This window comes from Streptomyces sp. NPDC005408 (assembly GCF_040606445.1).
GTDB lineage: Bacteria > Actinomycetota > Actinomycetes > Streptomycetales > Streptomycetaceae > Streptomyces.
In genome coordinates, this window is the sequence record NZ_JBEXEX010000020.1 from 1 (window position 1) to 57,671 (window position 57,671).

45 protein-coding genes and 2 pseudogenes (1 of these 47 running past the window's edge) are annotated in these 57,671 nt (G+C 70.7%); 27 read left to right on the forward strand and 20 right to left on the reverse strand.

Going from position 1 to position 57,671, the window contains the following annotated elements:
* Nucleotides 1–91: 91 nt before the first annotated feature.
* Entirely contained in the window at nt 92–1,162 is a 1,071-nt protein-coding gene (locus ABZS64_RS20020) for a hypothetical protein (RefSeq protein ID WP_355831030.1), read from the reverse strand.
* Nucleotides 1,163–1,285: 123 nt separating this feature from the next.
* On the opposite strand from ABZS64_RS20020, the gene ABZS64_RS20025 reads away from it, so the two are divergent.
* Nucleotides 1,286–1,537, forward strand: coding sequence for a hypothetical protein (locus ABZS64_RS20025; RefSeq protein ID WP_355831033.1), 252 nt, complete (start codon nt 1,286–1,288; stop codon nt 1,535–1,537).
* A gap of 44 nt (nt 1,538–1,581) precedes the next feature.
* Here ABZS64_RS20025 and ABZS64_RS20030 read toward each other — a convergent pair whose 3' ends face one another.
* Entirely contained in the window at nt 1,582–1,929 is a 348-nt protein-coding gene (locus tag ABZS64_RS20030) for an antibiotic biosynthesis monooxygenase (RefSeq protein ID WP_355831036.1), read from the reverse strand.
* A gap of 27 nt (nt 1,930–1,956) precedes the next feature.
* A complete protein-coding gene (locus tag ABZS64_RS20035; protein ID WP_355831037.1) occupies nt 1,957–2,766 on the reverse strand; it encodes an NPP1 family protein in 810 nt (269 codons plus the stop codon).
* 181 nt (nt 2,767–2,947) lie between these two features.
* Between ABZS64_RS20035 and ABZS64_RS20040 the strand changes: the two genes are divergently transcribed.
* A complete protein-coding gene (locus tag ABZS64_RS20040) occupies nt 2,948–3,766 on the forward strand; it encodes a methyltransferase domain-containing protein (protein WP_355831040.1) in 819 nt (272 codons plus the stop codon).
* A gap of 15 nt (nt 3,767–3,781) precedes the next feature.
* Here ABZS64_RS20040 and ABZS64_RS20045 read toward each other — a convergent pair whose 3' ends face one another.
* From ABZS64_RS20045 to ABZS64_RS20065, 5 genes are all read right to left on the reverse strand, one after another.
* Entirely contained in the window at nt 3,782–4,780 is a 999-nt protein-coding gene (locus ABZS64_RS20045) for an ABC transporter permease (RefSeq protein WP_355831321.1), read from the reverse strand.
* Nucleotides 4,781–4,806: 26 nt separating this feature from the next.
* Nucleotides 4,807–5,769 (reverse strand): ABC transporter permease, encoded by a 963-nt coding sequence (locus tag ABZS64_RS20050; RefSeq protein ID WP_355831043.1) that lies wholly within the window; start codon nt 5,767–5,769, stop codon nt 4,807–4,809.
* A complete protein-coding gene (locus ABZS64_RS20055; RefSeq protein WP_355831046.1) occupies nt 5,762–7,291 on the reverse strand; it encodes a sugar ABC transporter ATP-binding protein in 1,530 nt (509 codons plus the stop codon). The genes ABZS64_RS20050 and ABZS64_RS20055 overlap by 8 nt, the downstream gene beginning before the upstream one ends.
* Nucleotides 7,292–7,293: 2 nt before the next feature.
* Entirely contained in the window at nt 7,294–8,391 is a 1,098-nt protein-coding gene (locus ABZS64_RS20060) for an ABC transporter substrate-binding protein (RefSeq protein WP_355831049.1), read from the reverse strand.
* 146 nt (nt 8,392–8,537) lie between these two features.
* Nucleotides 8,538–9,563 carry a LacI family DNA-binding transcriptional regulator gene (locus ABZS64_RS20065; protein WP_355831052.1) on the reverse strand — a complete coding sequence of 342 codons (1,026 nt, stop codon included), beginning with the start codon at nt 9,561–9,563 and terminating at the stop codon, nt 8,538–8,540.
* Nucleotides 9,564–9,748: 185 nt separating this feature from the next.
* Between ABZS64_RS20065 and ABZS64_RS20070 the strand changes: the two genes are divergently transcribed.
* The gene (locus ABZS64_RS20070) at nt 9,749–12,352 is read left to right on the forward strand and encodes a PA14 domain-containing protein (protein ID WP_355831055.1); all 2,604 of its coding nucleotides are present in this window, start codon (nt 9,749–9,751) and stop codon (nt 12,350–12,352) included.
* Between the two features lie 57 nt (nt 12,353–12,409).
* Here the strand turns inward: ABZS64_RS20070 and ABZS64_RS20075 are convergent, their stop codons facing one another.
* Nucleotides 12,410–12,565: a hypothetical protein gene (locus tag ABZS64_RS20075; RefSeq protein WP_355831345.1), complete on the reverse strand. Its 156-nt coding sequence runs from the start codon at nt 12,563–12,565 to the stop codon at nt 12,410–12,412.
* A 6-nt stretch (nt 12,566–12,571) separates the two neighbouring features.
* Nucleotides 12,572–12,655 (reverse strand): annotated as a pseudogene (locus ABZS64_RS20080) (hypothetical protein); the annotation flags it as partial.
* Here ABZS64_RS20080 and ABZS64_RS20085 point away from each other — a divergent pair.
* Nucleotides 12,636–13,247: pseudogene (locus tag ABZS64_RS20085) on the forward strand (SDR family oxidoreductase); the annotation flags it as partial. The pseudogenes ABZS64_RS20080 and ABZS64_RS20085 sit on opposite strands and share 20 nt — an antisense overlap.
* Nucleotides 13,248–13,317: 70 nt before the next feature.
* On the forward strand, nt 13,318–14,553 hold the full coding sequence (locus ABZS64_RS20090) for an FGGY-family carbohydrate kinase (RefSeq protein ID WP_355831324.1): 1,236 nt from the start codon (nt 13,318–13,320) through the stop codon (nt 14,551–14,553).
* Between the two features lie 26 nt (nt 14,554–14,579).
* Here ABZS64_RS20090 and ABZS64_RS20095 read toward each other — a convergent pair whose 3' ends face one another.
* From ABZS64_RS20095 to ABZS64_RS20110, 4 genes are all read right to left on the reverse strand, one after another.
* On the reverse strand, nt 14,580–15,563 hold the full coding sequence (locus tag ABZS64_RS20095) for an aldo/keto reductase (protein ID WP_355831057.1): 984 nt from the start codon (nt 15,561–15,563) through the stop codon (nt 14,580–14,582).
* A gap of 9 nt (nt 15,564–15,572) precedes the next feature.
* On the reverse strand, nt 15,573–16,523 hold the full coding sequence (locus ABZS64_RS20100) for a nucleoside hydrolase (RefSeq protein ID WP_355831060.1): 951 nt from the start codon (nt 16,521–16,523) through the stop codon (nt 15,573–15,575).
* A 119-nt stretch (nt 16,524–16,642) separates the two neighbouring features.
* Nucleotides 16,643–17,836 (reverse strand): putative Ig domain-containing protein, encoded by a 1,194-nt coding sequence (locus ABZS64_RS20105; protein WP_355831062.1) that lies wholly within the window; start codon nt 17,834–17,836, stop codon nt 16,643–16,645.
* Between the two features lie 96 nt (nt 17,837–17,932).
* Nucleotides 17,933–18,826, reverse strand: a complete 894-nt coding sequence (locus tag ABZS64_RS20110) for a LysR family transcriptional regulator (RefSeq protein ID WP_355831065.1) — start codon at nt 18,824–18,826, stop codon at nt 17,933–17,935.
* Nucleotides 18,827–19,190: 364 nt separating this feature from the next.
* Here ABZS64_RS20110 and ABZS64_RS20115 point away from each other — a divergent pair, with 364 nt between their 5' ends.
* The 10 genes from ABZS64_RS20115 to ABZS64_RS20160 are packed head-to-tail and all read left to right on the forward strand — an operon-like array spanning nt 19,191 to nt 38,955.
* Complete coding sequence (locus ABZS64_RS20115; protein WP_355831327.1) at nt 19,191–25,847, forward strand: SDR family NAD(P)-dependent oxidoreductase; 6,657 nt, start codon at nt 19,191–19,193, stop codon at nt 25,845–25,847.
* A complete protein-coding gene (locus tag ABZS64_RS20120) occupies nt 25,840–30,351 on the forward strand; it encodes a beta-ketoacyl synthase N-terminal-like domain-containing protein (protein ID WP_355831068.1) in 4,512 nt (1,503 codons plus the stop codon). The genes ABZS64_RS20115 and ABZS64_RS20120 overlap by 8 nt, the downstream gene beginning before the upstream one ends.
* The gene (locus tag ABZS64_RS20125; RefSeq protein ID WP_355831071.1) at nt 30,341–30,673 is read left to right on the forward strand and encodes a phosphopantetheine-binding protein; all 333 of its coding nucleotides are present in this window, start codon (nt 30,341–30,343) and stop codon (nt 30,671–30,673) included. Before ABZS64_RS20120 ends, ABZS64_RS20125 begins: the two co-directional genes overlap by 11 nt.
* Nucleotides 30,674–30,678: 5 nt before the next feature.
* Nucleotides 30,679–31,494: an alpha/beta fold hydrolase gene (locus ABZS64_RS20130; RefSeq protein ID WP_355831074.1), complete on the forward strand. Its 816-nt coding sequence runs from the start codon at nt 30,679–30,681 to the stop codon at nt 31,492–31,494.
* Nucleotides 31,491–32,660, forward strand: a complete 1,170-nt coding sequence (locus tag ABZS64_RS20135; protein WP_355831077.1) for a nucleotide disphospho-sugar-binding domain-containing protein — start codon at nt 31,491–31,493, stop codon at nt 32,658–32,660. The genes ABZS64_RS20130 and ABZS64_RS20135 overlap by 4 nt, the downstream gene beginning before the upstream one ends.
* Nucleotides 32,657–34,516: a class I SAM-dependent methyltransferase gene (locus ABZS64_RS20140; protein ID WP_355831080.1), complete on the forward strand. Its 1,860-nt coding sequence runs from the start codon at nt 32,657–32,659 to the stop codon at nt 34,514–34,516. The genes ABZS64_RS20135 and ABZS64_RS20140 overlap by 4 nt, the downstream gene beginning before the upstream one ends.
* Before the next feature lie 11 nt (nt 34,517–34,527).
* The gene (locus ABZS64_RS20145; protein ID WP_355831330.1) at nt 34,528–35,397 is read left to right on the forward strand and encodes a galactokinase; all 870 of its coding nucleotides are present in this window, start codon (nt 34,528–34,530) and stop codon (nt 35,395–35,397) included.
* A 16-nt stretch (nt 35,398–35,413) separates the two neighbouring features.
* Entirely contained in the window at nt 35,414–36,628 is a 1,215-nt protein-coding gene (locus tag ABZS64_RS20150; RefSeq protein ID WP_355831083.1) for an alkaline phosphatase family protein, read from the forward strand.
* 33 nt (nt 36,629–36,661) lie between these two features.
* Nucleotides 36,662–37,927, forward strand: coding sequence for an MFS transporter (locus ABZS64_RS20155; protein WP_355831086.1), 1,266 nt, complete (start codon nt 36,662–36,664; stop codon nt 37,925–37,927).
* The gene (locus tag ABZS64_RS20160) at nt 37,924–38,955 is read left to right on the forward strand and encodes a TolB-like translocation protein (RefSeq protein WP_355831088.1); all 1,032 of its coding nucleotides are present in this window, start codon (nt 37,924–37,926) and stop codon (nt 38,953–38,955) included. Before ABZS64_RS20155 ends, ABZS64_RS20160 begins: the two co-directional genes overlap by 4 nt.
* Here ABZS64_RS20160 and ABZS64_RS20165 read toward each other — a convergent pair.
* Entirely contained in the window at nt 38,844–40,211 is a 1,368-nt protein-coding gene (locus ABZS64_RS20165; protein WP_355831333.1) for an MFS transporter, read from the reverse strand. The genes ABZS64_RS20160 and ABZS64_RS20165 overlap by 112 nt on opposite strands.
* Nucleotides 40,212–40,264: 53 nt before the next feature.
* On the reverse strand, nt 40,265–41,632 hold the full coding sequence (locus ABZS64_RS20170; protein WP_355831091.1) for a hypothetical protein: 1,368 nt from the start codon (nt 41,630–41,632) through the stop codon (nt 40,265–40,267).
* A gap of 131 nt (nt 41,633–41,763) precedes the next feature.
* On the opposite strand from ABZS64_RS20170, the gene ABZS64_RS20175 reads away from it, so the two are divergent.
* On the forward strand, nt 41,764–42,207 hold the full coding sequence (locus ABZS64_RS20175) for an SsgA family sporulation/cell division regulator (RefSeq protein WP_355831093.1): 444 nt from the start codon (nt 41,764–41,766) through the stop codon (nt 42,205–42,207).
* Here the strand turns inward: ABZS64_RS20175 and ABZS64_RS20180 are convergent.
* Together ABZS64_RS20180 and ABZS64_RS20185 are read right to left on the reverse strand one after the other, a co-directional pair.
* A complete protein-coding gene (locus tag ABZS64_RS20180; RefSeq protein WP_355831096.1) occupies nt 42,198–43,184 on the reverse strand; it encodes an NAD(P)/FAD-dependent oxidoreductase in 987 nt (328 codons plus the stop codon). The two genes, ABZS64_RS20175 and ABZS64_RS20180, sit on opposite strands and share 10 nt — an antisense overlap.
* A gap of 94 nt (nt 43,185–43,278) precedes the next feature.
* Nucleotides 43,279–43,803 carry a hypothetical protein gene (locus ABZS64_RS20185; RefSeq protein WP_355831099.1) on the reverse strand — a complete coding sequence of 175 codons (525 nt, stop codon included), beginning with the start codon at nt 43,801–43,803 and terminating at the stop codon, nt 43,279–43,281.
* Between the two features lie 182 nt (nt 43,804–43,985).
* On the opposite strand from ABZS64_RS20185, the gene ABZS64_RS20190 reads away from it, so the two are divergent.
* The 7 genes from ABZS64_RS20190 to ABZS64_RS20220 are packed head-to-tail and all read left to right on the forward strand — an operon-like array spanning nt 43,986 to nt 51,628.
* Complete coding sequence (locus ABZS64_RS20190) at nt 43,986–44,525, forward strand: (2Fe-2S)-binding protein (protein ID WP_355831101.1); 540 nt, start codon at nt 43,986–43,988, stop codon at nt 44,523–44,525.
* A gap of 11 nt (nt 44,526–44,536) precedes the next feature.
* The gene (locus ABZS64_RS20195; RefSeq protein WP_355831104.1) at nt 44,537–46,912 is read left to right on the forward strand and encodes a molybdopterin cofactor-binding domain-containing protein; all 2,376 of its coding nucleotides are present in this window, start codon (nt 44,537–44,539) and stop codon (nt 46,910–46,912) included.
* Nucleotides 46,909–47,766 (forward strand): xanthine dehydrogenase family protein subunit M, encoded by an 858-nt coding sequence (locus ABZS64_RS20200; RefSeq protein ID WP_355831107.1) that lies wholly within the window; start codon nt 46,909–46,911, stop codon nt 47,764–47,766. Before ABZS64_RS20195 ends, ABZS64_RS20200 begins: the two co-directional genes overlap by 4 nt.
* A complete protein-coding gene (locus ABZS64_RS20205; RefSeq protein ID WP_355831336.1) occupies nt 47,738–48,649 on the forward strand; it encodes a MoxR family ATPase in 912 nt (303 codons plus the stop codon). Before ABZS64_RS20200 ends, ABZS64_RS20205 begins: the two co-directional genes overlap by 29 nt.
* 20 nt (nt 48,650–48,669) lie before the next feature.
* Nucleotides 48,670–49,815, forward strand: coding sequence for a VWA domain-containing protein (locus ABZS64_RS20210; protein ID WP_355831110.1), 1,146 nt, complete (start codon nt 48,670–48,672; stop codon nt 49,813–49,815).
* Nucleotides 49,808–50,920 (forward strand): XdhC/CoxI family protein, encoded by a 1,113-nt coding sequence (locus tag ABZS64_RS20215; RefSeq protein ID WP_355831113.1) that lies wholly within the window; start codon nt 49,808–49,810, stop codon nt 50,918–50,920. The genes ABZS64_RS20210 and ABZS64_RS20215 overlap by 8 nt, the downstream gene beginning before the upstream one ends.
* A gap of 15 nt (nt 50,921–50,935) precedes the next feature.
* Nucleotides 50,936–51,628, forward strand: coding sequence for an SRPBCC family protein (locus ABZS64_RS20220; RefSeq protein WP_355831116.1), 693 nt, complete (start codon nt 50,936–50,938; stop codon nt 51,626–51,628).
* Between the two features lie 21 nt (nt 51,629–51,649).
* Here the strand turns inward: ABZS64_RS20220 and ABZS64_RS20225 are convergent, their stop codons facing one another.
* Together ABZS64_RS20225 and ABZS64_RS20230 are read right to left on the reverse strand one after the other, a co-directional pair.
* Nucleotides 51,650–52,276 (reverse strand): hypothetical protein, encoded by a 627-nt coding sequence (locus ABZS64_RS20225; protein WP_355831119.1) that lies wholly within the window; start codon nt 52,274–52,276, stop codon nt 51,650–51,652.
* 52 nt (nt 52,277–52,328) lie between these two features.
* Nucleotides 52,329–53,429 carry a chemotaxis protein gene (locus tag ABZS64_RS20230; RefSeq protein WP_355831122.1) on the reverse strand — a complete coding sequence of 367 codons (1,101 nt, stop codon included), beginning with the start codon at nt 53,427–53,429 and terminating at the stop codon, nt 52,329–52,331.
* A gap of 367 nt (nt 53,430–53,796) precedes the next feature.
* Here ABZS64_RS20230 and ABZS64_RS20235 point away from each other — a divergent pair, with 367 nt between their 5' ends.
* The 4 genes from ABZS64_RS20235 to ABZS64_RS20250 form a co-directional block, all read left to right on the forward strand.
* Nucleotides 53,797–55,014, forward strand: coding sequence for an MFS transporter (locus tag ABZS64_RS20235; protein ID WP_355831125.1), 1,218 nt, complete (start codon nt 53,797–53,799; stop codon nt 55,012–55,014).
* 82 nt (nt 55,015–55,096) lie between these two features.
* Nucleotides 55,097–56,947 (forward strand): asparagine synthase (glutamine-hydrolyzing), encoded by a 1,851-nt coding sequence (gene asnB / locus ABZS64_RS20240; RefSeq protein ID WP_355831128.1) that lies wholly within the window; start codon nt 55,097–55,099, stop codon nt 56,945–56,947.
* A gap of 147 nt (nt 56,948–57,094) precedes the next feature.
* Entirely contained in the window at nt 57,095–57,325 is a 231-nt protein-coding gene (locus ABZS64_RS20245; protein WP_355831131.1) for a hypothetical protein, read from the forward strand.
* Nucleotides 57,312–57,671: the start of an amidase gene (locus ABZS64_RS20250; RefSeq protein WP_355831134.1), read on the forward strand. It continues 1,011 nt past the right edge of the window; the window shows 360 of its 1,371 coding nt (coding positions 1–360); it begins with the start codon at nt 57,312–57,314; the stop codon falls past the right edge of the window. Before ABZS64_RS20245 ends, ABZS64_RS20250 begins: the two co-directional genes overlap by 14 nt.

Sequence of the window (57,671 nt, forward strand, 5' to 3'; positions counted from 1 at the left end):
AGGAGCCGACGCGGAGCGTCGGCGACTGACGACAACGCAGCGAGGTGCCGTGCCAGGGCACGCGAGCCCGGCAAGATCGGCCGGACAGGACCTAGGGAGCACACCCCAGCTCGGTCTTGCGCTGGTTGAGCTCGTGCAGTGCCGCGACGAGTTGACGCCGCTCTTCGTCGTCAAGATCCCCATGGAGAGCCTGCATTACCAGGTCGATCTCGTCGCGCAGCCCTGGGCACTCGGGATGCTCTGGGCTCTGCACCGAAACAGTGAATCCACCGGGGATCCCTCCCGTCACGTCCACCGTCGTCTGTTCGTCCGTGCCCAGCGAGAACGATTCGCCGACGCCGAGTGCCTTGGCCGTCCGCAGGTATACCTCGGTCGTACCGGCTACCTCGTACACGATCACGCCCTCGCCCGGGATACCCGAGGACGCATACGACTCGCGCTCATAGTCGTCGACCCGGAGGCGTGCTTCCGCTAGAAAGTGACGCCCGGTCACCCGGGAGCGGATGCGGACAGCGGAGTGCCGGCCGGGCGTTGGCGGTTGCCCAAGCCCGATTGCGTGCAGGCTGTGGTGGGTGGTGCTGCCGTGGACGTGGTTGTCAATCGTTGCCGGGTCGAGCCATTGCATCGCCATCTTCGTGTGGGCGCTGGGGTGCGTACCGCACGAGCAGGCCATGTTGTCGAACCGGCCGAGGTTGGGGTCGGTGAGGTGCAGGTCGCCGAATTCTGTGAGGGCGTGCAGGAGCTCCATCCCCCATGCCCCGACTCCCTCGTCGAGGTTGCAGCGAGCAGTATTGGTGATCCCGTTGCGGGGCGTGTCGTGCCACCAGGCGAAGCCGCTGCGGTCGGCTCCGCCGCTGACCAGCACGACGAGCGCGGAGGTGTACCCGTGTCCGGCGGGGAGCGAATCGATAGCGGCTTCACGGGTGCGGGCGTCCGGTGCCATCGCGACGGGAAACACGGTGGCCTCGAAGTCGGCCAAGCCGTACGAGATGGTGTTGATGTATCGCCGGAGCGAGCGGTCGATGCCGGTCGTGGGGTGGGGGTCGTACCAGACCCGCGCGGCCACTTGATCCCGGAAGTCCGCTGGTGGGTTCGTGTCCACGGTGAGGTCGAGGGTGGGGATGACGGCCAGTCGACGCGTGCCGCGCCAGGGAGCGTGCATCGCCAGGGCCTCCTAGGTGCCTTCCAGCGCGTCTGCTGGGCGCTTCCTGTCAGGTTTGCGCGAACAGCACCCAATTGTCCGTCGTAACCTTAAGGGGCATATGCGGTCGCGGATTGGCGCGACATGTCGGACGAAGGCGCGGCCGCCCCGAACAGCGCAACGGTCCTTCGGCGACACCCGCAGCGCCAGGCGTCTGCCGCCGTGTTCGAAGAGGCCGCCGACGGCATCGCGGCCGCCCTCACCGAACGGCGCCACTCCCTTCGTGCCGGCTGGCACGGCGAGGAAGAGGGCCGCCCGGCGGAGGCGGACACGGAGCAGCTGCGCGCCGCCCTGCAGGCCTACCGCGATGTGACGGAACGGCTGTTGCACATCTGAACCGTGGCAAGCAGGCCACCCCGGCGGCGTCGCCGGGCCAGGCCTCAGTCCTGGGCCTTCGGGGCAGCCTGCTGGACGACCTCGAAGGACCACAGCGCGGAGCCGGTGGCGGCGGGCTTGGGGCGCTCGCCGCCACCGGCGCCGCCCGGCCCGCCCTGGCCACCGCCGTGGGAGGCCTTCATCGAGCCCTCCATCCAGGCCTGGAACGCGGCCTCGTCACGCCAGCGCGTGTACACGAGGTACTGATCGGTCCCCTCCGCAGGCCGCAGAAGCTCGAACCACTCGAAGCCGTCGGAGTTCTCCACCGACCCGGCGCGGGCCGCGAAGCGCTTCTCCAGCACCTCGCGCTGCTCCTCGGGGACCGTCAGGACGTTGATCTTCACAATGCTCATGCGTCCATCGTGCCTCACCGTTCACGATCAGTGGGAGCAGGACTCCCGCGCCACCTTGCCCGGGTTGCTGTCGGCGCTTCCCCACGCCGCCGCGTTCGCCTCGAACTTCTGCTGCAGCTGACTGTCCTTGGCGACCTCCACGAGACCGCCGCCCTGATCCGCCCACACCGGATAGTCGGCGTGCCGGTACTCATTGGTGTACGCGGAAATGACGTCCTTCAGACCGCCCTGGTTGTTGTACATCGAGTGGCTGCCGTACCCGACGAAGATCCGCGGGTGCTCCAGGCCCTTCGCCGCGTGTCCACGGTCGCTGTTCCAGCTCTCCGCATCGCCCCAGGCGACGACGCGATGGCCGCCGTGCGCGCTGAGCAGGAGCCGGTCGCGGGTCCAGACATTGCCGTTCTTCCGCCAGACGACCTCGACATGCTCGAAGTCGTGCCGGTGTCCCGAGGGCCGGAAGCCACTGGTGGCCTGATAGATGGTGAATGCCACGCGGATTTCGTCGGGGTTGCATTTCTGGACCGTGTAGTACGTGGGGAACGGCGCGCCGTGCGGCGCGCAATCGCCGTCGCTGTTCGGCCAGTTCTGGACATTGCCGCCGTCCGTCGGATCGCCGTTGCCGTCGAAAGCCGACTCGGGCCAGCACGGATCGTTGCGGTTGGCGCGGGCGAAATTCCACTGGGGCACGGATTTGGCGACGAAGTCCTGCAGGGTGGCGGGGCCTTCGGGAAGGGGTTCGTTGGCCGACGCTCCCGGGCCGGTGACGAAGAGCAGGCCCGCTGTCAGGGACGCGACCGCGACGGAACCGGTCCGAACGCGGCGGGGTCGGTGGGACATTCATTCCCCTCGTGCTCAGGACATGGGAGAGACACGGTGTTCCAGCGACGTGCCGCACCAGAGTAGGGATGTCGAAGCGGCGGAACCAGATCGGATTCCGGAACGCAACCTTGCTGGTTTTTGGCCGCGGCAAGGCGAGTTGGCGGTCGCCGCCCCGGAAGGCGGCCCTAAAGTGGTCGGCATGCGGGACTCGAAGCCGACCTCGGCTTTCCACTCGGACAACATCACCCCCTCGGCCACCGACACCCTGGTCGGGGTGCTCGACATGCAGGCGGCGAGCGCGGGCGTACGGCGGCTGCGTGACTGGGCGCAGCTCGGGGTGGCCTCGGGGCCCGGCGAACGGGCCGTCGACATCGGCTCCGGTACGGGAGCGGTGACCCGGGTGCTGGCTGAGGCGGTCGCACCGGACGGTGAGGCGATCGGAGTCGAACCGAACCCCGGTCTGCGATCGGTGGCCGAGCAGCGCGCGGCCGACGCGGGCAGCCCGGCGCGGTTCGTCGACGGCGACGCATTGGCGCTGCCGTTCGTTGATTCCGAGGTCGACGTGGTGTGGTGCGAGCGGGTCTTCCAGCACCTCGCCGAGCCCGAGAAGGCAGCGGCCGAGATCGCGCGAATCCTTCGGCCCGGCGGCAGGGTGGCGCTGCTGGACACCGACTGGGCGACCACGATCATGCACCCCGGCGACCCGGAGGTGGTGGCGGCGCTGGCCGATGGGGCGATCGCGGCCGCCGCCAACCCGTACGCCGGGCGGAAGCTTGCGGGACAACTGGCCGCGGCGGGACTTGAGATCGAGGACCTCGGCTCGCAGGCACTCATCCAGGACCCCAGGAAGGTCACCTGGCCGCTCGTCAAGATGCTCGGCGAGACGGCCGTGCGCCGCGAGCTGATCACCAAGGAGCAACGGGACGCGCTGTACGCCGACCTCAGCGCGGCCGCAGAGCAGGGAGCTCTGCACATGTCCGTGACCATGTTCGGCGTCATCGCACGTCGTCCGGTCTGATTCCGGCCCGTCCCCTCACGCACCTCTGCGCCTGCGCCCCAGCCATGTCTGCGCGACGACCACCAGCGCCAGGAAGGCGCCGCTGACGACCTGTTGATACGCGGAGTCGAGCGAGCCGATCTGGTTGATGACGTTCTGGATCACCTTCAGCAGCAGTACGCCGACGAGCGAACCGCTGATGAAACCGAAGCCGCCCGTGAGCAGCGTGCCCCCGATGACCACCGCGGAGATGGCCTCCAGCTCCATGCCGTTGCCCAGGATGGTGACTCCGGAGACCAGCCATGCCGCGTTGAGCGCACCGGCAAGTCCCGCGCACAGCCCGGAGACCGTGTACACGGCGATCTTCGTACGGGCCACCGGTGCACCCATGAGCGCCGCCGCGTCCTCGTTGCCGCCGACGGCGTAGACGTACTGCCCGAAGCGGCTGCGGCGGAGCACGACCGCGCCCAGTACGAAGAGCGCGACCGTGATCCAGACGGGCACACCGACGCCGAGCAGCCGGTCCTGGCCGAGGCGGGCGAAGAAGGATCGGTCGTCGACGAGGAACGTGGTCGAGCCCTCGTCCGTGATGGAGAGAAGGACGCCGCGTGCCAGCAGCATCGCCGCCAGCGTCACGATGAATGGCGCGAGCCTGGCCCGCGCGATCAGCAGCCCGTTGACCAGCCCGATCAGACCGCACACGGCCAGCGGGAGCAGCAGGGCGGCCGGCGTCCCGTAGCGCGAACCCCACGCCGCGAGCACACCGCCCAGCGCGAAGAGCGAGCCGACCGAGAGATCGATGCCGCCGGTGACGATGACGAAGGTCATGCCGAGCGCCACCACGGCGAGAAAGGCCGAGGAGACGGCCATGTTCTCCAGGTTGTCGCCGGTGAGGAACGAGTCGAAGCCCAGCGAGGCGACGAACACCATGACCAGCAGGGCGGCAAGCGCCCCGTGCTGCTGGGCGAGGGCACTCAGACGCTCCGCCCGGCTCGCCCCGAGCGGATCGTCCTCGGTGATGCGCGCGGTGTCCATGGGGCGTACCGGGCTCTCCGTGTCGGTCATCGCTTCCCCCGTTCCCGCGCCGCGCAGACGGCGGCCACGATCACCACGGCCTGGGCGATCTGCGTCCAGGACGGCGGCAGATCGTGCTTGATGAGCGTGGCGGTGAGGAGCTGGATGAGGACGGCTCCCGCCACGGTGCCGCCGATGCGCACCCGTCCGCCGCTCAGCGGGGTGCCGCCGACCACGACGGCGGTGATCGCGGACAGTTCCATCAGGGTGCCGAGCGACGTCGGGTCGCTCGCGGTCAGCCGTGCTGTCGCCAGTACGCCCGCGATCGCGGCGAGGGCGCCGGAGACGACGTACACAATGATCAGGACACGGCGTACGGGAAGTCCCGCCAGCTGGGCCGCCCGGCGGCTGTCGCCGATGGCCAGGAGCTGTCTGCCGAAGGTCGTGCGGCGCACGGTGAAGGCGACAGCCAGCGTGAGCGCGGCGGCGATGAGCACCAGATACGGCAGGCCGAGCAGGTCGCCGGAGCCGAGCGCGGCCATGCCCGGGTCGCGGACGTCCTTGAGCTGCGGCAGCAGCACGAGCGCGAGTCCGCGGCCGGCGACCATCAGCGCCAGCGTGGCGACGATGGGCTGTACGCCGATGAGGGCGATCAGCGAGCCGTTGGCGAGGCCGACAACCATGCCGCCCAGCACGGCGACGACGACTGCGATCCAGGGGCCGTACCCGAGATAGAGCGAGATGAGCGAGGTGGACAGGGCCATGACCGAGCCCACCGACAGATCGACGCCTTCTGTGCCGATGGCCAGCACCATGCCGAGCGCCACGATCAGCACCGGCGCCACCTGCACGGCCTGGGTGCGGAAGTTCTCGGCGGACACGAAGTGCGGGGTGAGCACGACATTGACCAGGAAGAGGACGGCGACGCCGAGATAGACGCCGTACTCCTGGAGCAGTCTCAGCAGCCGTTCCCGGTCGACGGGTGTGCGGCGCAGGGCCAGTTCAGTCATCGTCGCTCCCGCCGGTCGCCGCGATCGCCCGCATCAGCCGGTCCTCGGTGACGTCGTCGCCGGACAGCTCCGCCACGACGGCGCCGTCCTTGAGCACCACCACACGGTCGGACCCCTCGATCAGCTCTTCCACATCGGAGGAGATCAGCAGCACGCCGAGGCCGTCGTCGGCCAGTTCGTCGATGAGCTTTTGCACCTCGGCCTTGGCGCCGACGTCGATGCCGCGCGTCGGTTCGTCCAGGAGCAGCACCTTGGGCTGCATGGCCAGCCAGCGGGCGAGGAGCACCTTCTGCTGATTGCCGCCGGAGAGCTCACCGACTTTCTGGTGCGGGCTCGAGGCCTTGATCCGCAGCCGCTTCATGAAAGTCTCCACGACCCGGTCGATGTGCGCCTCGTCCACAAGACCGAAGCGGGAGAGCCTCGGCAGGGCGGCCAGCGCGATGTTCTCCCTCACCGACAGGCCCGGCACGATGCCCTCCGCCTTGCGGTCCTCGGGCAGCAGGCTGATACCGGCCCGGATCGCGGCGGGCGTTGATCCGGTACGGACCGGGGTGCCCGCGACCACGACACGGCCGGAGTCGGGCGGCAGCGCACCGGCGATGGCCTTGACGGTCTCGGTACGGCCCGAGCCGAGGAGCCCGCCCAGACCCACGACCTCGCCGGGCCGAACGTCGACGGAGACCGCGTGCAGAGTGTGGCGCAGCGTCAACTCCTTAGCCTGCAGGACGGGTTCACTGCCGCGCTCGTGCTCGCCGGTGAACTTCGTCAGGCCCTCGCTGCGCACCTCGCCCATCTCCCGGCCCAGCATCAGCGAGACCAGACGCAGCCGGTCGAGGTCCGCGATGCGCCCGCTGTGCACCACCTTGCCGTCGCGCAGCACGGTGACGGTGTCGCACACCTCGTACAGCTCCTCCAGCCGGTGACTGACATAGACCACCGCGATGCCACGCTCCCGGAGCATGCGGATCACCCCGAACAGGGTGCGCACTTCCCGTGGTTCGAGCGAGGAGGTGGGCTCGTCCATGACGACCACTCGCGCATCGGCGGACACCGCGCGGGCCAGCGCCACCATCTGCTGCGCCCCGACGCCCAGCGAGCGCAGCGGCCTGGTCACATCGACACGTACGCCGAGAGAGCGCAGCGCCTCGGTCGCCTCGCGGTGCATCGTGCGGAAGTCGATGAGCCCGAGACGGCCCAGAGGCTCGCGACCGAGGAAGAGATTGCGGGCCACGCTCATCAGCGGGACGAGATTGACCTCCTGGTAGATGGTGGAGATCCCGGCCTGCTGGGCTTCGAGCGGGGTCGCGAACCGGACCGGCTCGCCCTGGTACGTGACCTCGCCGCTGTCCGGCCGGTACACCCCCGTCAGCACCTTGATCAGCGTGGACTTTCCCGCGCCGTTCTCGCCGATCAGGGCATGGACTTCGCCCGCGCGGGCGGCGAAGTCCACCGAGTCGAGCGCGAGCGCGCCGGGGAAGGTCTTGGTGAGACCCGTGACGGACAGGACGGGTGGCGACGGCATGGTCAGTACGCCTTGCCGAGGCCGGACTTGGCGTTGTCCTTGGTGTACTCGCTGTCCTGGATGACGATGTCCTGCGCGACCTTGTCGCCCTTGGTGAAGGAGTCGAGGGTCTGGAAGGCGAGCGGGCCGAAGCGCGGATTGGACTCGATGACGCCGTTGATCCAGCCGTCGACTATGCCCTGGACGGCGTTGCGGGTTCCGTCGATCGTCACGATCCTGACATCGCCGGCCTTCTTGCCCGCACCCTTGAGGGCGTTGACGGCTCCGAGTCCCATCTCGTCGTTCTCGGCGTAGATCCCGGTGATCTGCGGCTTGGACTGGATGAGCTGCTCGGTGACCTGCTGTCCCTTCTCGCGGGCGAATTCGCCGGTCTGCTCGAAGACGACCTCGATGCCCGGCGCCTTCTCCTTGATCCGGTCCTTGAAGCCCTTGGTGCGCTCGGTGGTGACGTTGTTGCCGGATGCGCCGAGCAGAATCGCGATCTCTCCCTTGCGGCCGGTCGCCTCGATCATCCGGTCGGCGGCGCGCCTGCCCTGCTCGGTGAAGTCCGAGCCGATGAAGCTCACATAGTCCTTGCAGGCCCCGGCGTTGATCTTGCGGTCGACCGTGACGATCGGGATGTGCTTGGCCCCCGCCGCCCGCAGCACGGGTCCCCAGCCGTCGGAGTTGAGCGGGGCGATGACGAGCAGATCCGCGCCCTTGGCGATCAGGTCCTGGACATCGCTGATCTGTTTGGAGAACTGGGACTGGGCGTTGGCGGTGAGCAGCTTCAGGCCCCGGGCCCGGGCCTCGGCCTTGATGGAGGCGGTTTCGGCGATCCGGAAGGGGTTTGCTTCCTTCTCGGACTGCGAGAAGCCGACGGTGGCGCCTTTGAGGTCCAGCTTCTTGCCGCCGAACTGCTCGACGGTGCAGGTCTTCCGGTCCCCGACGGCGGGAGTGGCGACCACCTGCCCCGAGTCGGCGGCGGCTCCCGTGTTCTTGTCGTTCGAGCCCTCGTCCTCCGACTTGGCGCACCCGGCGGCGAGTCCCAGGCTCACGACGAGGCCGGTGGCGATGAGGGTCCTTGTGGTGGTACGGCGAAGAAGTGCGGTCGGCTTCATAGGAGTTCCCATCTCGGCACAGCCCCGGCGCGCAGGGCGCTTCACGGGAGGTTGGCTCTTACGGTCAACTCGGCGTTCCGGAGCACTTTTTACATCGTTGGAAGGAAGCTGTAAACCCTCCGTGCCAGGGTTCATCGAAAACGCTCTCAACGGCGCCCCAGCGTGCTCTCCCGCTCCACCAGCCGGAAATCCGCGGTGAGTTCACGCCCCCCGTGCGTATCGTCGCCCTGCCGCGCGCCTTCCAGACTGCCGATGACCGACTCGACCGCGAGCCGCGCGATGGACTGCTTGTCGGGCGAGACCGTCGTCAGGGTGACCGCCCCGAACCGCCCCTCCGCGATGTCGTCGAAACCCACCACGGCCACGTCCCACGGCACCCGCAGGCCCCGCTCGTGCAGCACCCGCATCGCACCGATGGCGATGAGGTCGTTGTACGCGAAGACGGCGTCGGGCCTGATACCCGCATCGAGCACCTCCGCCATGGCCAGGGCGCCGTCGCCGCGGTCCCAGCCGCCCACCGGGACCACCATGCTGTCCGGCGCCGGCAGACCGGCGGCCGTCAACTCCTCGCGCCAGCCCCGCAGTCGCAGATGGGCCGGCCTGTTCGCGGTGTCCGTGCGGGCGCCCAGAAAGGCGATCCTCGTCCGGCCGAGGCCGAGCAGATGACGTACCGCGGCCCGCGAGGCCGCGACATTGTCGATCGCGATGTGGTCGTACGGCAGGTCGTACTCGCGCTCGCCCAGCAGCACCAGCGGCGCATCGTCCGTACGGCTGCGCAGGTCATCGGCCTCCAGCTCCAGCGGGCTGAGGATCAGCCCGTCGATGACCCGGGCCCGGAAGCCCTGGCTGACGAGGATCTCCTGCTCACGGCTGCCGCGGGTGTGGTCGAGGAGCACGGTGTACTCGTGCTCGGCGGCCGCGTCGATCACGGCACCGGCCAGCTCGGCGAAGTACGGGTTGCCCAGCTCGGGCACGGCCAGCGCGATGATCCCCGTGCGGCCCTTGCGCAGATGGCGCGCCGTCAGATTGGGCCGGTAGCCGAGCTCGTCGATCGCCTGCTGCACCCGGGCCCGCATGGCCGGGGTGACGTGCTGATAGTTGTTCACCACGTTCGAGACGGTCTTGATCGAGACCCCCGCGAGCTCCGCGACGTCCTTGAGGCTGACCCTCACGGCAGTTCCCCTCCGGGGCAAGGCCCCTGGCCGGTCCGTTCATCGATGTACATGCCGTCGACCGGGCCATTTGTCATGACCCTGGACAGCAAGTGGAAGCCGTGCTGTCATGCCAACTGCCGTTCCTTCCAACGTTGTACAGAATCACGCAACGAGCCGCCACCCTTCCTCACCAAGGAGGATCTGTGCGATTGAGAAGAAGACTGGCCCTACTCCTGGCTGCCGTTCTCGGCGTTGTGGGACTCGCCGCGATTCCTGCCGCATCGGCCGCCGACGACCCCGTCGAGCCCCACGGTCTGAAGGGCGAGTACTACACCCAGTCCGCCCCCGGAGCCTTCGACTTCGCCGAGCTCAAGGCCACCGGCTTCGACCCCGGCATCGACTTCGCCAACCTCGAACCACGCCTGAGTGCCGCCACCGGACGGGCGGACGACGTCAGTGTCCGCTGGAGCGGAAAGATCGTTCCGCAGCACACCGGTGCTCACACGTTCACGATCACCGGCGACAACGGATTCCGCCTCTGGATCGACGGACAACTCACCATCGACCACTGGGTCGACGACTGGGACAGGGAACAGACCTCCCAGCCCGTCGAGTTGACCGCCGACCGCGCCTACGACATCAAGGTCGAGTACTTCGAGCACTACGGCGGATCCAATCTCCATCTCAATTGGATCCAGCCCGGACAGCCCAAGCAGCCCGTCCCGCAGTCGGCCTTCCGGCTCCCTGACGGCTTCGACTACGACGGCGCCATCGCCGCCACCGTCCTGAAGGACGGCCGGACCCTGCGCCTCGACTTCGCCCAGGAGCTCGCCGCGCCCCCGGCCGGTCTCACCGACCACCTCCGGGCCGTCATCGGCGGCGCCACCTGGCCGCTCGGCACCGTCAAGGCCGACCCCGCCGGCGCCCGCAGTGTCCTCGTCGGGCTGAGCGAGCCCGTCGTCGGCAACAAGAACGGAACCGCCCCCGGCCTGGCAGATATCCGCTACGACGGAAAGGGCGGCCTGACCGGCAAGAACGGCAAGGCCGTCGGCGCCTTCTGGAGCAGCGGGCCCAACCGCTCGACGTACGAACTGCGCACGAAGTGGGCCGACGAGGTCGGCCCAGGCAACGCACACCCCGAGTACCCGCGGCCCCAGCTGACCCGCGACGCCTGGCAGAACCTCAACGGCTCCTGGCAGTTCGCCGCCGCCACGGCGGGCGAGCAGCCACCGGTCGGCAAGCAGCTCGCCGAGAAGATCCTCGTCCCGTATCCGGTGGAGTCCCAGCTCTCCGGGATCGAGAGGCACGAGGACCGCATGTGGTACAGGCGGACCTTCACCGTCCCCCAGGGCTGGAAGGTCGGCGACGGCAAGCGGCTGCGGCTGAACTTCGGCGCAGTCGACTGGCAGTCACAGGTGTACGTCAACGGCACCAAGGTCGCCGAACACAAGGGCGGCTACGACACGTTCAGCGCGGACATCACCGACGCGCTGAAGCCCGGCCGCACCCAGGAGCTGATCGTCGGCGTCTACGACCCGACGGACGCCGCCAACGGCGAGAACCCGCCCGTCGGCAAACAGCGCCTCGACCCCAGCGGCATCTGGTACACCCCGTCCTCCGGTATCTGGCAGACCGTATGGATGGAGCCGGTCGCCGCCGATCACGCGGACTCCCTCAAGCTCACCCCCGACGTTCCGGGTGAGAAGCTCGCCGTCGAGGTGCGCGGGGTGCGCGACGGAGTCCCGGTCACGGCAACGGCGTACGACGGGGCACGGAAGGTTGGCACCGCCGTCGGCCGCACCGGCGCGCCCCTGTCCGTCCCCGTCCCCGATCCGCATCTGTGGTCCCCGGACGACCCGCATCTCTACCGGCTGAATGTCACCGTCGGCTCGGACCGCGTGGGCAGTTACTTCGGAATGCGCTCCATCGCCGTCGAGAAGGTGAACGGCATCCCACGCACCGTTCTCAACGGCAAGCCGGTCTTCATGATGGCCACCCTCGACCAGGGCTTCTGGCCGGACGGCCTGCACACCGCGCCCACCGACGAGGCCCTCGCCCACGACCTCAGGACGCACAAGCAACTGGGCTTCAACTCGGTCCGCAAGCACATCAAGGTGGAGCCCGACCGCTGGTTCTACTGGGCGGACCGCCTCGGGCTGCTGGTCTGGCAGGACATGCCCGCGATGACCGCGGGTCCGACGCCCAACTCCGCGTCCCGTGCCGAGTACGAGCGCGAGATGAAGGCAATGATCGACCAGCACAGCAGCCATCCCTCGGTGATCATGTGGGTCTCCTTCAACGAGGGCTGGGGCCAGTACGACCAGGCACGCATCGCCGACCAGGCCAAGGCATGGGACCCGACCCGGCTGGTCAACAACATGAGCGGGCTCAACTGCTGCGGAGCGGTCGACGGCGGCAACGGTGACATCGCCGACGCGCACGGCTATCCAAGTCCGCAACTCCCGCGGGCCGATGGCAAACGGGCACTGGTCAGCGGTGAATACGGAGGCCTCGGGCTCGCCGTGCCCGGCCACGCCTGGTCCGTCCAGATGTCATACGTCGACGTCGACCCGGCGGGCTATACCGACGGCTATCTGGCCCGCCTCGGCGATGTGCGCAGGCTCATGTGCCAGGGCGGCAACGGCGCCGTCTACACCCAGATATCCGATGTGGAGGGCGAGCTCAACGGTGTGATGACCTACGACCGCAAGGTGCTGAAGCTGGACGCGAAGCGGGTGAAGGCGGCGCACGACGCGCTGATCCGCGACGCATCGAACCCGGTGCCGTCGGGGTGCCCGGCACCCTGAGCTGTTCGCCGTGCCCGGTCCGCCCGCCTCGTCGCGAGCGGACCGGGCGCCCAGCTGTCAGTCGGCCACTTCCTTCGAGATGAACTCCCAACTGCCGTGCGGGACGCGGTAGACGACATGGCCGGGCTCGGACCGTGCAAAGTCCGCCCCGGGTGGCGCTGCGACATCGCCCTGCCGGGCCGCGGGCACATGGACCTCGGCCTCCGCGCCCACCGGGACCTCGACGGTGAGGCGCAGCCCCGGGCCGGAGCGTGCCCAGTCGACGGCGGCCCGTCCCCGGATCCTGACGAGTGAGCAGCAGATCGCCGACGCCTTCGCCGCGGCCCATCTCGCCTTCGGCGGCGTCGACCTCGTGGTGAACAACGCCGGGATCTCCATCTCCAAGCCGCTCCTGGAAACCCCGGCCGACGACTGGGACATCCAGCACGCCATCATGGCCCGTGGCTCCTTCCTCGTCTCGCGGGAGGCGGCCCGCACCATGACCGCCCAGGGGATGGGCGGCGACATTGTCTACATCGCATCCAAGAACGGTGTCTTCGCGGGACCCAACAACATCGCGTACGGCGCGACCAAGGCGGATCAGGCTCATCAAGTGCGGCTGCTTGCAGCTGAGTTGGGCGAGCACGGCATTCGCGTCAACGGCGTGAACCCGGACGGTGTCATGCGCGGCTCCGGCATCTTCGCGGGCGGCTGGGGAGCGCAACGGGCCGCCGTGTACGGCGTGGAGGAGGACAAGCTCGGTGAGTTCTACGCCCAGCGCACCCTCCTCAAGCGCGAAGTGCTCCCGGAGCACGTCGCCAACGCCGTCTACGCGCTGACCGGCGGCGATCTCTCCCACACCACCGGACTGCACATCCCGGTGGACGCGGGCGTCGCAGCCGCCTTCCTCAGGTGAGCTCCAGGTGACTGCGACCGAGCCGTTCGCTTTCGCCGCCGTCGACCTCGGCGCGTCGAGCGGGCGCGTAATGCTGGTCCGCGTCGGCCCCGGCGTCCTCAAACTGACCGAGGTCCACCGCTTCTCCAACCGCCCGGTGAGGACCGGCTCCACGCTGCACTGGGACATCCTCGCCCTCTACCGGGGCGTACTCGACGGGCTGCGTGCCGCGGCCGATGCGACGGGCGGGCAGCTCGCCGGGGTCGGCGTCGACAGCTGGGCCGTCGACTACGGACTGCTGGACTCCTCCGGTGAACTCCTCGGCAATCCGGTCCACTACCGGGACACGCGGACGCAATGGGTGGCGGAAAAGGTCGCCGCGGTGCTTCCGCCGGCCGACCTGTACGCGGCGACCGGCGTGCAGTATCACTGGTCCGCCGTCGTCGCGGAACCCCTGGGCATCGACCTCTCGCTCTTCCCTCCGCTGCGCCGCCCCGGCGACCCGGCGGGCACGCTCCGGCCCGAAGTGCTGGCCGAAACCGGGCTGAAGGGTCCGGTCCCGGTGACGGTGGTCGCCTCGCACGACACCGCGTCCGCCGTCGTCGGCGTACGCTCCGAGGGCGACGACTTCGCGTACATCGCCACCGGCACCTGGTCGCTCGCCGGACTCGAACTGCCCGCCCCGATCCTCGGCGAGGCGAGCCGGCGCGCCAACTTCACCAACGAGCTCGGTATCGACGGCACGGTCCGCTTTCTGCGCAACATCATGGGGCTCTGGCTGCTCCAGGAGTGCCTGCGCACCTGGGAGACGGAAGGCCGTCCGCAGGACCTCGGGGCACTGCTCGACGAAGCCGCCTCGCTGCGGCCCCGGCGTTCGGTGGTCGATGCGGGTTATCCCGCGTTCCTCGCTCCTGACGGCATGCCGCGCCGTATCGCCGACGCCTGTGTCCGTACCGGGCAGCCCGCTCCCCGGAACCGTGCCGAGACCGTGCGCTGTGTGCTCGACTCGCTGGCGCTCGCCCACCGGCAGGCGGTCGAAGACGCCCAGCGGCTGTCCGGACGGAGCGTCTCGACCGTGCACATCGTCGGCGGCGGAGCCCGCAATGCGCTGCTGTGCCGACTGACGGCCGAGGCCACCGGACTGCCGGTCGTCGCCGGACCGGCGGAGGCGGCGGCGTTCGGCAATGTCCTGGTACAGGCGCGCGCGGCGGGCGTGGTGAGCGGCGGGCGGGCCGAACTGCGCGCTCTACTGCGGAGCACCCAGAAGCTGCGGAGATACGAGCCGGGAGCCGAGCGACTCAACTCCCGTGCCCGGCAGCCGCATTAACCGCCGTTGCCCAGGAAGGGCCGCGGCTACCAGCGGTGGTGCACCTGCGCGCGGATGCGCCGGTCGTACAGGTCGCTCACCGCGTCCAGGGTCTCCGGGGATAGCGGCGGCAGCGCGGCGGCCGCGGCATTGGCGCGGGCCTGGTCGACCGAGCGCGCACCGGGGATCACGCTGATGACGCCCGGCTGCTGAAGGATCCAGCGCAGAGCGGTCTGGGCAGGCGTGGCTCCTTGCGGCGCGAGGCCCGAGAACTCCGCGGCCGCTTCGACGCCGGTCTCGTAGTCGACGCCGGAGAAGGTCTCGCCCTGGTCGAACGCCTCACCGTGGCGGTTGTACGTGCGGTGGTCGTCGGCCGCGAAGACCGTGTCCTTCGTATATCTGCCGGACAGGAGGCCGGAGGCCAGCGGCACCCGGGCGATGATGCCCACACCCGCCGCCCGGGCGGCGGGCAGAACCTCTTCCAGCGGCTTGCGCCGGAAGGGGTTGAGGATGATCTGGACACTCGCGGTGCCCGGCCGGGCGATGGCCGTCAGAGCCTCGGCGCACGTTTCGACGCTGACACCGTATGCGGCGATGCGCTTCTCCTGGACAAGGGTGTCGAGCGCGTCGAACACCGCGTCGGATGCGTAGACCGGAGTAGGGGGACAGTGCAGTTGTACGAGGTCGAGTGTGTCCACGCCGAGATTGGTGCGCGACCGGTCGGTCCAGGCGCGGAAGTTGTCCAGTACGTAATTCTCGGGGACCTGCGCGGACCGGCGGCCCATCTTCGTGGCCACGAAGACATCGGCGTCGGTGTGGTCCCTCAGAAAGCGGCCGATGAGCTGCTCGCTGCGCCCGTCCCCGTAGACGTCCGCGGTGTCGAAGAAGGTCACGCCGGCATCGACGGCCGCGTCGAGGACCGCGAAGGCATCGGCTTCCTGGACCTCACCCCAGTCGGCGCCGAGCTGCCACGTACCGAGGCCTACGACGGAAGCGCTCTTGCCCGCCCTGCCAAGCACTCGCTGTTCCATGGCTTCATGCTACGTTCGCGCCGCCGCTTTCCCGAGCGCTTCCACGGCCGCGATCACCCGGTCCCAGAACAGTTCCGGTTCCAGCGTCACGGCGACTTGCGCGTTCACGGGCCGGTCCAGGTACTGGTGCATGTCCACCACGGTCGCCCCGCGTGTGAACTCTCCGCGCAGTTCCACCGCCACGCTCGCGTCGACGCAGTGCACGATCGCCGGGTCGATGACACGGGCCACCGCGACGGGATCGTGCAGCGGCGGGGAGTCGAAGCCCCACAGCCGCTTGTACGTGGACGCGAAGAAGGTGATCAGCTGGGCGCACGTACGGCCGAGTTCGGTGCCGAGACCTTCGAGACGGGCCAGGACGTCGGGCGTCGCGAGTGCCTGGTGGGTGACATTGAGCCCGCACATGGTCACCGGTACGCCGCTGCGGAAGACGATGTCGGCGGCTTCGGGGTCGACGTGGATATTGAATTCGGCGGCCGGGGTCCTGTTGCCGCGTTCGGTGGAGCCGCCCATGAGGACGATCTCGCGGATGTGCGCGGCGCTGTCGGGATACCGGGTGAGCAGCAGGGCGATATTGGTCAGGGGAGCGGTCGGGACGAGGGTGACGGGTTCCGGGTGTTCGGTCAGGATCCGGTGCATGAGGTCCACGGCGTGTTCGGGGACCACATCCACGGTGGGTTCCCCGAACTGCGGCCCGTCCATGCCGGAGTCGCCGTGGACGTCGTCCGCCACGAGCAGCGGCTGGACGAGCGGCCGTGCGCATCCGGCGGCGATGGGTACGTCCGTGATTCCGGCGGCGGTGCAGACCCGGCGCGCGTTCAAGGTGGTCTTCTCGACCGTCTGATTGCCGGCGACCGTCGTGATCGCGAGCAGCTCGATCGCCGGGTCTCCCGCGGCGAGGATGATGGCGAGGGCGTCGTCGTGCCCGGGGTCGCAGTCGATGATGATCGGGACAGGCACGGTGCACGCTCCTTGTCGTCCGGGACGGCAGCATCCTCAGTATCCGTGGTGGCGGCCGATACCGTCCGACGCCACCGGGCGGGTCGGGACGTTGACGCGAACCCTTCGAACGGGTGCGGTCAGAACCAGTTGACGGTGAGGGGGAAGGTGGCGGTCGCGGTGGCTGCGCCGGTGTCGGTGGCTGTGGTCTGGAGGGTGCCGGTCTGCCAGGGCTTGCCGGTGATCCGGCCGGTGGATGTGTCGATGGAGAGGCCGAAGGGCAGCCCGGTCGCGCTGTAGGTGAGCGGGGCCTTGCCGCCGGTTGCGGTGATCTGGATGGTGCAGTTCTGGTTGAACTTGCAGCTCTGCGCACCGGGGTTGGCCACCTTCAGGTCCCCGCCCGGCGGCGAAGTCGTGCCGCAGCCCGGAGCGCCCTCCGGCGGCAGCGGGACCCGCCACAGCTGGGTGTCGTTCTCCGAACCGACCAGCAGAGTCGTGCAGTTGGCGTAGGTGACGGTCTCGCCCTGGGGCTGGGACGGCAGCGGCACCTCGGCGAGTTTCGTGCCCGCCGTGTCGTACACGTACGCCGTGTTGGCACCGAGCGGGCCACCGCTGCGTACGGCGTAGGACTTCCCGCTGGGGGAGAACGCGCCGTCCGTGGCGAAGACCGGGCCCGGACTGACAGGGGTGAGCGTGTTCACCTGGCCGGGCTGCGGCGGCAGCGGGGCCTTGTAGAGCCGGCCGGCCGCACCGAACAGCTTGCTGGCGACATAGAGCTGCCCGGTCGTCGGGTCGGCCAGCAGGGACTCGGCGTCGTGCCTGCCGTCGGAGTAGGCGAAGCGCAGAGCGGTGGGTGTCACGGTGGCGTTCGCGAGCTGGTCGGGCTCGGGGAAGCTGAAGACGGTGAGTTCGGCGCGGCCGCTGAAGTTGTCGCCGATGTCGCCCACCAGAATCGCCGGGCGGCCCTGGGTGTCCTTGCCGACGGCCAGGGCCTCCCAGTCGGTGTTGGTGGCGCCGCCCAGGGTGTACGTCGCCTTGAGTGTGCCGGTTGCGCCCGTGCAATCCACGGCGAACACCTGGTTGGTGTTGCCGCTGTCGTTGACGGCGTAGACGATCCCGGGGTGCTTGGTGCTCGTGGCCAGGCCGCTGAGTTCGGCGAGGCCGGAGGGCAGGGTGCACGCGCGCTCGGGCGCGGCTGCGGGTGCCTCCGTCGCCCGGGACGGCGGGGCCGCGAGCAGGACCGCGGTGGTCATCAGCGCCGCGCTCAGGGTGGCGCTCAGGGCCGCGCGGCGTATGGGCCGGCAGCCGGGGGTTCGGACCAGGAATCGGGACATGCGCACAATGTGGCGGCGGTCGGTCGAGGGTCCAAGCGTGTGCCGCACACCTGTTGGGCATGGGCCGATACCGGTCAGGTATGACGGTCCGTCAGGTCATCTGGCCGGCTCTCTGACGGGTGCGTTGTGCCGGGCGTGCGAGAGGAAGGCGCGGGCGGCCCGGCTGAGCGGGCGGCGTGGGTGCGCGATGCCGATGGCGCGCAGCAGCGGAGGGGTGAAGGAGCGGACCTCGACGCGATGGCCGAAGGCACGTAACACCAGGTCCCGGTACCAGATCAGTGAGCCGAGCCCGTCCGCGACGCTGGTCACCCAGGCCAGCCGCTCGTCCGCTTCCACCACGGCCACAGGGCGTATCCCTATCTGTCCGAACATTGCCTCCAGCTCCGTGCGCCGGCCTGTGCCGGGCGTCGGCAGCACCATGCGCAGACCTCCCAGCATCCGGAACGGGATCGGGTCGGGCAGCCCGGAGCCGGGCGGGGAGATCAGTACGACCTCACGGTCCTGGAGGTGGTGCGTCGACAGTTCCTTGTCGAGCGGCAGATCGACCAGGCCCAGCTCGGCCGTGCCGTCGGTCAGGGACCGTACGAGTGCCTCGCGGCTGTCGTGCTGGAGCAGACGTACGTCGATGCCTGGGTGACGCTCGGCGAAGGACGGCACGAGGTCGGCGGCGAGGTCGAGGGACAGGGTCGGGGTGGCGGCCACCATCAGGGTCGTACGCGAACTGCCGGCGTGCGCCGGGCGGATGTCCTCGATGGCTTCCACGGCGTCGAGGACCGTACGGGCCAGGCGCACGACGCGCGCGCCTTCTGGGGTGAGGGTCGCCCGCCTGCTCCTGCGGTCCAGGAGCTCCACGCCGAGATCCCGTTCGAGGGACTGGATGGACCGCGAGAGCGCGGGCTGAGCGATGTAGACGGAGCACGCTGCGGCCGTGATCGAGCGGCAGTCCGCGACGGCGACGAGGTACCGCAACTGCTGAAGTGTGGGGGTCATGCGCGGACGGTAGCCGCCGGGTCCTGAGGGTGTAAGAGGCACAAGCGCGAACAAGTGCCCATAACCACATCGGAGTTGAGACTTGGCCGGCAGTAATCCATACCTCTGAGGCATGAGTGGCGGATGTGCGTTGACAGTGTCGGCCTGCCGCCGCACGATGCAACGCGGCATCGGACGTTACCGCCCGGTCACTTCTCTCGTAGGTCCCGATACGTCCCCGGCCCGCCGCGGTCCGACCCACCGTGGCCCTTGCTCGCAGGCCCTGCCCGGAACCCAAGGAGAGCCCGTGATCTCTCAGCCCGCCCGGCACGCAGGCCGGGACCTCGTGATCGTGGTCAGCCCGTTCGAGGAGCCCAATGCCCGGATGGTCGCGGCCGCGGAGCGAGCCGGTGCGCTGGGCCTGCTCGATCTCGGCAGGGACCGGGAGCGGGCACGTGCCGCCCTGGCCGGACTGCGGGGACGGTACGGAGTGCGCATACCGTCCGGATGCCCACTCGCCCCGGATGACCTGCCTGCCGCGGTGGACACCGTCCTGCTCGCCGAAGAGCACTGGCGCACCGGGGCGGCGCGGTGGGCCGCGGACGGCCGACGCCGGGTATGGGCCGAGGTCGTCAGCCCCGCCGAGGCCGGAGCCGCCGTCGCCGCAGGAGCGTCCGGCCTCGTTGCCAAGGGGCACGAGGCCGGTGGTCGGGTCGGCGAACTGACCACCTTCGTACTGCTCCAACGTCTGCTGGCGGACGAGGAGTTGAGCGTCCCGGTCTTCGCGGCAGGAGGCATCGGCCCCCATACGGCGGCCGCCGCCGTCGCCGGCGGCGCCGCCGGAGTCGTACTCGACACCCAGCTCGCGCTCACCACCGAGGGCGCCGCCGGACTGCCCGGCGATGTCGAGGCCGCGATCCGTGCCATGGACGGCAGCGAAACCACGGTCGTCGCCGGTCACCGGATCTACGCCCGCCCCGATCTTGCGCCGCCTGCGGCGGACATCGCCGAACTCCTCGGCGCCCGCGGGCTGCGCACCCAGCCGCTGCCCATCGGCCAGGAAGGGGCCATCACGGGCAGGCTCGCCGCACGCCACCGCACCACAGGATCCGTCGTACAGGCCGTCCGGGCGGCGATAACCGGCCACATCGAAGCGGTCGTACGCGCCCGTCCTCTCCAGTCGCGTCCCGGCGAAGGCCATCTGCCCGTGGCCCAGGGGCCCATGACCCGGGTCAGCGACCGGCCCGCCTTCGCCTCGGCGGTGGCAGAGGCGGGCGGGCTGCCCTTTCTCGCCCTCGCCGTCATGGACGGCCCGGACGTACGTGAACTGCTCACCGACACCGCCGAGCGCCTGGCCGGCCGGGAGTGGGGGGTCGGGCTCCTCGGGTTCGCCCCCGACGAGCTGCGCCGTGAACAGCTCGCCGCCGTCGCCGACGCACGGCCCCCGTACGCGATCATCGCGGGCGGCAGGCCCGCCCAGGCCGCCCCTCTCGAAGCCGCCGGGACGCGGACGTATCTGCATGTGCCGTCGCCGGGGCTCCTGGAGCAGTTTCTCGCCGAGGGAGCGCGGCGCTTCGTCTTCGAGGGACTCGAATGCGGCGGGCACATCGGCCCGCGCGCGGCCTTCCCGCTCTGGGAGGAGCAGATCGAGCGGCTGATCTCCTGCCCGTACGCCGCCGAACTCGACGTGCTCCTCGCCGGCGGGATCCACGACGAGCGATCCGCGGCGATGGCCATGGCGGCCGCAGGGCCACTGGCCGAGCGCGGGGCCCGGACCGGCGTCCTCATGGGTACCGCCTATCTGTTCACCGAGGAGGCCGTCGCCGCCGGAGCCGTACTGCCCGGCTTCCAGCACACCGCGATCGACTGCGAAGCCACCACACTGCTGCGCACCGCCCCCGGCCATGCCACCCGCTGTGCCACCACGCCGTACGCCGATGTCTTCACGGCCACGGCAGGGCGGCTGCGGGCGGACGGCGCGAGCCCGAACGAGGTCTGGGAGGAGCTGGAGAAACTCAACCTCGGGCGGCTGCGGATCGCCAGCAAGGGCCTGCGGCACACGGCGAGGGGGCTCGTCCCGGTGGACGAGGACGAACAGCGCGGCGAAGGCCTCTACATGCTCGGCCAGATCGCCACCGCGCGCGCCGCCACCACCACGGTCGCCGCCCTGCACACGCAGGTGACCGAGGGCGCGACACAGCTGCTCGACCGTCGTCTTGAGGACCTGCGAGAAGGCGCGGCCGCGCGCGAGCCCGTGGAGGAGGCTCCGCTCGACATCGCCGTCGTCGGCATGGCCTGCCGCTATCCCGGCGCCGACGACCTCGCCGGGTACTGGGCGAACATCGTCGCCGGGACCGACTCCGTCACCGAAGTGCCGGACGAACGCTGGGACAGCGCCGCCTACTACGACCCGCATCCGGCACGCGCGGGGGAGCGGACCCCGTCCCGATGGGGCGGCTTCCTGCGGCCGGCACCGTTCGACGCGCTCGCCCACGGCATCGCCCCCGCCTCGCTCGGCAGTATCGAACCGGTGCAGCTGCTCGCTCTCGACATCGCAGCCCGCGCACTCTCCGACGCCGGGTACGGGGGAGAGCGGCACTTCGACCGCTCCCGGACCTCGGTCGTCTTCGGCGCCGAGGCGGGCACGGATCTCGCGGGCGCCTACGGCTTCCGCGCCCTCCACCCCGGCTATCTCGGCGAGCTGCCGCCCGAGCTGGACGAGCAACTGCCGCGGCTGACCGAGGATTCCTTCCCGGGAGTCCTCGCGAACGTCATCGCCGGGCGGGTCGCCAACCGCCTCGACCTCGGCGGAGCCAACTGCACGATCGACGCCGCCTGCGCCTCCTCGCTCGCCGCGCTCGACCTCGCCTGCAAGCAACTGCGCGACCGGGACAGCGACATGGTGCTGTGCGGCGGCGCCGATGTGCACAACAGCATCAACGACTACCTGATGTTCGCCTCCGTACGGGCCCTCTCACCCACCGGCCGCTGCCGCCCCTTCGACTCCTCCGCCGACGGCATCGCGCTCGGTGAGGGCGTCGCCTGCCTCGTACTCAAACGCCTGGCGGACGCCGAAGGCGACGGTGACCGCGTCTACGCCGTCGTCAAGGCAGTCGGTGCGTCCAGCGACGGACGCTCCCTCGGCCTCACCGCGCCCCGCCCCGAAGGGCAGCGGCGCGCACTGGAACGCGCCTACCGGCGGGCAGGAGTCGAGCCCGCCGAGATCGGCCTGGTGGAGGCGCACGGCACGGGCACGGTCGTGGGCGACAGCACCGAACTGGCCGTCCTCACCGAGGTCTTCGGCGGCGGAGAGTCGGGCCTGTGCACGCTCGGCTCGGTCAAGTCGCAGCTCGGCCATACGAAATGCGCGGCGGGCCTGGCCGGGCTGATCAAGGCGGCACGGGCCGTGCATTCCGGCGTACGGCCGCCGACCCTGCACCTGACGAGCCCCAATCCGGACTGGCATCCGGACACCAGTCCCTTCTGCTTCGACACCGAGGCCAGGCCGTGGGCATTACCCGCCGGGCGCCGGCTTGCGGCAGTGAGCGCCTTCGGCTTCGGCGGCACCAACTACCATGCGGTGCTTGCCGGATACGGGGACGAGGACGAGCCCGCGCACGGGCTGGAGGCCTGGCCCGCAGAGCTGTTCTGCTTCCGGGGAGCCGACCGGGCCGCTGCTGTCCGTTCCATCGCCCGTCTCGGCGCCCGGCTGGAGCAGAACGATGCAGCCGGACGGCCGTGGCCACTGCGCGACCTCGCCGCGGAGGCCTCGGCGGGCGAAGGTGCGGTCCAGGTCGCGGTCGTCGCCACCGGCCTGGACGATCTGGCCGGCAAGCTGGAGCGCGCCCGGGATTTCGTCCCCGGTGATGGCGTTCATGTACGCCACGAAGGTGACGGTCCCGGCCGGACCGCCTTCCTCTTCCCGGGGCAGGGGAGCCAGCGGCCGGGCATGCTGGGCGATCTCTTCATCGCCTTCCCGTATCTGCGGAGTCTGCTGTACGACGCGGATCCGCGCCGGACAGCCGCGATGTTCCCGCCCGCCGCCTTCACGCCCGAGGAACGCGCCGCCCAGCGCGCCGCCGTCACCGACACGCGGACCGCCCAGCCGGCCCTCGGCCTCACCGGTACCGCCGCGCACCTCCTGCTCACCTCGCTCGGGATCCGTCCCGACTGCACGGCGGGCCACTCCTACGGCGAACTGGTCGCGCTCTGGGCCGCCGGTGCCTATGACACCGCGACCCTGCTGCGGCTCAGCGAACGCCGGGCCGAGGCGATCCTGGCCGCCGCCGGGGACGACCCGGGGGCGATGGCCGCCGTGTCCGCGGCTCCGCAGGACCTGCCGGACCTGCCGCCCGGATGCGTCGTCGCCAACCACAACGCACCGGCGCAGAGCGTCATTTCCGGCCCCACCGGCGCGGTCGACGCGGCGATCGGCGCGCTGCGCGAGGCGGGAATCCGGGCCGAGCGTCTGCCGGTCGCCTGTGCCTTCCACAGTGAGGTCGTCGCCGGGGCCGCCGAGACGCTGGCCGCTGAACTGACCGGGGCGTCCGTCGCCGCGCCGACGATCCCGGTCTGGTCGAACACCACCGCGAACCGCTATCCGTCCGACGCGGCGGCCGTACGGGAATTGCTGGCCCGCCAGGTCGCCGAACCCGTGCGCTTCGCCGAGCAGATCGAGGCCATGTACGCGGCAGGGGTGCGGACCTTCGTCGAGGCCGGACCGGGCCGAGTACTCACCGGTCTCGTCGGCCGCATCCTGGGCGACCGCCCGCACACCGCCGTTCCCATCGACGTCGCGGGCGAACCCGGCGTGACCCGCCTGGTGACCGCGCTCGCCGAACTCGCCACGGCGGGCGTCCCCTTCGACCCGGCACCGTTGTTCAAGGGCCGCAGCACGCCGCTGCCCGCCGATGCGCCGCGTCGTGCCGGATGGCTGGTCGACGGCCATCTCGTACGGACGGCGGACGGCAAGCCCGTGGCGGGCGGACTCGCCCCCGCCCGGCGGGTCACACCGGCCCCGGCCGCTGCGGTCGCGGACCGTCGGGAGGACGCCGTACTGGAGTATCTGCGGGGGGCGCGGGAACTGGTCGCCGCCCAACGGGACGTATTACTGGGCTTTTTGGGGGCGGAGGCGCCACTGCCACCGGTGGATAAGCCCACACGGGCCCCGGAGATCGCCGCTCCACAACCGGCAGCCGAAGAGCAGCCCGACCGTGGTCCCCTCACGCCCGAGCAGCTACTCGACGCCGTGCTGGAGATCGTCCACAAACGCACCGGCTATCCGAGAGAGATGCTCGACCCCGCACTCGACCTGGAGGCCGACCTCTCGGTGGACTCCATCAAGCGGGTGGAGATCATCGGGGCCCTGGCGGACCGGATCGGGCTGCCGCGCGGTGTGGACGGACCGGCGGAATCGGCCGTCGAGGAACTCTCCCGGCTGAAGACCATCAGCGGCATCGTCGACTGGATCGTCGCCCGCGGTACGACCACTGCCTCGGTCTCTGCATCCGAGCCCATCACGCTCCCGGCCACCGATCCCGTACGCCCGCAGCGTCTCGCCCGGCTCCTCGTCGAGGTCATCCCCGTGGGACCGCCCGCCACCCGCGACCCCGCCGATGTACTGCCCGGCCTGCGGCTGGCCGTCGTCGACGACGGCCTCGGCGTCGCCGCCGCGCTCGCCGCCGCCCTGGAGTCCCACGGCGCCGAGGTGCGCACCCTCCACCCCGAGCGTCTCGCGGACGCCGCCGGGGCCGACGGCGTCGTGGACCTCAGCTCGTTGCGCCCCGCCCCTGACCCCCTGCTTCCCGAGGCCTTCGACGCCCTGCGCCGGATCCTGACGGCAGGCGCACGCCAACTGCTGCTGGTCACCGGCCGCGGCGGAGCGTTCGGCAGGACGGCGACGTCGCACGAGGCGCCGGGCTCGCCCGACCCGATCCCCGGCGCCGGTCTGTACGGCTTCGCCCGTACAGCGGCGATCGAACACCCCGGCACCGCCGTACGCGCTGTGGACATCGATCCCAAGGACCGCCCCGAGCGGATCGCGGCCCATCTGATCGCCGAACTGTGCGCCCCGAACGAGCCGGTGGCCATCGGGTACACCAACGGCACCCGCAGCACTCTTCGTACCGTCCCCGTCCCTCTCCCCACCACCGAACCGGCGCCCCCGCTCCCGCTCGGCCGCGACGCGGTGGTGCTGCTCACCGGCGGGGCCCGCGGTATCACCGCACGTACGGCCATGGCCCTCGCGGACGCCACCGGCTGCCATGTCGAACTCATCGGCCGCACCCCGCCCCCCGACGAGGCCGAGGACCCCGCCGTCGCCCACGCCCACGACCGCGTCGCTCTGCGTGCTGCCCTCGTCCGGCGGGGTCTGCGCACCCCGTCCGAGATCGAGGCGGCTGCGAGCCGCATCCTCGCCGCGCGCGAGATCCGCACCACTCTCGCCGCCCTCAACGGCACGGCCGCCTCGGTGCGTTACCACGCAGCGGACGTCACCGACCCCGATGCCGTACGCGCTGTCCTGCGGGACGTGCGCGCGCGTCACGGCCGTCTCGACGGCATCGTGCACGGCGCGGGAACCATCGAGGACAAGCTGCTGCGCGACAAGGACCCGGCCTCCTTCGCGCGGGTCTTCTCCACCAAGGTCGACGGTGCCCGCCATCTCCTCGACGCCGCCGCCGACCACGGCGACGGCCCGGCGCCCGGATTCCTCGTCCTCTTCGGCAGCGTCGCCGGGGTCTTCGGCAACCGCGGCCAGGCGGACTACGCGGCCGCCAACGAGACCCTTGACACCCTCGCGGCCACTCCCTCCTGGGCGCAGCGCTTCCCGGGCCGGGTACTCGCCGTCGACTGGGGCCCATGGGCGGCCGAGGCGGGCGGCATGGTCACCCCGGAGCTGGAACGCCTGTACGCGGGCCGAGGTATCCCGCTCCTCGATCCGGCCGAGGGCACAGCCGCCCTCCTCGCCGAGCTGGCGCACGGCACCACCGGCCAGGTCGTCCTCCTCGCGGACGGCGCTTCGGGGGAGACCTCCGATGGCTGACCGCGGTCCCCGCCCGGAGGACGCCGCCATCGTCGGCATGGGAGCCGTCTTCCCCGGCGCCACCGACCTGGCCGCGTACCGGCGCAATCTCATCGCGGGCACGGACGCCATCAGTGACGTACCGCCAGGCCGCTGGGACCCCGACGTCTACTACGACCCGAACGGCTACGAAGGACCCGCCCGCAGCGACCACTTCTACTGCCGGCGCGGCGGTTTCATCGACGATCTCACCGCCTTCGACCCGACCCGCTTCGGCATCATGCCCGCCGCCGTGGCGGGCGCGGAGCCCGATCAGCTGCTCGCCCTGCGCGTCATCGCCGAGGCCGTGGCCGACGCGGGAGGTGAGGAGCGGCTGCCCGCCGACCGCTCCCGTATCGGCGTCATCCTCGGCCGCGGCGGGTTCATGGGCGTCGCCACCGCGCGCCTCGACCAACGCGTGCGTACCGCCCACCAACTTGCCGCGACCCTGCGCGAACTCGCCCCCGAACTCGGCGAGAAGCGCATCACCGAGGTACGCGAAGCCTTCCAGTCCGGGCTCGGTCCCGAACGGCCCGAGGCGTCCATCGGTCTCGTCCCCAGCTTCACCGCCGCCAGGACCGCCAACCGCCTCGACTTCCGGGGCCCCGCCTACACCATCGACGCCGCCTGTGCCTCCTCGCTGCTCGCCGTCGAGCAGGGAATCGGCCTGCTGGCGGGCGGCAGTTGCGACCTCGTGGTCGCCGGGGCCGTGCATCACTGCCATATCGCCACGCTCTGGAGTGTCTTCACCCAGCTGCGGGCGCTCAGCCCCAGTCAGCACATCCGTCCCTTCGACCGTCGCGCCGACGGCACGCTGTTGTCGGAAGGCACAGGTGTCGTCCTTCTCAAGCGCCTGGCGGACGCCGAACGGGACGGCGACCGCGTCTACGCCGTCGTACGCGGAGTCGGCGTTGCGGGCGACGGCCGCGCCGCCAGCCTGATGAGCCCCCTGGTGGACGGCCAGGTACGCGCCCTGCACACGGCCTGGGCGCAGGCCGGGCTCGATCCGGCCGCTCCCGGCGCGCTCGGGCTGCTGGAGGCGCACGGCACCGGGACCCCCGTCGGTGACGAGGCTGAACTCGCCACTCTGGCCAAGGTCTTCGGCCCGCGTAGGCCGAGCACCGAGCCGGTCGCGATGGGGTCTGTGAAGTCGATGCTCGGCCACACGATGCAGGCTTCCGGGATGGCAGGGCTGATCAAGGCCGTACTCGCCGTGCACGACGGGACACTGCCCCCGACTCTGCATCTCGAAGAGCCGCACGAAGGCTTCGCAAAGACACGGATGCGCCCGGTGACGGAGGCGGAGCCGTGGGACCGGGGACGCGAGCCGCGACGGGCGGGCGTGAATGCCTTCGGTTTCGGTGGGATCAACGCGCACGTGGTGCTGGAGGAGGCGCCGGGGGTCTTCGCAACTGGTGGGAGTGTGATGCCGGGCGTCGTCGCGCCACCGGCCGAAGTGACGCTGCTGGCCGCCGCCACGCCCGCTGAACTCGGCCGTCTGGTCGAGGCGTTGCCCGATTCGGGACGCGGTGCCGCGTTGCCGGACCGGACGACCGACGGCCCGTACCGCCTCGCCGTCCTCGGACTGACACCGAAGCGCCGGGCCCTGGCAGCGGCGGTCGTCGCCCGGGGCAAACCCTGGCGCGGGCGCGGCGGCGTGTGGTTCACGCCCAGCCCGCTGCTCGCGCGCGACGGCCGAGTGGCGTTCGTCTTCCCGGGCCTGGAACCGGACTTCACGCCGTACGTCGACGATGTCGCCGACCGCTTCGGGCTGCCGCGCCCTGCCCTGACCGGCGGAGACGCGCTGGTCGAACGAGCACTGGACGCCATCGCGGCCGGCCGTCTCTTTGCCCACGTACTGCCTGAACTCGGCATTCACGCAGACGTGCTGGCCGGGCACAGCCTGGGCGAGTGGACCGCCATGGTGGTCGCCGGGATGTATCCGCAGCAGGCCGTCGACACCTTCCTCGACTCGCTGCGGCCAGGCGATCTCGACGTCCCCGATCTGGTCTATGCGGCACTGGGCTGCGGGGCGCGGCAGGCGGCCGGTGCCCTGCACGGGCTGGACGGCGTCGCCCTCAGCCACGACAACTGCCCGCACCAGTCGGTGCTGTGCGGCGAGCCGCGTCCCGTGGCCGAGGCGCTGGCCCGGCTGGCCGGCCAGGGCGTACTCACCCAGGAGCTGCCCTTCCGGTCCGGCTTCCATACGCCCATGTGGGCGCCCTACCTCGACCAAGTGCGCGCGGCGTTCGCCGCACTGCCGCTGAGGCCGCCCACCGTGCCGGTGTGGTCGGCGACCACCGTCGCCGCGTACCCGGGCGATGAGGGCGGGATACGGGACGTGGTGCTGCGCCATCTGCTGGAGCCGGTGCGCTTCAGGGAGTTGACGACACGGCTGTATGCGGCAGGAGTGCGGGCTTTCGTCCAGATGGGTCCGGGCAGCCTCCCCGGCTTCGTCGCGGACACCCTGCACGGCCGGGACCATCTCGCGGTCTCCGCGGGAGCGGTGCGGGGCGGAAGCGGCCTCGACCAACTGCGCCGCCTGGCAGCGGCGTTGTGGACAGAGGGGCTGAACCTCCGCTGGGACCGGCTGGCCGAGCATGAGCTCGCGGCAGCGGCCGCACCCTCGGCGGCGGTCGGCGCGCGGCAATCCGACTCGGGCCGCTCGGCCGCACCGCCGAACAGCGCCGAGGGTGCGGAGCCCGAGCCGGGCCGCGTGCACCTCGATCTCGGCTCACCGCTGGTGAGCCTCGGGGCGGCCGCCGCACCCACGCTCCGGCTCGCCGACCGGCATCGGGTTCCGCCCCGGACGGCCGCAGCCGATCAACCGGGCCTGCTGGCTGCCCTGGACGCCGTGGTCGGCGAGACGGAGGACGCGGTGCGCTCCGTCGCCGACGCCTGGCGCGCGACGAGCGTCCGGCCCGCCGTCGTCACCGCGATCAAGACCCGGCGACGGCTCTCCCTCGACACCATGCCGTATGTCCGCGACCACTGCGTCTATCTCCAGCCCGAGGCCTGGCCCGAAGTATCGGACCGGTTCCCGGTCGTCCCCATGACCACGCTCCTCGAGCTGGCCGCGGACGCCGCACGCGAGGCGGTGCCCGGACGGGTCGTGACCGGTTTCGAAGAGGTACGGGCCCTGCGCTGGCTGCCCGTCGACCCGCCCCTCGACGCGGAGTTCACGGTGACCCCCGACACCGCCGCAGGCCGTGTACGGGTGGAGATCGGCGACTTCGCGACCGTCACCGTCGTCCTCGCCGACCGACACGCCCAGCGGCCCGCTCCTGATCTCTCGGCGCTGACCCGCGAAGGAGTCCCCCCGGTCAGTGCCGATGCCCTCTACCGCGACCGGTGGATGTTCCACGGTCCGGCCTTCGCCGGGGTGCACGAGGTGACGGCCGTCGCCGACGACAGCATTCGCGGGGTGTTGCGGGCCCTGCCCGCGCCCGGCGCACTGCTGGACGCAGCCGGTCAACTCCTCGGCCACTGGATGCAGTTGAGACTGCCCGCCGACCGGCTGGTCTTCCCCGCTTCGCTGGAGCGGGTCAGCCTGTACGGGCCCGCGCCGCGTGACGGCGCCCTGCTGCGCGCCACCGCCCGTATCCGGTCGGTGCGGCCCGATTCCGTCCTGGGCGATGTGGAACTCGCATCCGCCGACGGCACCGTCCGGGCCCGTCTCGAAGGCTGGACCTACCGGCGCTTCGCCGCCGACGAGCGGGTGTGGCCGATGAAGTTCACCCCGGAGATCTGTGGGATCGGCGAGCCGCAGCCCGGCGGCTGGTGCCTGGCGCGGCGGCGCTGGACCGACCCCGCATCGCAGGAGCTGGTGATGCGGCGCTATCTGGGCGCCGCCGAGCGTGCGGCGTACGAACAGCGCCCGCCGCGCGCCCGCGCGCCCTGGCTGCTCGGGCGGATCGCAGCGAAGGACGCCGTACGTCAGCTGCTGTGGGACGGCGGCGCGGGACCGCTCTTCCCCGCGGAGGTCCAGGTCGGCAACGACGAGTCGGGCCGCCCCCACGCGGACAGCCCGCTCGCCGCCGGACTGCGGCTCTCGCTCGCCCACAAGGACCGGCTGGCGGTCGCGTACGCCCATCCCTCCCACGCCGTCGGCATCGACATCGAGACCGTCACCGACGACCCGGCGGCGCTGAGCCGTATCGCACTCACCGCCGACGAGCGCCGGCTCGCCGAGCAGTTCGCCGGGCGGGAAGGGTACGGCAGGGCGCAGGCGCTCACCGCGTTGTGGTGCGCCAAGGAAGCCGCGGCCAAGGCGGAGGGCACCGGCCTGGGCGGTCGCCTGCACCAGTGGACCGTCACCGAGGGACCCACGGGGCTGCGGGTGCGCTCTCCCCAGGGCCGCAGCCACGCCGTACGGATCAGCACCGTTGATGATCTGCCCGGCCCGGACAGCCAACCCGTCACCCATGTTGTCGCCCGGACCGTACCCCCCACCCCGACCCCGCCGGAGGCCGGCCATGACGCCTGACCCCATCGCCGAACAGATACTCGCCGAGATCACCGCCATGCTCGTCGAGACCGTCGGCGACGAGTTCCTCCTCGCCGAGGAGGTCACGCTGAACACCACGTTCAACGAGGACCTGGCGCTGGAGAGCATCGAGTTCGTCGCGCTCGCCGAGCTGCTCCAGAAGCGGTACGGGGCAGCCGTGGACCTGATCGCCTTCCTGGCCGACAAGGACATGGAGGAGATCCTGGCCATGACGGTCGGCGACCTGGTGTCGCACATCGCCGGGACTCCCGCCTCGGCTGTCGCCAGGACTTCGGCTCCCGCGTCGGCCGCGGCCGGCTGACCGCCATGGCCGAAATCATCGCCAACTCCCTCCGCTTCCACGTCCAGCGGCTGCCCGTCGCCGTCGCGGGCTGTGACGCGGGAGCCAGGGTCGTCTTCCTCCACGGCCTCGTCGTCGACAACCTCTCCAGCTTCTACTGCACCCTTGCGGTCCCGGCCGCGCAGGCCGGGCACGACGTCGTCCTGTACGACCTGCGCGGCCACGGCCGGACCGAGCGCCCGGCCGGCGGATACGACACGGCGACCGCCGTCCGCGATCTCACCGCCCTGCTCGCCGCCCTCGGCCTCGACGAGGAACCCGTCCACCTCATCGGCAACAGCTTCGGCGGAACCCTCGCACTGCACACCGCACTGGCGCGCCCCGATCTCGTCGCCGGGCTCATCCTGATCGAGGCCCCGCTGAGCGGTCCCTGGATCGAGAACATGCTCGACACACTGTCTGTCGCCGCCCTCGACCTCGAAGGCAGCCAGGTACCGCGGGAACTGGCCTCACTCGGAGCGCGCAAGGCCGCCCGGCTGACCGCCACGGCCGACGAGCTCCTCAACCGCACCACCCTGATCGACGACATCGCGGCGGGTCGGCCATTCACGGCCGAGGACTTCGCCCAGGTGCGCTGCCCGGTCCTCGCCGTCTGCGGGGAGCACTCCGAACTCGTTACCGGCGCCCGGGAGTTGGCTCGCCATGCACCCGACTGCACCGTCCTTGTCCTGCCGGGCCTCGGGCACGACGTCCTGCAGGGCGGCACCGCCGCGTTGCGCCGGGCCGTACTGGACCGGCTCGGCGAGGCCGTGCTGCGGCAGCCTGAGGCGGTGACGGTATGAAGGTGCTGTTCGTCGTCCCGCCGCTCGCCGGACACGTCAACCCCACAGTCGCCGTGGCCGCCGAACTGGCCGCGCGCGGACACGAGGTCGCATGGACAGGTCCCGCCGAAGTCCTGCCGGGTCTGCTGCCCGCCCGTGCCACCCTCATCCCCTCCGGCGACCGCAGCGGACCCGGCGGCTACGGCGCGCTGCACGGGCGCTGGCGCGATCTGCGCGGCGTCGCCGCTCTGCGCTTCCTCTGGGAGGAGGCGCTCATCCCGCTCGCCCACGGGATGCTGCCCGGCGTCGAGGCCGCCGTCGACGCGTACGGCCCCGATGTCGTCGTGGCCGACCAGCAGGCCCTCGCCGGGGCCGTGGTCGCCAGGCGCCGCGGACTGCCGTGGGTGACGTCCGCGACGACGACGGCCGAGTTCACCCGGCCTTTCGCCGGTTTCCCCAAGGTGGGGGAGTGGGTGAGTGACCGGATCAACGGATTCCTCACCGCATGCGGCGCACCCACAGGCTGGGACCCGCGCTTCTCGGACCGGCTGGTCCTGGTCTTCTCCACCCCGGAACTCGTCGGATCGGACGAGACCTGGCCCGAGCACCATGCCTTCGTCGGACCCGCGCTGGGCGCCCGCCCGTCGGACGCCTCGTCGTTCCCCTGGCGGCGACTGGATCCCGTACGGCATCGCGTGCTGGTCTCGCTCGGCACGCTCAACCGGGAGGCGGGCGGCCGGTTCTACGACGCGGTCCTGCGGGCCGCCGAGCGCCTGGCCGATACCGTGCAGCTGATCGTGGCCGCACCCGAGGACCTGGTCGGCGACGTGCGGCAGGACCATGTCCTGCTTCAGGAGTACGTTCCTCAACTCGCCTTGCTGCCGCACCTCGACGCCGTGGTCTGCCACGGCGGGCACAACACCGTCTGCGAGGCGCTCGCGCACGGTCTGCCCCTGGTCGTCGCGCCCGTCCGCGACGACCAGCCGATCGTCGCCCAGCAGGTCGCGGCGGCCGGGGCCGGAATCCGGGTGCGCTTCGGCCGCCCCCGGGAGGCCGAGGTCCACGCCGCACTCAGCGCCGTACTCGACGACCCGAATCACCGGCGTGCCGCCCGCCGTATCCAGGCATCCTTCGCGGCGGGCGGCGGAGCCGCAGCCGCGGCCGACAGGTTGGAGAAGCTGCAATGACACAGCCCCGTACACGCCGCGCCCCGTGGGCGGCCGTCGCCCTTCTCGCGGGGCTCACCGCGGGCACCGTCCGCGCCCGGCGCCGACTGGCCGCCATACCCGTGCTGGACATGGCGGCGGCGAGTACGCCCAAGGACGGCTGGCATCTGATCACCGCCCGGGGCGTCGAGGCCGACGAAGCCACCGTCGGAGCCGCCGTCGCCTACGCGGAGCGGACCGGTCTGAAGGTGCTCGACCTGCTCCCGGGCAGCCTCGACGCGGAACGCGCGCTGGGCCTGCTACGGCTGCTCGAACTCGGTGACGCCCGCTTTGCCCGTACGGCCCAGGCGCACGGCGCGGGACAGGCCGTACTGATCGCCGAGGACGTCCGCAGCCGCGCCGGAGTCGAGACCGGGAGCGACCTCGACACCGCTGAACTGCACGCCCTCCTCAGCCGGGTGAAGGAATACGCCCCCGCGGAGACCGGCGTCGCCATCGCCCCCGGTCTCACCGTCCCCGCACCCGAACTCTCCTACCGTGCAGGGGAGTTGCGAGCCCAGGGCCTGCCTCCGGGTGTGGTGACCGCCGCCCATCTCGCCGGTCTGGCCCTGCTGGCACGCGCGGCCGTCAAGGACCGCCGCTGGGGCGCTGCGGCCCTGGCCCTGTACTGGCTGCAGCCCGCGCTGATCCTCGGCAGTCCGGACAGCCCGCTGCGCCCGGCCGACCTGCCGGGCGCCACGGCGGCGCGGCCGCTGCACTCCCTCCACGCCGCCCTCCGTACGGCGGCGACCCTCCGACCTGCCCCGGCCGGACCCTGGCCGGAAGTGGAAGCGCTCCGGCCCGGGTATGAGGCCGAACTCAAGGCGGGCACCGAGCGGTTCTTCGAGCCGCGCCGTCCCGACTGCCCCTGGTGCGGCTCCACCGACCTCTCCGTACGCACCCGGATGCCGGATCAGTTCCAGGCCAAGCCCGGCCGCTTCACCCTCGAGGAGTGCGGCGGCTGCGGCCATGTCTTCCAGAACCCGCGGCTGTCCCTGGACGGACTCGACTTCTACTACCGCGACTTCTACGACGGCCTCAGCGTCAGCGCTGCCTCCGCGGTGTTCGGCCGCATGAACCGCTCGTATCTGGCCCGCGCCGCGATGCTGAAACCCTTTGGCACGCCCGCCGCCTGGCTCGACGTGGGCACCGGACACGGCCACTTCTGCAACGGCGCGCGCGAGGTGTGGCCCGACACCCGCTTCGACGGTCTGGACATGGCCGCCGCGGTGCGGGATGCGGAGGTCCGCGGCTGGGTCTCCACCGCGCACTGCGGACAGTTCCCCGAGCTCGCCGCCGGACTCGTGCACCAATACGACGCCGTCAGCATGTACCACTACCTTGAGCACACCAGGGACCCGTTCGCCGAACTCGACGCGGCAGCCGAGGTGCTGCCTCCCGGCGGGCATCTGCTCATCGAGCTGCCCGACCCCGAGTCACGGCTCGCCCGTCTCCTCGGCCCGTACTGGCTGCCCTGGTTCCAGCCCCAGCACCAGCACCTCATGCCGATCGCCAACCTCAAGGAGGCTTTGGCCGACCGCGGGTTCACGGTTCTGGCCGAGGAGCACGGCGCGGCCCACCAGGCCTGCGACTTCGTCGGCGCAGTCCTGCTCGCCGCGAACCGGCTCGCCCCCAATCCGTACGCCCCGTGGGGCCCGGGCAGCGCCACCGTGGCACGGCGGGTGGTCCGCAAGGGCGTATGGACGGCGGCGCTGCCGTGCTTCGCGGCAGCCGCGGCCCTGGACAAGGTGCGCGCGGCCGCGGCCCGCGTCACCGACGGCGGCAATGCCTACCGGCTGCTGGCCCGCAGGACACCGGCGGCCCACGAGACGGGGTGAGGGACGTGAGCATGCTGGACATCGCCCGCCGCCACACCGCCGACCCACTCTTCCGGCTGGTCGCCTACGCCCTCGAATCGGCACACGACCGGCCCCCGGCCACGGTGTGGAGCGCCCCGCACGCCTTCCACCTCGGCTCGCCGCACCTGGTCGCCGCAGCGGGCTGGCCGGTGGCCGCTGCCGCAGCACCACGTGACGACGGCCTCGTACGGCTGAGCTCGCTCGCCCACCCCGCGCACAGTTGCGAACTCCCGCTCACCGGACCGCCACCGCCCCACCCCGACTGGGCAGCCCGCACCTACCGCCTGCTGCGGACCATGGCCCGCGTCGGATACGGCCGCGGCGGCATCGACCTGCACATCCACTCCACGCTGACCGCCGCGACCGGTCTTTCGAGCGCCGAACCGCTGGAGTGCGCAGTGGCGCTTGCCGTCGCCGACCTGCACGCGGGCCACGCAAGACCGCCGCGCGGCAGGCTCGCCGCCCTGGCCAGGGCTGCCGCACCCGACGGCGACGCAGCGCTGCGCGAGGCCGTGCTCTTCGCCCGCCCCGGCCGGGCCCTGCTGCTGGGCGGCGGCGGCCGGCGCCACATCCGCTTCGACCCGGACGAGCAGGGGGCACGGCTGATGCTGCTCGTGACCCGCGGCGAAGGTCGCGGCCCGGGTGACATCCAGGACGCAGTGGCGAGCGCGCGGCGTGCGGGTGCGACGGCCTCCTGGTGGCCCGGACACGGTCCGGAACGCAGCGCCCTGGTGCTGCTGCCGAAGGACCGGCTGACGCAGGTCCGTACCACCGTCACCGAGGAGTTCCGCACCGGCGGGCGACGTGTGCCCCGCTTCGTGAACATCACCGTGGCGGGTGCGGCCCGCCGCGAAGAGTGAGACGGAGGAATACCCCATGAAACCAAGAGGGTTACTGCACCGGACGCCGGCCGCGCGAAAACCGGAGGCCGACAGCGGCACGCGCGGCAGGAGGTGGAGGGCCACGGCGGCCGCGATCTTCAGCACGCTCTGTCTGGTCGTCACCTTCGGCGCGGCCGACTCGGGCGCCGCCGCCCCCCAGACACCCGCCGCGCTCCCCAGCTACGACCATGTCGTGGTCGTCGTCTTCGAGAACAAGCAGTACGGCGAGATCATCGGCAGCGCCAACGCGCCCTACATCAACCAGCTTGCAAACGCGGGCGCGAGCCTGACCGCGATGAAGGCGCTCACCCACCCCAGCCAGCCGAACTACTTCAACCTCTTCTCCGGCGCGACCCAGGGCATCACGGGAGACGGCTGCTACACGCCCCAGTCGATGAGCGCGGCCAACCTCGGACAGGAACTGGTCGCGGCGGGCAAGACCTTCACCACGTACAACGAGGATCTGCCGAGCGAGGGATCCACCGCCTGCACCAACGGTCAGTACGCGCAGAAGCACAACCCCTGGTTCGCCTTCAAGAACGTGCCGCTCAACAGCGGGAAGACCTGGGCGCAGTTCCCCAAGGGCGACTTCGCGCAGCTGCCGCACCTGTCGTTCGTCGTGCCGAACCAGTGCAACGACATGCACTCCTGCCCGGTCGCCTCCGGAGACACCTGGGTCAAGAACAATCTCGACGCCTACGCGCAGTGGGCCAAGGCCAACAACAGTCTGCTGGTGCTCACCTGGGACGAGGACAACTACCTCGGCTCCAACACGATCGCCACGGTCTTCTCCGGAGCCAAGGTCAAGCAGGGCAAGTACAGCAGCGCGTACAACCACTACAGCCTGTTGCGCACGTTCGAGGATCTCTTCGGCACCACCCACGCCGGGAACGCAGCAAGTGCCACGCCCGTCACCGAGGTCTTCGGCGACGGCACGACTCCGCCGCCGGGCGGGGACCTGAAGATGGCCAACCCCGGTGCGCAGAGCTGCAAGTTCAACCAGAACTGCACCATCCAGATCACCGCAACCGGCGGCAAGGCCCCGCTCACCTACAGCGCGACCGGGCTGCCCTTCGGCCTCTCCATCGACACATCCACCGGCCGGATCACCGGCAAGCCCTGGCAGACCGGCACCCTCCAGACCACAGCCACCGACACCGGCGCAGCCACCGCGACCGCCACCTTCCCCCTCACCGTCAACTGGTTCTGACGGGCACACGCCTGCGACAGGAAGGACGGATCTGTGTATTTGTCGGCCGGCCGGACCGCCGACACCACGGCGGGCGTACGCCGCACCCGCCCGCCGCGGACCACCGGGGTCCGCCGAGCGGTCGCGGGAAATGTCATCGCCCTCGGCGGGGTCAGCCTGCTGACCGATGTCTCGGCCGAGATGGTCACCGCTGTACTGCCGCTCTATCTCGTCGTCGGCCTCGGCCTGTCCCCGCTGGCCTTCGGAGCACTCGACGGCCTCTATCAAGGGGCGACCGTCCTGTCCCGACTGGCCGGAGGCCACCTCGCGGACCGCGCTCAGCGCCGCAAACTCGTCGCTGGTGTGGGCTACGCCCTGTCCGCGGGGTGCAAACTCGCTCTGCTCGCCGCCACGACACCGTGGGCGATCGGCGCCGTCCTCGCCGCCGACCGCACCGGCAAGGGACTGCGTACCGCCCCGCGTGACGCGCTGATCTCCCTGTCCTGCTCCCCCGAGGAGCAGGGCCGGGCGTTCGGAGTGCACCGGGCGATGGACACCGCGGGCGCGCTGATCGGTCCGCTCGCCGCCTTCGCTGTGCTGTGGGCGGCACGAGACGGGTATGACGCCGTGTTCGTGGTGAGCTTCTGCACCGCCGCACTCGGACTGCTGCTGCTCGCGCTGTTCGTACGGGACCCCTCCGCAGGAAAGTCCGAGCGGGCCGGGCGACAGAAACACCGGCGCGGTGAACTGCGCGCCCTCGTCCGCATGCCCGGCCTGCCGCGGCTGTGTCTGCTGGCCGCACTGCTCGGTGTGGTCACGGTCAGCGACTCGTTCCTCTACCTGCTGCTTCAGCGCCGCCTCGATCTGCCCGCCCCGTACTTCCCCTTGCTGCCCGTCGGCGCCGCCGCCGGGTTCCTGCTGCTGGCCGTGCCCTTGGGACGGCTGGCCGACCGGATCGGCCGCCCGCTGGTCTTCCTGGCCGGGCACGGCGCGCTGCTCACGTCGTATGTGCTGCTGATCGGGCCATGGGGCGGCGGTCCGATCGCCGCCGGGTGTGTCCTCGTACTGCTCGGAGCCTTCTACGCGGCCACCGACGGCGTGCTGATGGCCGCGGCGGGTCCGCTGCTGCCCCCGCATCTGAAGGCGAGCGGCCTGGCAGTGGTGCAGACGGCTGGGGCCTTCGCCCGCTTCGGGGGATCGCTGCTCTTCGGCGCGGGCTGGATGTACTTCGGGCCCGACGGCGCGCTGACCGCAGCCGCCGCCGGTCTGGCCGTCGTCCTGACGGCGGTCGCCGCCTTCCACCGACGGAGTCGCGTATGAACGTACGGCCAAGGCTGCTCGTCCTGCTTCTCGCCACTGTGCTCCTGGCCGCTCTTGCGGGCATCGCGATCGTGCGAGCAGCCGACCGCGCATCCGAACGAGACCGTGCAAGGCCCGGCGAACCAGCCGCCCACAGCGGTGTGGTGACGCTCCATCAGTCAGGGCGACTGCTGTTCCGGAACCTCGCCTGGGGTCCGCAGCGCGACCATGTCTCGTCCGTCCCGCTGACCACCACGGCAGGGCCACGCACCTCCACGCCCCGCACCTCCGCACCCCGGGACTGCCTGCGCTTCCATGCGGCCGCAGGCACCGCCATCTGCCTGCGCACCACCGGCGGTGTCGTGCCCCGCCACGAAGCCGTGCTTCTGGACGCGGAGTTACGGCCCGTCCGTACGTTCCAGGTGTCCGGAATACCCACACGTGCCCGCGTGTCGCCGAGCGGACGACTCGCGGCATGGACGGTCTTCGTCAGCGGAGACTCGTACGCGGGCGGAGCCTTCTCGACCCGCACCGCCATCTACGACACCCGCACCGGCAGCCTCCAGCCCGACCTCGAGAAGTTCACCGTCCTCAAGGACGGCCACCGCCACCGGGCCGCCGACCACAACTTCTGGGGAGTCACCTTCGCGGCCGACGACAACCGTTTCTACGCGACCCTCGCCACCGGCGGCCATACGTATCTCGTCGAAGGCGACCTCGCCCGGCGCACCCTGCGCACCCTGCGCGAGAACGTCGAATGCCCCTCGCTCTCCCCGGACGGCACCCGCATCGCCTTCAAGAAACGCGTCCCGGGCGCTCCGGCCGACACGCCTTGGCGGCTGTACGTCCTGGACCTGCGCACCGCCCGGGAGACTGGGCTCGCCGAGCACCGAAGCGTCGACGACGAGGCCCTGTGGCTCGACAGCCGTACTCTCCTCTACGCCCTGCCCGGCGACTTCGGCGCCGATCTCTGGTCGGTCCCGGCGGACGGGAGCGACACACCACGACTAACCGTGAAATCGGGTACGTCTCCGGCCGTGGTCCCCTGAGCCGCGGACTCCTGCGATGTGTCGGGCAGCAGAACGAAGCAGGCCACGCTCACCGCGCACAGCGCCAGCAGGTAGGCGGCGACTCCCCAGGGCAGTCCGTCCGCCGTGGTGGAGAGCCGGGTCGCGACCAGCGGGGTCAGGGCACCTCCCAGCACGGCGCCGATGTTGTAGGCGAAGGCGGTGCCCGTGCAGCGCAGTTGCGGCTCGAACAGCTCGGGAATGTAGGCGCCCTGTACTCCGAGCATCGTGATCACGGCGAGCAGGATCATCGATGTTCCGGCGAGGATCATCCCGACCCGCCCGGTCTGCAGCATCGCCAGATACGGCACGATGCCCAGCGCCATCGCCCCGCACCCCAGCAGGCTGAGCCTGCGCCGCCCGTACCGGTCGCCGAGGACGGCGACCAGCGGGGTGGCAAGCCCCATCACCGCCATCGCCCCCATCAGGCAGAACAGCATGACGGTCGGGTCCACGCCCAGTCGTACGGTGGCCTGCGACAGCGCCCAGGTCGTGGCCGCGTAGTTGACGGCGTACGCGGCCGTGACGGCACCGGCAACCAGCAGCACGCGCCGCCAGTGGTGGTGCATCAGCCGGGCGAGCGGCGCGCGCACCAGAGTGCGGCGAGCGGTGAGGTCGAGAAACGTCGGCGTCTCGTCGACCTTCGAGCGCAGGATGTATCCGGCGAATGTCAGCACGCCCGCGCACAGGAAGGGGATGCGCCAACCCCAGGTACGGAACTGCTCGTTGGTGAGCGTCGCCGTCATCGCCAGCATGATGCCGTTGGCGAGTACGAATCCGACGGTGGGTCCGGTCTGCGGGAATCCCGCCCACAGTCCGCGCCGCCCGGGTGGGGCGTGCTCGGAGGCGAGGAGTACGGCCGCGCTCCACTCACCGCCCACGCCGAGACCCTGGACGATGCGCAGGAGAGTCAGCAGGAGCGGCGCGGCCACACCGAGGCTTCCGTACCCCGGCAGGAGTCCGATGGAGACGGTCGCAAGTCCGGTGGCGAGAACGGAAATCAGGAGGACCGTGCGGCGCCCGTGCCGGTCGCCGATGTGTCCGAAGAGCAAGGAGCCCACGGGGCGGGCGATGAAACCGGTCGCGAAGGTGGCAAATGCCGCCAGGGTGCCGGCGGTGCTCGAGAAGTTCGGGAAGAAGACCGGCCCGAAGACGAGGGCTGCGGCGCTCCCGTAGATGAAGAAGTCGTAGTACTCGATGACGGTGCCGACCGAACCGGCCGCGGCGACGCGCGCCATCGAGGGCCGTCCGCTCGGCGCTGCGTCCTGGACCTTCTGGTCGCTCGCTTGCGTCATGCGTGTTCTCCTGCCAGCCACAGTCGGGCACGTTCGTCGAATTCCACCGCGGTCTGGGATCCCCGGCGTGTGAAGGGCGCCAGATCCCGGCGCATGGTCCGCGCGGCCCGCGTGACGCGCGCGGAACGGACACCGTCCATGAGCTCCAGGGCCCTGCTCCAGGTCGCGCAGGCCCGCTCCACATGCCCTTGCCTGCACTGCATCGTGCCCGCGTGCGCGAGGCTCAGCGCGGTGATGCGCTGGTAGGTGGAGCCGGAGGCGCTCCAGATGGCCCGGGAGAAATGCCGTTCGGCGATGTCGTAGTCGCCGAGCAACTCCGCGGCCTTGCCGATGTGGTTGCCGACACAGGCACCGGCCGACCCCCACAGCGCGGCCCAGAACGGCATCTCGCTCTCGTCGGCGCCGTCCACCAGGCGCGCCGCACGGGCGGCTTCGGCGACGGCTTCGCGGCTCCGGCCGGCCATGGCGAGGGCCCGGGCGCGCGTGACGACATACAGCGACTCGGTGGCCGGGTCGGTGCGGCCCTTCGCCAGCCGCAGCGCCGCGTCGATGAGGTCGAGGGTGTGCTCGCCGCGCCCGGTCTCCAGACCGTGATGAGCCAGGACCCGCAGGATGAACGCCGTGTGCAGATCCTGGCCGGCCTCCCGGGTCAGTTTGAAGGCCTGCAGGTAGTAGCGCTGCGCCAGACCCGCCTCGCCCGCGTCGTACGCCTTCCAGCCGGCCAGGTAGGCCACGCATGCGCCGGCCGAGAGCATCTGCTGTTTCTGCGCCCCGGTGCGAAAGCGGCTGCGGCACAGGGTGGCCACGTCGGAGACCAGATACTGCACGACGGCGGAGCGGCCGTGCTGGCCACCGTGCCGTTCGTCGATGGCCGTGAACAGGGTGGTCATTTCCCGCACCGCCTGTATCTCTCTCTCGCCCGCGATGCCGGACGTCCTGACGGCGGGGTGGGCATGCGGGCGGGCTGTCAGAGGCGTTGCGGCGGCCGGGACGGAGTAGGCGGACGAGCTGATCGCCGTGCGGCGTTCGATGTCGGCCCGTCCGAGCCGGGTGAGGGCGTCGACCGGGTCCTGCGCCATGTCGAGCCCGAGGGACTGACCGTCCGTCTCCGGTATGCGTATGAGGCCGAGTTGCTCGGGTGTGACCAGCCGCCCCAGCTTCCGGGACAACGTCTCGGCCAGGAAGCGGGCCGCGGTGGCGTGGGGCTGCGTACCGGCGATCCAGTGCGCGACGGCGGACGAGTTGGTACGCAGCTGGGTCACGCCGCTCTCGGCCGCAACTGCCCTGACATCCCGGGCCAGTTCGGCGTAGGAGCAACCGGCTTCGGTGACCGCCAGTCTCAGATGTTCGTTCCCTTGGGTCATGCGGCCCTGGTCGCCCCTTCAGCGGGTTTAAGCGGCTTAAGCGAACTCATGAGTCACGGACCCTACCCACGCCGAGCGGTGCTTCGTTCACTTTCCGTCGATAGAACACACGCAGGGGTGAGGAGACGTCCGTGCTGCAGCGAGGACGCCGGCTGAGGGACCGAACGCAGACGACGGTCGAGCGCGAACTGGTCTGCCAACTCGTACTGGAGGCCGGGCGAACGGTCCCCGTGCCGACCCGGCTGGTCTACCGCACCGACGATCCGTACGCCGTCCATCTCTCGTTCCACACCGACAGCGACGTGCCCGTCGAATGGTGCTTCGCCCGCGACCTGCTGATCGAAGGGGTCTTCCATCCCACCGGTCAGGGCGATGTGAAGGTGTGGCCGGGCAGGACACCGCGCACCATGAACTTCGTCTACCTGCTGCTGTCCGCACCCACGGAGCACGCCCTGATCCAGGCTCCCGCCCGTGCCGTCGCGGCCTGGACCGAGCGGACGCTGCGGGTGATTCCTCCGGGTGCGGAGGAGGCGCAACCGCCGGGCCATGTAGTCGACTTGGGGCCCTACGCCTGAGGAAGGGACGGAACGTGGCGCGCGGCCACCGCCCGGCGGGTCTCCTCGGCCATCAGATCCGCGTTGATCGCCGCGGCTGCGCGCACACCCGCGGCGGCTGCGCCGATGACCTGCTCGGTCAGGTTGGCGACATTGCCCGCCACCCACACCCCGGGTACCTCCGTCGCTCCGGTGGGGTCGGCGGCGATGTAACTGCCGATGACGTGTCCGTTCCACTCCTGCTCGGCCGGCTCGAGGCCGAGGCCGGTGAGGATGTCGGCGCGGGCCGTGAAGCGCGGGGCGACGGCGAGCGCCTGGCAGGGGATCACCCGGCCGTCGGCCAGCGTGACACCGCTGAGCCGGTCGCCGGTCACCTCCAGCGCCGTCACCTCTCCGTCCACCACGGCGATGTCCCGGGCGGCGAGTTGCTCGTACTCGTCGTCGCCGCGCTCGGGCGCGGTGTGCAGGAAGAGGGTCACGTCCTTGCTCCACTGCCGCCACAGCAGGGCCTGGTGGACGGCCAGGGGACCGGTGCCGAGGATGCCGATCGCCTGGTCGCGCACCTCCCAGCCGTGGCAGTACGGGCAGTGCAGCACCCCGCGCCCCCACTGCTCTGCCACGCCCGGGACCTCGGGGAGTTCGTCGACCAGCCCGGTGGTCACCAGTAGCCGGTCCGCCACGGCAGCGGACCCGTCGTCGAGTACGACGCGAAAGCCCCCGGCCTCCAGCCGCTCGGCCGCCACGACGGCGCCCGCCTCGATCTCGCCGCCGTAACCGGTCACCTCCGCCCGGCCCGTGGCCAGCAGCTCCGCCGGTGCCATCCCTTCCCGCGCCAGATACCCGTGCACGTGCCCCGCGGGCGCATTGCGCGGCCGCCCGGCGTCGATCACGAGCACCGAGCGCCGGGCCCGCGCCAGGGTCAGCGCCCCGCTGAGCCCCGCGGCCCCGCCACCGACGACCACGACGTCATAGCGCCGTTCTTTGCTTTGTGCGGTCATTCGCAGTACCTCCGTCTCACCGACGACACTGCTCCCGCACTTCCGTCCTTGACAAACAGTCTTGCCAAGACAGCAAAGACAGAACCGGCGTCCCCTACTCGGAGTCCGGCCCCTGCGCCCGTACCTGCTCGACGTGCTGGAGCGAGTCGCGCAGGTCGCTCAGCCACGTGTCCGCGTTCTTCTGCACCAGGCGCACGCACCAGGCCAGGGCATCGCTGCGGCTCCGGGCGACGCCGCCGGCGATCAGGGTGTCGAGGGTCTGGCGCTCGGGCTGGCGCAGTCGCGTCATCACGGGTGCCGAGACGGTGGTGTACATGGCCCGTGTGTCGCCGCACTGCACACCCCACGAGACCTTGCGGCCGAACCGCTTCTCGGCCTCGCGCGCGACCCCGATGCGCTCGTCGCGGGTGCGTTCGCGGAACTCCGAGATGCGCCCGTCCAGCGAGGCCTCACGTTCGACCTGTGACGCGTCCGCGCCGAGGTCGGGCTCCGGGATCCGTCCGACGACCGTGATCTCCTCACGGTCCGCCGTCACGTCCAGGAGCTCGACGAAGAGTCCTTCCGGCAGCCGCCCGGCGAACCAGCCGCGCAGTGCCTGTTCCTGCTCCTTTGTAATCATGTAATTCAGATTACTCAGCCCTCTCGCGGATGGAAGAGGGTCCGCCCACGGCGTAATGCCCGCCCGCGCCCGGTATGCGGCGGCCGTCCCCGAGGGCTCGCGCGCTCCAGTGCGCAGTCCTAGAGTTGCGTGTATCAGAGCAGAACGGCAGATACCCCCTGCCCGCGTCTCTGGGAGGGCATATGACCCATATCTCGCTGACGGTTGACGGCACGGCCTACGAGGACGAGGTGGAACCCCGCCTCCTCCTCGTCCACTACCTGCGCGACAACCTCGGCCTCACCGGTACCCCCGTCGGATGCGACACCACCAACTGCGGGACCTGCACGGTCGAGCTGGACGGCGACAGCGTCAAGAGCTGCTCGGTACTGGCCGTCCAGGCCGACGGCTGTGAGGTGACGACCATTCAGGGGCTGGCCTCCGGCGCCGAATGGGATCCGCTCCAGACGGCGTTCCATCAGCAGCACGCTCTGCAATGCGGCTACTGCACGCCCGGCATGATCATGGCCGCCCGGGACCTGCTCAAGGAGAACCCGGACCCCACCCCGGACGAGATCCGCCACGGTCTCGAGGGCAATCTCTGCCGGTGCACCGGCTACCAGAACATCGTGCGTGCAGTCCTCGCGGCGGCTGCCGAGGAGCGGCGCCGCCGCGCTCCCGCACCGGGAGCCCTGACGGAGACCGCCCCCGTCACATCCAAGGCCCCGGCCGCGGCCCGGTAGGAGGCGCCGGTATGACCACCGAGCAGCTCAGCGCCGAGGTCGGTCGCTCGCGGACCCGCAAGGAAGACGCCCGGCTGGTCACCGGCCGGACCACCTGGACCGACAACATCGCCGTCCCGGGCCTGATGCACATGGCGATCCTGCGCAGCCCCATGGCCCACGCCACGATCGACCGCGTCGACGTCTCGCCCGCGCTCCAACGGCCAGGAGTGATCGCCGCGTTCAGCGGCCGGGACCTGGCGGACGAACTGGGCTCGATGCCCTGTGTGTGGCCGGTGACGGAAGACATCGTCATGCCCGACCACCCCCCGATCGCCGTCGACGAGGTCCGGTACGCCGGAGACCCGGTGGCCATCGTGATCGCCCGAGACCGCTACGCCGCGGCCGATGCGCTGGAAGCCGTAGAAGTCGACTACACACCTCTGCCTCCTGTGCTCGACCTCGAGGCCGCGCTGGCCGACGGCACCCCGCTCGTCCACTCCGGCAAGGGCACCAACCGCTGCTACACCTGGCCGCTCGCCACGGGCGACTACGAAGCGGAGAAGGCCCGGGCCGACCTCGTGGTCCGCCGCCGCTACACCCAGCAGCGCCTCATCCCCAACGCCATGGAGCCGAGGGCCGTCGTCGCCACTCCGCCCACGGCGTCCAACGAATACACCCTGTACTCATCGACGCAGGTCCCTCACGTGGCCCGGGTGACGCTGTCGATGGTCACCGGCATCCCCGAGCACAAGCTGCGGGTGATCGCCCCGGACGTCGGCGGAGGCTTCGGATCCAAGCTCCAGGTGTACGGCGAGGAAGCAGTCGCCCTCGCCGTGGCCAGGCGGCTCGGCCGGCCCGTCAAGTGGACCGAATCCCGGTCGGAGGGCTACCAGGCCACCCATCACGGCCGCGGCCAGATCCAGGACATCGAGATCGCGGCGACCCGTGAGGGCAAGGTGCTCGGCATGCGGGTCGACCTGCTCGCCGACATGGGCGCCTATCTGATGCTGATCACCCCCGGCACCCCGCTCCTGGGCGCGTTCATGTACCCGGGGATCTACAAGATGAACGCGTACACGTTCAACTGCACAGGCGTCTTCACCACCAAGACGCCCACCGACGCCTACCGCGGCGCCGGCCGTCCGGAGGCGACGTTCGCGATCGAGCGGACCATGGACGAACTGGCCGCGGAACTGGACATCGACCCGATGGAGCTGCGCCGCCGCAACTGGATCGGCCACGAGGAGTTCCCGTACACCACCGTCGCGGGGCTCACCTACGACAGCGGCAACTACGAAGCGGCCACCGACCGCGCGATGGCGCTCTTCGGCTACGACGACCTGCGGGCCGAACAGCGCGCGCGGAACGACAACAACGACCCGGTGCGGCTCGGCATCGGCATCTCGACGTACACCGAGATGTGCGGACTGGCCCCGAGCCGGATCCTGCGCGATCTGCGCTACGTCGCGGGCGGCTGGGAGGCCGCCACCATCCGCATGCTGCCCACCGGCACGGTCGAGGTGGCCACCGGCACCAGCCCCCACGGGCAGGGGCACGCCACCTGCTGGAGCCAGATCGCGGCGGACGTCCTCGGTGTGCCCTTCGACGACATCGAGGTGGTGCACGGCGACACCAAGGCGGTTCCGCAAGGCATGGACACGTACGGCTCCCGCTCGCTGGTGGTGGGCGGACTCGCCGTCCACCATGCCGCGCAGAAGGTCGTGGCCAAGGCCCGCAAGGTCGCCGCGCATCTGCTGGAGGCGAGCGAGGGCGACCTGGAGTTCTCCGGCGGGGTCTTCTCGGTGAAGGGATCGCCGGAGGCGACGAAGACCATCCAGGAGGTGGCCTTCGCGGCGTTCTCCTCCCACGACCTGCCCGACGGCATGGAGCCGACGATCAACGCCGAGCACCTGGTCGACCCGGACACCTTCTCGTTCCCCTTCGGCACCCACCTGTGCGCCATCGAGGTCGACACCGAGACCGGCCGTGCCCGGATCCGCAGTTACGTCTGCGTCGACGACGTCGGCAAGGTCATCAACCCCATGATCGTCCAGGGGCAGATCCACGGTGGTGTGGCGCAGGGAATTGCCCAGGCGCTCTACGAGGAGGCGGTGTACGACACCGAGGGCAACCTGCTCTCCGGCACCATGGCGGACTATCTGGTGCCCTCAGCGGTCGACCTGCCCGACTTCGTCACCGACCGCACCGAGACCCCGGCGACCTCCAACGCGCTCGGCGTCAAGGGCGTCGGCGAGACCGGGACGATCGCATCCACACCGGCCGTGGTCAACGCGGTCGTCGACGCACTGCGGCCGATGGGCGTGAGCGACGTGGCCATGCCGTGCACACCCCAGCGGATCTGGCAGGCCGTCACGGCCGCCCGGGCCGAGGAGGGAACAGCATGATTCCCGCGGCATTCGACTACGCACGGCCGCAGACGATCGACGAAGCAGTACGCGTTCTCGCGGACGGCGGCGAGGAGGCGAAGGTCCTGGCCGGCGGCCAGAGCCTGATCCCCATCCTGCGGCTGCGGCTCGCCTTCCCCGAACTGCTGGTCGACGTCGGCCGCATCCCTGAACTGCGCGGTGTCCGCGAAGAGCCCGGCACTCTCGTGATCGGGGCCATGACGACACACCACGACGTCATCCACGACCCGCTGGTACGCAGCCACGCAGGGCTGCTGGCCGCGGCGACCGAGACCGTCGCCGACCCGTCCGTACGCCACCGAGGCACCATCGGCGGCTCGCTCTCTCACGCCGACCCGGCGGGGGACCTGCCCGCGGTGCTGCTCGCGCTCGACGGCGAGATGGTCGCCATGGGGCCGCAGGGCCGGCGCACCATCCCGGCACGCGAATTCTTCACCGACTATCTGCAGACCGCGCTGCGGCCCGACGAGCTGCTGGTGGAGGTCCGGGTGCCCAAGAGCGACAACTGGGGCTACCACTACGAGAAGTTCAGCCAGGTCGCGCAGGCCTGGGCGATCGTCGGTGTGGCAGCGATGGTGCGGCGCGACGACGGCCACCTCGTCGAGTCCCGGGTCGCGCTGACCAACATGGGCGCGACCCCCCTGCGCGCGAGCGCCACCGAGGAGGCGCTCGCCGGCGCGGAGGCCGACCCGGCCGCTGTGGCCCGGGCAGCCGAATCGGCGGCGGACGGAACCCGTCCGGCGTCCGACCTCTCGGCGTCGCCCGAGTACCGCGAACACCTGGCGCGGGTGCTCACCCGGCGGGCTGTGCTGGCTGCGGCCGGGATGGAGTGACAGTGTGACGGCCGGGCCCGACGAGCTGCGCGCGAGACTGGAGAAGACCGGCTATCTCGTCGACGACGGTCTCGCCATCGCCTGCTTCCTGGCTCTGAAGCTGCACCGGCCGATCTTCTGCGAGGGCGACGCGGGCACGGGCAAGACCGCGCTCGCCTCCGCCCTCGCGCAAGTCCTCGACGCACCCCTGATCCGTCTGCAGTGCTACGAGGGCATCGACGCGTCCCAGGCCCTGTACGACTGGGACTTTCCGCGTCAGCTGCTGCACCTGCGGGCTGCCGAAGCCGCCGGAGTCGGCGATGCCGGCCGGCTGGAGAGCGAGCTGTACAGCAGGCGGTTCCTCATCGCCCGGCCGCTTCTGCAGGCGCTGGAGACGCAGCCGTCGGTCCTGCTCGTCGACGAAGTCGACCGGGCCGACGACGAGTTCGAGGCGTTCCTGCTCGAGCTGCTGTCGGAGTACACGGTCACCGTTCCCGAACTGGGCACTCTGCGGGCCTCGTCGCCGCCCGTGGTGGTCCTCACCTCCAACCGCACGCGCGAGGTCCACGACGCCCTGAAACGACGCTGCCTGTACCACTGGTTCGAGCACCCGGGTTTCGAACGTGAACTTGCGATCGTCCGCAGACGCCAGCCCCAGGTGACCGAACGGCTCGCCGCGCAGGTCACCGCGGTCGTACAGACCCTGCGTACACAGGAGTTGCTCAAGCCGCCCGGGGTCGCCGAGACCATCGACTGGGCCGAGGCGCTCGACGCACTCGGCGCGACCGAGCTCGACGCCGAGCTGGCCGTCGCCACGCTCGGCTCGGTGCTGAAATACCGAGAGGACGCCGAACGGGCCCGGTCCCTTGACCTGTCCGCGATTCTCGCGGCGCGGGGAGCGTGAGCACCGTGCCACGAAACCCCATGCCCACAGCACCGCAGGCCGACCCCACCGCGGTCCTCGTCGGATTCGCCCGGGCCCTGCGCGCGGCCGGAGTCGCGGCAGGACCCGACCGGGTGCAGAGTTTCCTGGCAGCTCTCGAACTCCTCGGATCAGAGCGGCGCTCCGACGTCTACTGGGCGGGCCGGCTCACCCTCTGCGGCAGCCAGGACGACCTCGAACGGTACGACCGTGTCTTCGCCGCGTACTTCGCGCAGAAGCCGCCCCCCGGACGCCGGGCACGCCGGGCCCCGGACCCCAAGCTCGTGCTGCGTCCGGTGGCCGCCGAGGCCGCCATGACTCCCGGAGCCGACGAAGAGGACGGCGCGGCGCGGCCCGCCGCCGCCCTGGCGAGCTCCGCAGAGGTCCTGCGCCACCGGGACATGGCCGAGTTGTCGGTGGCCGAACGCGCCCAACTGCGGCGGCTGCTCGCGGCGTTCGCGCTGAGCGGTGAGCCGCGCCGCACCGCACGTCTGCGTCCCGCCCGGCGCGGCGACGTCGATCCGCGACGCACCGTACGTGAGCTGCTGCACCGCGGCGGGGAACCGGCCCGGCTGCGGTACCGCACTCCCGCCACCAAGCCCCGCCGGGTCGTACTGCTCCTTGACGTGAGCGGTTCGATGGACCCCTACGCGAGCGCCCTGCTGCGCTTCGCGCACGCCGCCGCGCACGGGTCGCCCACCACCCGTACGCAGACCGAGGTGTTCACCATCGGCACCCGGCTGACCCGCGTGACCCGTGAGATGGCGCACCGCGATCCCGACGCGGCCCTGGCCGCCGTCGCGTCGGCGGTGCCCGACTGGAGCGGAGGCACCCGGCTCGGCGAGATGCTCCGCGCCTTCCTCGACCGGTGGGGGCAGCGCGGCCTGGCCCGCGGAGCGGTGGTCGTGGTGCTCTCCGACGGATGGGAGCGCGGCGATCCGGAGCTGCTCGCGGCCCAGATGCGGCGGCTGCACCGCCTTGCACACCGGGTGGTGTGGGCCAACCCGCGCAAGGCACACCCCGGATACGCGCCGCTCGCGGCCGGGATGGCGGCGGCGCTGCCCAGCGTGGACGCGTTCGTCGAAGGACACAGCCTGGGCGCCCTGGAGCGGCTGGCGGCAGTGGTGAGAGGTGCGAGCGATGCGTGAGATTCTCCCTGTCCTCAGCCGTTGGTACGCGTCCGGAACGCCCTTCGGGCTCGCCACCGTTGTCGCCGTGAGCCGCAGTGCGCCACGCGGCCCCGGTGCGGCGATGGCGGTGGGCCCGGACGACGCGGTCGTGGGCAGCGTCTCCGGCGGCTGCGTGGAGGGCGCGGTCTTCGAACTGGCCCAGGAGGTCGTGGAGAGCGGTGAGGCACGGCTGCAGACCTTCGGCTACAGCGACGAGGACGCGTTCGCCGTCGGCCTCACCTGCGGTGGGGAGATCACCCTCCTCGTACGTTCCGTATCGCCGGAAGCCGACGCCTCGTTCGGTGAGGTCGCGGCATCGGTCGCCGAGCACCGTCCGGTGGTGGCAGCGACCGTGATCGACGGTCCCGCGACGCGCGGCGCCACGCTCGCCGTGTGGCCTGAGAAGGTGTCCGGCTCCCTCGGATCGGAGGGCCTGGACGCGGCCGTCACCGCCGACGCGCGCGGGGAACTGGCGCAAGGCGCGACCGGCCTGCGGCACTACGGCCCGCACGGCGAGCGGCGCGAGGACGACGTCACCGTGTTCCTCCAGTCCTTCGCCCCGCCACCGCGGATGCTGGTCTTCGGCGCGATCGACTTCGCCGCCGCGGTCGCCCGGATCGGCGCGTTCCTCGGCTACCGGGTCACCGTGTGCGACGCGCGCCCGGTCTTCGCCGACCCCCGCCGGTTCCCGGACGAGGCAGAGGTGGTGGTCGACTGGCCCCACCGGTATCTGCGAGCCACCGAGGTGGACGATCGGACCGTGATGTGCGTGCTCACCCACGACCCGAAGTTCGATGTCCCGCTGCTCGAAGTCGCGCTGCGCTCCCCGGCCGCCTACATCGGGGTCATGGGCAGCCGCCGCACGCACGAGGACCGTCTCGCGCGGCTGCGGGAGAAGGGACTGGACGAGGCGGAGCTGGCGCGGCTGCGCTCGCCCATCGGCCTCGATCTCGGCGCCCGTACGCCCGAGGAAGTGGCCGTGTCGATCGCGGCGGAAATCGTGGCGCTGCGCTGGGGCGGCAGCGGTACCCCACTCGCCGACACGGCCGGAGCGATCCACCATCCGCATCTGAAGCCGGTGTGAGGGAGGAGGGAGACCATGGACCTGCAGAACTCGTTCACCGTCCCTGTCCCGGTCGACGAGGCGTGGCAGGTGCTCCTCGACATCGAGCGGGTCGCGCCCTGCATGCCGGGTGCCACCGTCGAGGGCTTCGACGGCGAGACCGTCGAAGGCTCAGTGAAGGTGCGGGTGGGCCCGATCACCGTGACCTACCGGGGCACCGCCACGTTCCAGGAGAGGGACGAGTCGGCGCACCGGATCGTCCTGGCCGCCAAGGGCAAGGAAGTCCGGGGCCAGGGCACGGCGCGTGCCACCGTGACCGGAACGCTGGCCGATCGCGACGGAGAGACGGCGGTCGTCGTCGTGACCGATCTGACCATCACCGGCCGCCCGGCGCAGTTCGGCCGCGGGGTCATGGCCGAGGTGGGCAACAAGCTCATCGGCCGCTTCGCGGACTGCCTGGCGCAGCAGTTGGCCGGACCGGAACCGGCTGCGCCCGAAGCCGCGGACGCCGTGCGGAGCGACGACGCCGAGACCGCCGACACCGGGAGCGACGACGACGGGAGCGACGGCGAACAGGCCGCGATGGTCGCGGGCGCCGGGACCCACGAGGCCGAGCCGATCGATCTTCTGCGTACGGCGGGCATCCCGGTCGCCAAGCGGGCGGCGGGAGTTCTCGTCGCGGCGGCGCTCGCCGTACTGGCCGTCATCCTCATCCGCAGAAGGCGGTGACCGAGGCGTCCACGGCCGGCGTCAGTACCGCTGGGCCTTGGCGATCGTGGCGGTCAGCTTCAGGTCGGGCGGTTTCCGGCTGATGGCGAGGGGCTGTGCTCCCTTGCCCGGGGCGAGATCCGACGCGCCGACGACTCTGCTCTCCACCACCTTGCCGGTGGAGTCGGTGAAGTCGACCTGCACGGCGTACGCCGCCTGCTGGTCGGTGCGGTTGGTGATACGCACCACGACGGCGAGCAGACCGCCGGTCTCGCTCCTCGGTTTGCCCACGAGCGTGACGTCGGACGTCGCATTGCCCTTGCCCGTCACCTTCTTCAGCTCTGCCGCGGCCTCCTGGTTCGCACGGGCCACCTCGGCCGACACGGAAGCCTCGAAGGCGGAGGCGGCAGCGGATGCGGACGACGCCGCGGCGGACGCCGAGGCGAGCGCCGACGCGGCGGCGGAAGGCAGGGATGACGGCGGTGTGCCGGAGAAGGAAGCGGTGCTGGGAGGTGTCGGGCGGGGGCTGAACGGCGAGCTGCTCCCGCTGTCGCCGTCCCCGGTACTGCACGAAACGAGGCCGGCGATGCTCGACGCCGCGGCGACCACGGTCAGGGCAACAGCCGCGAGCCGTCGTCCGCCCGAGCGGTCCTTCACGCATGCGGTCATGGGGAGTTGTCCTCTCACTGCCGGTACCCGGGCCTCCGCCTCGGGCGGCACCTCAGTAGCGCAGGGCGCTGGCGATTCCGCCCATGCCGGCGAGCGTCCCGTCGGGAACGAAACGCACGTCCGCGCCTGTGTCCAGGGACCGTTCGACAATGTCGTCGACGATGTCGTCGAGGGCATCCAGGTCACCTGGTTCGGCCGGAAGCAGGTGACCGCCGGAGTCGCGCACGGTCTCCTGGTAGCTCTCCTCCACGGCCAGCAGCGCGACCCGGCCGGACTCCACGTTCTGCCGGATCTCGTCGACCCCGGCGGCGAACGCCTTTCGCCCACGCGCCTTGTCCAGTTCCGCAAGGACCTTGGCGACGTCCCTCTCCGCACGGGCCTCGACGGGCGGCCGCACCGCCTGCCACACGGCATCGGGGGGCCCGGCAGCCAGCCCTCCCTGCGGGACATGGGTGGCAGTCGCCCTGCCGGTCACGGTGCCGACGCCGTCGAGGAGGGAGAGCGCCGCCGCTTCACCGGCCACATACAGGGGTCGGGGAGCGGACTTGAGTACGGCACCTATCGCGGCGTCCGCCTCCCGCAGAAACTGGCGGGTCTGCTCGTCGCTGAAGGTGCTCGGCAGATCGCCGATCCGCTCCTTGCGCTCGGCATCCGGGTCCTCAAGGCTCCGGGTCAGCGGGAACGCCCCGGTGTTCTCCTCGACGACGCGCTCCGCACCACCGCTCCACAGGGTGACGCGGTCGGAGGAGACGGCCAGCACCCAGTAGGGGCGCTCGGCGGCCTTCGCGGAGACGAGATTGCGGGTCAGGTAGGTGTCCGAGAGCACGACACGCGTAGGCACCGTGCGGCCCAGCGACCACACCTCATGCTCGCCCGGCGCGGCGAAGACAGCCAGCCCGTCCTCGGCGTGCACCAGGTCGACCTCCGCCAGAGCCAGGTCCAGCTGTTCGATGACATCGATCCGCCTGTCCCGTGTGACAGCCGGATCGGCATGAAGCTGGTCCTTGGCCTGAGCCATCAGATTGCGCAGCCGTACCGGGTCCTGTGTGTTGTCCGGCTCGCGGCGGTGGGTCGGCATCAGAACCGACACCGCTGGATAGGGACGCTGCCTGCGCAACCTGGCGAGTGTGGCGGAGCTGAGAGTGGTCTGCATCGGGCCCCTTTCGGAACGAGTGCCCCCGCGCCTTCCAAATCAGCACTACGAACCCTATGTCCGATTCGCTGATCAGGCAGAAGTTGCGAGGGGACGCATCCTGTGGCTCCGAAGACCTGCCTAAGTAGCGCAGAGTCATCGGGGCTCCCACCGGCCTCGAGAGGCTCGGTCGCCACGACCACTCCAAGATCAAATCCGCTCTGACCTGCACCTCCGCGCCGACTCCCGGCTCGCAACTTCCCTGGCGGGAATGCGACATCACCCTTGAGGTGTGTTGTTGACGTCGGGAATCTGCCAGAACCTGTCCCGTGGCAAATGGTGAACTGAACGCACAGCCATTGCGATGCCCACCACAGGACGGGAATTCATGTCCACTGTCACCACCACTTCCGCCGACGACCCCGCCGTATCAACTCGCTCACCGTTGATTGGCTGGCTCGCCGTCGTATCGGTGATGCTGGGAATCTTTTCTATCGTCACCACCGAGATCCTGCCGATCGGACTGCTGACGACGATCGGCTCCAGCTTCACCATCTCCGATGGAATGGCTGGTCTGATGATGACCATGCCGGGATTCCTCGCCGCGATTTCGGCCCCTCTGGTCACCGTGGCGACAGCGCGAATCGACCGTCGGCTGATGCTGTGCGTCTTCATGCTTCTGCTGGCGCTGGCGAATTTCCTTGCCGCGGCCGCACCGACGTACTGGCTGGTGCTCGTCTCCCGGGTCATGGTCGGGATCACGATCGGTGGATTCTGGTCGATCGGGGCAGGACTGGCCCCTCGGCTGGTGCGGCCGGAATCGGTCGGCAGGGCGACAGCGGTGATCTTCTCCGCGGTTCCGCTCGGTTCCGTACTGGGCGTGCCCGTCGGCACGTTCATCGGGGATGTCTCCGGCTGGCGGATGGCGTTCGTCGTCATGGGGATTCTGACCGTCGGAGTATTGATCATGATGCTCGTGGTGATCCCCGCGCTTCCTCCCGAGGAGGTCACCCGCCTCAATGTGCTGGGCGGCATGCTCCGCAGCACCAACACGCGCTTCGCGCTGCTGGCGACCTTCCTCGTCGTGCTCGCCCACTTCGGTGCATACACCTATGTGACGCCGTTCCTGGAGGACGTGACCCGCGTGAGCACCGGCGCGATCACCGTCTTCCTTCTGGTGTACGGAGCGGCCGGGATCGTCGGCAACTTCGTGGGCGGCTCGATGGTGGGACGCCATCCGCGCGCCACCTTCGGAGTCGCCGCGGGGATGATCGCCGGCGCGACGCTGCTGCTCCCCGTCCTCGGGCGGTGGGGAATCGGCGCCATTGCGCTGCTGATTGTCTGGGGGATTGCTTATGGTGCTGTTCCGGTCTCCTCCCAGACTTGGTTCTCCAAAGCGGCTCCGCATGCACCGGAAGCCGCTTCGGTGCTTTTCACGGCGTCATTCCAGGCGACCATTTCGATTGGTGCGCTTGTCGGTGGTCTCATCGTGGACCGCACTTCCCCGTCGACGGTCATGGCACTCGCCGGAGCCACCGCCGTTCTTATGGTCGTGACCGTCTGGATTCACTTCGCTAGTCGCCTCACCTGGCCCGAGAACGCCTGAACAGCTTCTCGCCGGCCATTCCACGCCTTCCTGTCGGCCGAACCATCAAGCACCCGTTCGTGAATAAAGGAGAGAGCTGTCCATGTGCGGTATTGCGGGCTGGATAGATTTCGAGCGTGACCTCAGGCTTGAGCGCACGACCATGCAGGCGATGACAGAGACGATGGCCTGCCGTGGGCCGGACGACGAAGGAGTGTGGATCGACTCTCACGCGGCCATCGGTCATCGGCGGCTGTCGGTCATCGACCTGGAGGGCGGCCGTCAGCCGATGGTCGCCGACGAGGACGGCCGGGAGCTTGCCGTCCTGACCTTCAGCGGCGAGATCTACAACTACCGGGAGCTGCGCGCCGAGTTGGCTTCCCACGGCCATCGCTTCCGCACCCAGAGCGACACCGAGGTCGTGCTGCGGGGCTATCTCCAGTGGGGCGAGGGCTTGGTCGACAAGCTCAACGGCATGTACGCGTTCGGGATCTGGGACGTACGGCGCGAGGAGCTCGTGCTCGTGCGCGACCGGATGGGCGTCAAGCCGCTCTACTACTACCCGACCGCCAACGGCGTCCTCTTCGGCTCGGAGCCCAAGACGATCCTCGCCAACCCGGCGATACCCCGCCGCGTGAACGCCAACGGTCTCCGCGAGATGCTGGACATGGTCAAGACGCCCGAGCACGCCGTCTTCACCGGCATGCACGAGGTACGACCCGGCCATGTCGTACGGGTGCGCCGCGAGGGGCTGACCAAGCGCCGGTACTGGGCGCTGGAGGCCAGGGAGCACACCGACTCCCTCGAGAAGACCGTGCACACGATCCGGGAGCTGCTCGAGGACATCGTCACGCGGCAGCTGATCTCCGACGTACCGCTGTGCAGCCTCCTGTCCGGCGGCCTCGACTCCTCGGCCGTCACCGCCCTCGCGGCGAAAGCCCTGGCGGCCGAAGGCGCGGGCCCGGTGCGCTCGTTCTCGGTCGACTTCGTCGGTGCAGCCGAGAACTTCATCCCGGACCCGCTGCGCAGCACACCCGACGCCCCGTTCGTCCGTGATCTCGCCCAGCATGTGGCAGCCGACCACAAGGAGATCCTGCTCAACAGTGACGACCTGAGCGACCCGGCAGTACGTGCCGCGGTGCTCGGCGCCACGGACCTGCCGCCTGTCTGGTACGGCGACCTGTGGCCCTCGCTGTATCTGCTCTTCCGAGCCGTACGCGAACGCTCCACGGTCGCTCTGTCCGGCGAGTCGGCGGACGAACTCTTCGGCGGCTACAGCTGGTTCCACGACCCGGAGGTGCTGACCGCCGAGACCTTCCCGTGGCTCACCACCACGCCCGGCCCGTTCTACGACGGAACGCCGCTGTTCGACGGAGCCCTGCTCAAGACACTCGACATCCCCGGCTACCGGCGCGCGAGCTACCACGATGCCATCGCCGAAGTGCCGGTACTGGCAGGGGAGACGGGCCTGGAGAAGCGGATGAGGGAGATCAGCCATCTCAACCTCACCCGCTTCCTCAACACCCTGCTCGACCGCAAGGACCGCATGAGCATGGCCGTCGGCCTGGAGGTGCGAGTTCCGTTCTGCGACCACAGGCTCGTCGAGTACGTCTTCAACACCCCTTGGTCGATGAAGACCTTCGACGGCCGGGAGAAGAGCCTGCTCCGCGCGGCAACCCGCGATGTGCTCCCCGAGTCGATCGTGAGCCGTGTGAAGGCGCCCTACCCGAGCACGCAGGACTCCGGTTACGAGAAGAACCTCCGCGACCGGCTGGCTGAGGTCGTGAGCTCCGGGGACGCCCCCATCCTGCCGCTCCTGGACGCCGATCGGGTACGCGACCGCCTGACCCGGCCCGTCAGCACGGCCAGCACACAGATCACGCGCATCGATCTGGAAGTGCCGCTGTGGCTCAACGCCTGGCTCGACTCCTACAAGGTCACCGTCGACATGTGAGGCGGTGCGGGGCGAGCCGGCTCTCCGCCCCGCCGCACCATCTCCCGGCGGCCCTCTTAATCCCCCGGAGGGGGTCGCCGGGCCCCTCCGTACACACGCCCTGCTGCACCTGCCCGTACCTGCCCGCCCGGGAAAGGAAATCCCTCCGTGGCCATGCCGAGCATCTCTCCGCAGCAGGCCGCCCAACGGGCGCTGCACGCCGGGCTGCCGTCGGCCGCAGACCGGTCCCCCCAGGTGGCCGCGCTGGCAGGGCACGCCCACAGCATCATCGGCGCTCTGCGTTCCCTGAATCTCGAAGGCGCGGCCCCCGCGGCTGTCTTCCGGGCAGTCGGCGACGTCTCGCCGATACCTCAGGAGCCCGCCGATGCAGCCCTATGAGCTCACTCTCTCCGCTGCGGCCGAGGCCGTCGCCGCAGGGGAGCTGTCCCCGGTCGAGCTGACCGAATCCGTTCTCTCCCGGTGTGAGGAGGTCGAAGGCCGGCTCAACGCCTATGCCTTGGTGACCGCGGTCAGTGCGCGGGAATCGGCCGCGCGGGCCGAGCGGGAGATCCGCGAAGGCCAGCATCGGGGCCCGCTGCACGGCATCCCCGTCGGCCTCAAGGACGTGATCGACACGGCGGGAGTCCCCACGACGGCGAACTCCCGCGTCTGGGCCGACAGGACCCCGGACAAGGACAGCACCGTGGCCGCCCGGCTCGCTTCGGCGGGCGCGGTGCTCATCGGC

Excerpts from the sequence above, each read along its gene's own strand:
- ABZS64_RS20235 (WP_355831125.1), top strand. The coding sequence starts at position 53,797 with ATGTCCACTGTCACCACCACTTCCGCCGACGACCCCGCCGTATCAACT.
- ABZS64_RS20110 (WP_355831065.1), bottom strand. The coding sequence starts at position 18,826 with ATGACCCCCACACTTCAGCAGTTGCGGTACCTCGTCGCCGTCGCGGAC.
- ABZS64_RS20165 (WP_355831333.1), bottom strand. The coding sequence starts at position 40,211 with ATGGCGCGCGTCGCCGCGGCCGGTTCGGTCGGCACCGTCATCGAGTAC.
- ABZS64_RS20050 (WP_355831043.1), bottom strand. The coding sequence starts at position 5,769 with ATGACTGAACTGGCCCTGCGCCGCACACCCGTCGACCGGGAACGGCTG.
- ABZS64_RS20200 (WP_355831107.1), top strand. The coding sequence starts at position 46,909 with ATGATTCCCGCGGCATTCGACTACGCACGGCCGCAGACGATCGACGAA.
- ABZS64_RS20025 (WP_355831033.1), top strand. The coding sequence starts at position 1,286 with ATGTCGGACGAAGGCGCGGCCGCCCCGAACAGCGCAACGGTCCTTCGG.
- ABZS64_RS20230 (WP_355831122.1), bottom strand. The coding sequence starts at position 53,429 with ATGCAGACCACTCTCAGCTCCGCCACACTCGCCAGGTTGCGCAGGCAG.
- ABZS64_RS20145 (WP_355831330.1), top strand. The coding sequence starts at position 34,528 with ATGCTGGACATCGCCCGCCGCCACACCGCCGACCCACTCTTCCGGCTG.
- ABZS64_RS20095 (WP_355831057.1), bottom strand. The coding sequence starts at position 15,563 with ATGGAACAGCGAGTGCTTGGCAGGGCGGGCAAGAGCGCTTCCGTCGTA.
- ABZS64_RS20030 (WP_355831036.1), bottom strand. The coding sequence starts at position 1,929 with ATGAGCATTGTGAAGATCAACGTCCTGACGGTCCCCGAGGAGCAGCGC.
- ABZS64_RS20225 (WP_355831119.1), bottom strand. The coding sequence starts at position 52,276 with ATGACCGCATGCGTGAAGGACCGCTCGGGCGGACGACGGCTCGCGGCT.
- ABZS64_RS20185 (WP_355831099.1), bottom strand. The coding sequence starts at position 43,803 with ATGATTACAAAGGAGCAGGAACAGGCACTGCGCGGCTGGTTCGCCGGG.
- ABZS64_RS20170 (WP_355831091.1), bottom strand. The coding sequence starts at position 41,632 with ATGACCCAAGGGAACGAACATCTGAGACTGGCGGTCACCGAAGCCGGT.
- ABZS64_RS20220 (WP_355831116.1), top strand. The coding sequence starts at position 50,936 with ATGGACCTGCAGAACTCGTTCACCGTCCCTGTCCCGGTCGACGAGGCG.
- ABZS64_RS20055 (WP_355831046.1), bottom strand. The coding sequence starts at position 7,291 with ATGCCGTCGCCACCCGTCCTGTCCGTCACGGGTCTCACCAAGACCTTC.
- ABZS64_RS20115 (WP_355831327.1), top strand. The coding sequence starts at position 19,191 with ATGGTCGCGGCCGCGGAGCGAGCCGGTGCGCTGGGCCTGCTCGATCTC.
- ABZS64_RS20060 (WP_355831049.1), bottom strand. The coding sequence starts at position 8,391 with ATGAAGCCGACCGCACTTCTTCGCCGTACCACCACAAGGACCCTCATC.
- ABZS64_RS20215 (WP_355831113.1), top strand. The coding sequence starts at position 49,808 with ATGCGTGAGATTCTCCCTGTCCTCAGCCGTTGGTACGCGTCCGGAACG.
- ABZS64_RS20190 (WP_355831101.1), top strand. The coding sequence starts at position 43,986 with ATGACCCATATCTCGCTGACGGTTGACGGCACGGCCTACGAGGACGAG.
- asnB (WP_355831128.1), top strand. The coding sequence starts at position 55,097 with ATGTGCGGTATTGCGGGCTGGATAGATTTCGAGCGTGACCTCAGGCTT.
- ABZS64_RS20045 (WP_355831321.1), bottom strand. The coding sequence starts at position 4,780 with ATGGACACCGCGCGCATCACCGAGGACGATCCGCTCGGGGCGAGCCGG.
- ABZS64_RS20140 (WP_355831080.1), top strand. The coding sequence starts at position 32,657 with ATGACACAGCCCCGTACACGCCGCGCCCCGTGGGCGGCCGTCGCCCTT.
- ABZS64_RS20120 (WP_355831068.1), top strand. The coding sequence starts at position 25,840 with ATGGCTGACCGCGGTCCCCGCCCGGAGGACGCCGCCATCGTCGGCATG.
- ABZS64_RS20020 (WP_355831030.1), bottom strand. The coding sequence starts at position 1,162 with ATGCACGCTCCCTGGCGCGGCACGCGTCGACTGGCCGTCATCCCCACC.
- ABZS64_RS20160 (WP_355831088.1), top strand. The coding sequence starts at position 37,924 with ATGAACGTACGGCCAAGGCTGCTCGTCCTGCTTCTCGCCACTGTGCTC.
- ABZS64_RS20035 (WP_355831037.1), bottom strand. The coding sequence starts at position 2,766 with ATGTCCCACCGACCCCGCCGCGTTCGGACCGGTTCCGTCGCGGTCGCG.
- ABZS64_RS20135 (WP_355831077.1), top strand. The coding sequence starts at position 31,491 with ATGAAGGTGCTGTTCGTCGTCCCGCCGCTCGCCGGACACGTCAACCCC.
- ABZS64_RS20040 (WP_355831040.1), top strand. The coding sequence starts at position 2,948 with ATGCGGGACTCGAAGCCGACCTCGGCTTTCCACTCGGACAACATCACC.
- ABZS64_RS20150 (WP_355831083.1), top strand. The coding sequence starts at position 35,414 with ATGAAACCAAGAGGGTTACTGCACCGGACGCCGGCCGCGCGAAAACCG.
- ABZS64_RS20130 (WP_355831074.1), top strand. The coding sequence starts at position 30,679 with ATGGCCGAAATCATCGCCAACTCCCTCCGCTTCCACGTCCAGCGGCTG.
- ABZS64_RS20180 (WP_355831096.1), bottom strand. The coding sequence starts at position 43,184 with ATGACCGCACAAAGCAAAGAACGGCGCTATGACGTCGTGGTCGTCGGT.
- ABZS64_RS20090 (WP_355831324.1), top strand. The coding sequence starts at position 13,318 with ATGCTGGTCCGCGTCGGCCCCGGCGTCCTCAAACTGACCGAGGTCCAC.
- ABZS64_RS20125 (WP_355831071.1), top strand. The coding sequence starts at position 30,341 with ATGACGCCTGACCCCATCGCCGAACAGATACTCGCCGAGATCACCGCC.
- ABZS64_RS20105 (WP_355831062.1), bottom strand. The coding sequence starts at position 17,836 with ATGTCCCGATTCCTGGTCCGAACCCCCGGCTGCCGGCCCATACGCCGC.
- ABZS64_RS20195 (WP_355831104.1), top strand. The coding sequence starts at position 44,537 with ATGACCACCGAGCAGCTCAGCGCCGAGGTCGGTCGCTCGCGGACCCGC.
- ABZS64_RS20210 (WP_355831110.1), top strand. The coding sequence starts at position 48,670 with ATGCCCACAGCACCGCAGGCCGACCCCACCGCGGTCCTCGTCGGATTC.